The sequence below is a fragment of the Pandoraea sp. LA3 genome (genome assembly GCF_022696215.1).
GTDB lineage: Bacteria > Pseudomonadota > Gammaproteobacteria > Burkholderiales > Burkholderiaceae > Pandoraea > Pandoraea capi.
Genome location: NZ_PTPY01000012.1, coordinates 1 through 45,889, shown reverse-complemented (window position 1 = coordinate 45,889; position 45,889 = coordinate 1). Strand labels below are relative to the sequence as shown.

Annotated in this window: 37 protein-coding genes, 2 tRNA genes and 1 pseudogene; 19 read left to right on the top strand and 21 right to left on the bottom strand. The window is 63.4% G+C overall.

Annotation, left to right across the window (positions count from 1 at the left end):
• Positions 1-240: 240 nt before the first annotated feature.
• Positions 241-2,310, bottom strand: a complete 2,070-nt coding sequence (locus C5N93_RS00590) for a hypothetical protein (protein ID WP_242557899.1) — start codon at positions 2,308-2,310, stop codon at positions 241-243.
• A gap of 84 nt (positions 2,311-2,394) precedes the next feature.
• The gene (locus C5N93_RS00585) at positions 2,395-3,249 is read right to left on the bottom strand and encodes a LysR family transcriptional regulator (RefSeq protein ID WP_347403281.1); all 855 of its coding nucleotides are present in this window, start codon (positions 3,247-3,249) and stop codon (positions 2,395-2,397) included.
• A 359-nt stretch (positions 3,250-3,608) separates the two neighbouring features.
• Here C5N93_RS00585 and C5N93_RS00580 point away from each other — a divergent pair, with 359 nt between their 5' ends.
• From C5N93_RS00580 to C5N93_RS00570, 3 genes are all read left to right on the top strand, one after another.
• Complete coding sequence (locus tag C5N93_RS00580) at positions 3,609-4,937, top strand: MFS transporter (protein WP_242557897.1); 1,329 nt, start codon at positions 3,609-3,611, stop codon at positions 4,935-4,937.
• A gap of 229 nt (positions 4,938-5,166) precedes the next feature.
• Positions 5,167-6,357, top strand: a complete 1,191-nt coding sequence (locus C5N93_RS00575) for a M20 aminoacylase family protein (protein WP_242557896.1) — start codon at positions 5,167-5,169, stop codon at positions 6,355-6,357.
• A gap of 6 nt (positions 6,358-6,363) precedes the next feature.
• Positions 6,364-7,458: a M14 family metallopeptidase gene (locus tag C5N93_RS00570; RefSeq protein ID WP_242557895.1), complete on the top strand. Its 1,095-nt coding sequence runs from the start codon at positions 6,364-6,366 to the stop codon at positions 7,456-7,458.
• Positions 7,459-7,530: 72 nt separating this feature from the next.
• Here the strand turns inward: C5N93_RS00570 and C5N93_RS00565 are convergent, their stop codons facing one another.
• Positions 7,531-8,442, bottom strand: coding sequence for a 2-dehydropantoate 2-reductase (locus C5N93_RS00565; RefSeq protein WP_242557894.1), 912 nt, complete (start codon positions 8,440-8,442; stop codon positions 7,531-7,533).
• 235 nt (positions 8,443-8,677) lie between these two features.
• On the opposite strand from C5N93_RS00565, the gene C5N93_RS00560 reads away from it, so the two are divergent.
• The 5 genes from C5N93_RS00560 to C5N93_RS00540 all read left to right on the top strand — a co-directional run bounded on the left by C5N93_RS00560 (position 8,678) and on the right by C5N93_RS00540 (position 14,159).
• Positions 8,678-9,289 (top strand): TetR/AcrR family transcriptional regulator, encoded by a 612-nt coding sequence (locus C5N93_RS00560; RefSeq protein WP_242557893.1) that lies wholly within the window; start codon positions 8,678-8,680, stop codon positions 9,287-9,289.
• Between the two features lie 14 nt (positions 9,290-9,303).
• Positions 9,304-10,167, top strand: coding sequence for a MurR/RpiR family transcriptional regulator (locus C5N93_RS00555; RefSeq protein WP_242557892.1), 864 nt, complete (start codon positions 9,304-9,306; stop codon positions 10,165-10,167).
• 307 nt (positions 10,168-10,474) lie between these two features.
• Positions 10,475-11,935 carry an MFS transporter gene (locus tag C5N93_RS00550; RefSeq protein WP_242557891.1) on the top strand — a complete coding sequence of 487 codons (1,461 nt, stop codon included), beginning with the start codon at positions 10,475-10,477 and terminating at the stop codon, positions 11,933-11,935.
• Between the two features lie 52 nt (positions 11,936-11,987).
• On the top strand, positions 11,988-12,665 hold the full coding sequence (locus tag C5N93_RS00545; protein ID WP_242557890.1) for an aspartate/glutamate racemase family protein: 678 nt from the start codon (positions 11,988-11,990) through the stop codon (positions 12,663-12,665).
• 135 nt (positions 12,666-12,800) lie between these two features.
• A complete protein-coding gene (locus C5N93_RS00540) occupies positions 12,801-14,159 on the top strand; it encodes an MFS transporter (protein WP_242557889.1) in 1,359 nt (452 codons plus the stop codon).
• A gap of 69 nt (positions 14,160-14,228) precedes the next feature.
• Here C5N93_RS00540 and yiaY read toward each other — a convergent pair whose 3' ends face one another.
• Positions 14,229-15,377, bottom strand: a complete 1,149-nt coding sequence (gene yiaY / locus C5N93_RS00535; RefSeq protein ID WP_242557888.1) for an L-threonine dehydrogenase — start codon at positions 15,375-15,377, stop codon at positions 14,229-14,231.
• A gap of 188 nt (positions 15,378-15,565) precedes the next feature.
• Positions 15,566-17,086: an aldehyde dehydrogenase family protein gene (locus C5N93_RS00530; protein ID WP_242557887.1), complete on the bottom strand. Its 1,521-nt coding sequence runs from the start codon at positions 17,084-17,086 to the stop codon at positions 15,566-15,568.
• Positions 17,087-17,421: 335 nt separating this feature from the next.
• Between C5N93_RS00530 and C5N93_RS00525 the strand changes: the two genes are divergently transcribed.
• A complete protein-coding gene (locus tag C5N93_RS00525) occupies positions 17,422-19,389 on the top strand; it encodes a sigma-54-dependent Fis family transcriptional regulator (RefSeq protein ID WP_242557886.1) in 1,968 nt (655 codons plus the stop codon).
• A gap of 36 nt (positions 19,390-19,425) precedes the next feature.
• Here C5N93_RS00525 and C5N93_RS00520 read toward each other — a convergent pair whose 3' ends face one another.
• From C5N93_RS00520 to C5N93_RS00500, 5 genes are all read right to left on the bottom strand, one after another.
• Positions 19,426-19,896 carry a CreA family protein gene (locus tag C5N93_RS00520; RefSeq protein ID WP_242557885.1) on the bottom strand — a complete coding sequence of 157 codons (471 nt, stop codon included), beginning with the start codon at positions 19,894-19,896 and terminating at the stop codon, positions 19,426-19,428.
• A gap of 174 nt (positions 19,897-20,070) precedes the next feature.
• Complete coding sequence (locus C5N93_RS00515; RefSeq protein ID WP_242557884.1) at positions 20,071-21,510, bottom strand: CsgG/HfaB family protein; 1,440 nt, start codon at positions 21,508-21,510, stop codon at positions 20,071-20,073.
• A 33-nt stretch (positions 21,511-21,543) separates the two neighbouring features.
• A complete protein-coding gene (locus C5N93_RS00510) occupies positions 21,544-22,194 on the bottom strand; it encodes a hypothetical protein (protein WP_242557883.1) in 651 nt (216 codons plus the stop codon).
• Between the two features lie 39 nt (positions 22,195-22,233).
• Entirely contained in the window at positions 22,234-23,364 is a 1,131-nt protein-coding gene (locus tag C5N93_RS00505; protein WP_242557882.1) for a hypothetical protein, read from the bottom strand.
• Positions 23,364-24,557 (bottom strand): hypothetical protein, encoded by a 1,194-nt coding sequence (locus tag C5N93_RS00500; protein ID WP_242557881.1) that lies wholly within the window; start codon positions 24,555-24,557, stop codon positions 23,364-23,366. Before C5N93_RS00500 ends, C5N93_RS00505 begins: the two co-directional genes overlap by 1 nt.
• Before the next feature lie 321 nt (positions 24,558-24,878).
• Between C5N93_RS00500 and C5N93_RS00495 the strand changes: the two genes are divergently transcribed.
• The 3 genes from C5N93_RS00495 to C5N93_RS00485 all read left to right on the top strand — a co-directional run bounded on the left by C5N93_RS00495 (position 24,879) and on the right by C5N93_RS00485 (position 25,425).
• Positions 24,879-24,954, top strand: a tRNA-Ala gene (locus C5N93_RS00495).
• A gap of 17 nt (positions 24,955-24,971) precedes the next feature.
• Positions 24,972-25,047, top strand: a tRNA-Glu gene (locus C5N93_RS00490).
• 153 nt (positions 25,048-25,200) lie between these two features.
• A complete protein-coding gene (locus C5N93_RS00485) occupies positions 25,201-25,425 on the top strand; it encodes a hypothetical protein (protein WP_039393487.1) in 225 nt (74 codons plus the stop codon).
• Between the two features lie 75 nt (positions 25,426-25,500).
• On the opposite strand, the gene C5N93_RS00480 is transcribed toward C5N93_RS00485, so the two are convergent.
• From C5N93_RS00480 to C5N93_RS00470, 3 genes are read right to left on the bottom strand one after another with little or no spacing between them, the layout of a single operon-like run.
• Positions 25,501-26,640, bottom strand: coding sequence for an acyltransferase (locus tag C5N93_RS00480; RefSeq protein WP_242557880.1), 1,140 nt, complete (start codon positions 26,638-26,640; stop codon positions 25,501-25,503).
• Between the two features lie 36 nt (positions 26,641-26,676).
• Complete coding sequence (locus C5N93_RS00475; RefSeq protein ID WP_242557879.1) at positions 26,677-27,666, bottom strand: DUF6492 family protein; 990 nt, start codon at positions 27,664-27,666, stop codon at positions 26,677-26,679.
• Positions 27,667-27,684: 18 nt separating this feature from the next.
• On the bottom strand, positions 27,685-29,832 hold the full coding sequence (locus C5N93_RS00470) for a hypothetical protein (protein WP_242557878.1): 2,148 nt from the start codon (positions 29,830-29,832) through the stop codon (positions 27,685-27,687).
• Positions 29,833-30,088: 256 nt separating this feature from the next.
• Between C5N93_RS00470 and C5N93_RS00465 the strand changes: the two genes are divergently transcribed.
• The 4 genes from C5N93_RS00465 to C5N93_RS00450 all read left to right on the top strand — a co-directional run bounded on the left by C5N93_RS00465 (position 30,089) and on the right by C5N93_RS00450 (position 35,295).
• Positions 30,089-30,808, top strand: a complete 720-nt coding sequence (locus tag C5N93_RS00465) for a polysaccharide biosynthesis/export family protein (RefSeq protein WP_242557877.1) — start codon at positions 30,089-30,091, stop codon at positions 30,806-30,808.
• 147 nt (positions 30,809-30,955) lie between these two features.
• The gene (locus C5N93_RS00460) at positions 30,956-32,272 is read left to right on the top strand and encodes a hypothetical protein (RefSeq protein WP_242557876.1); all 1,317 of its coding nucleotides are present in this window, start codon (positions 30,956-30,958) and stop codon (positions 32,270-32,272) included.
• Entirely contained in the window at positions 32,229-33,932 is a 1,704-nt protein-coding gene (locus tag C5N93_RS00455) for a glycoside hydrolase family 44 protein (protein ID WP_242557875.1), read from the top strand. Before C5N93_RS00460 ends, C5N93_RS00455 begins: the two co-directional genes overlap by 44 nt.
• Before the next feature lies 1 nt (position 33,933).
• On the top strand, positions 33,934-35,295 hold the full coding sequence (locus tag C5N93_RS00450; protein WP_242557874.1) for an oligosaccharide flippase family protein: 1,362 nt from the start codon (positions 33,934-33,936) through the stop codon (positions 35,293-35,295).
• Positions 35,296-35,411: 116 nt separating this feature from the next.
• Here the strand turns inward: C5N93_RS00450 and C5N93_RS00445 are convergent, their stop codons facing one another.
• Together C5N93_RS00445 and C5N93_RS00440 are read right to left on the bottom strand one after the other, a co-directional pair.
• Positions 35,412-36,341 (bottom strand): NAD(P)-dependent oxidoreductase, encoded by a 930-nt coding sequence (locus C5N93_RS00445; RefSeq protein WP_242557873.1) that lies wholly within the window; start codon positions 36,339-36,341, stop codon positions 35,412-35,414.
• Between the two features lie 13 nt (positions 36,342-36,354).
• Entirely contained in the window at positions 36,355-38,082 is a 1,728-nt protein-coding gene (locus C5N93_RS00440) for a GMC family oxidoreductase (RefSeq protein WP_242557872.1), read from the bottom strand.
• A 183-nt stretch (positions 38,083-38,265) separates the two neighbouring features.
• Between C5N93_RS00440 and C5N93_RS00435 the strand changes: the two genes are divergently transcribed.
• Positions 38,266-39,081: a WecB/TagA/CpsF family glycosyltransferase gene (locus C5N93_RS00435; RefSeq protein WP_242557871.1), complete on the top strand. Its 816-nt coding sequence runs from the start codon at positions 38,266-38,268 to the stop codon at positions 39,079-39,081.
• Positions 39,082-39,186: 105 nt separating this feature from the next.
• On the opposite strand, the gene C5N93_RS00430 is transcribed toward C5N93_RS00435, so the two are convergent.
• Complete coding sequence (locus C5N93_RS00430; protein ID WP_242557870.1) at positions 39,187-40,602, bottom strand: undecaprenyl-phosphate glucose phosphotransferase; 1,416 nt, start codon at positions 40,600-40,602, stop codon at positions 39,187-39,189.
• Positions 40,603-40,937: 335 nt separating this feature from the next.
• Positions 40,938-41,438, bottom strand: coding sequence for a glycine zipper 2TM domain-containing protein (locus C5N93_RS00425; protein WP_242557869.1), 501 nt, complete (start codon positions 41,436-41,438; stop codon positions 40,938-40,940).
• 485 nt (positions 41,439-41,923) lie between these two features.
• Here C5N93_RS00425 and C5N93_RS00420 point away from each other — a divergent pair, with 485 nt between their 5' ends.
• A complete protein-coding gene (locus C5N93_RS00420) occupies positions 41,924-43,402 on the top strand; it encodes an MFS transporter (RefSeq protein ID WP_242557868.1) in 1,479 nt (492 codons plus the stop codon).
• Positions 43,403-43,548: 146 nt separating this feature from the next.
• On the opposite strand, the gene C5N93_RS00415 is transcribed toward C5N93_RS00420, so the two are convergent.
• A complete protein-coding gene (locus C5N93_RS00415) occupies positions 43,549-44,025 on the bottom strand; it encodes a CBS domain-containing protein (protein ID WP_242557867.1) in 477 nt (158 codons plus the stop codon).
• 584 nt (positions 44,026-44,609) lie between these two features.
• On the opposite strand from C5N93_RS00415, the gene infA reads away from it, so the two are divergent.
• A complete protein-coding gene (gene infA, locus C5N93_RS00410; protein ID WP_039393473.1) occupies positions 44,610-44,831 on the top strand; it encodes a translation initiation factor IF-1 in 222 nt (73 codons plus the stop codon).
• Positions 44,832-44,859: 28 nt separating this feature from the next.
• Here infA and C5N93_RS00405 read toward each other — a convergent pair whose 3' ends face one another.
• The 3 genes and pseudogenes from C5N93_RS00405 to C5N93_RS00395 all read right to left on the bottom strand — a co-directional run.
• On the bottom strand, positions 44,860-45,231 hold the full coding sequence (locus C5N93_RS00405) for a GNAT family N-acetyltransferase (RefSeq protein ID WP_242557866.1): 372 nt from the start codon (positions 45,229-45,231) through the stop codon (positions 44,860-44,862).
• A gap of 110 nt (positions 45,232-45,341) precedes the next feature.
• Positions 45,342-45,638, bottom strand: coding sequence for an acylphosphatase (locus tag C5N93_RS00400; RefSeq protein ID WP_242557865.1), 297 nt, complete (start codon positions 45,636-45,638; stop codon positions 45,342-45,344).
• Between the two features lie 4 nt (positions 45,639-45,642).
• Positions 45,643-45,889: pseudogene (locus C5N93_RS00395) on the bottom strand (metallophosphoesterase); the annotation flags it as partial.

Genomic DNA, 45,889 nt, shown 5'->3' with positions numbered 1-45,889 from the left:
GACTGGCGCACTCACTACAACGAAGTGCGCCCGCATTCGAGTTTGCAGTACCAAACCCCGGCCGAATTTCGTCGGGCTAGCGAATGTAGTTCAACCACTGGGGCCGTGAATCTCTAGACACCGGTGGTACGAAAATATCCGTCAGGTCAGTGCTACTTCTCGTTCCAAGTTGATTTGATTGAGGCAAAAATCTCAGGGTCTACCAAGGGTAGTCAAACCAGTTACCCCAGCTACCACACGTCAATCCCAAACACGTTCGCGAATCGTCTTGCGCCGTTGTGCGTCATGAATTTCCAGCACGGTATCGACATAGTGGTCGATGTGCGCTTCGTTGCCGGCGTCGGCCCGATCATAGGCGGCGGGAAAATTAGCTCTTATGGTCAGCAGGTGCTGTTTAATCACTTCCGCGATGCGCGCGTCGGGGGACACTTCGAGGTCGGCGCCGGGGAGCTCGGAATCTATCAAGGTCTCTTCGGCGGTGCGTGACTGGGTGGGGACTGCCGTACCCGGCGGCAATCCGCTCGCCGTCGCACCTTTACCTGCGCCAAAGCCCTTTACCACGGCCTCATCCAGCAGTGCATAGATTGCATTGCGAACATCCGCTGCCGGATGTGTGGCGGCCTGACCGACAATCGCGATATTGCGCGCCTCCGAATCGCCACCAGGGCCAGCGCCCGGAATATCCGCCGCCGACATCGGCACGAAATTTCTCAGCTGCAAGTAGGCGCTTAAATACACCTGTACCGTAGTGAGCGTTGCTGCCGCCGCTGCTGCGTCGTGAGCGCGAAGCGCAGCGGCCTGCACAGCCTCCCATTCCGCCTTTCGAGCCACCGTCAATCGATCGCCGAGATCAAAGCCGGGCAGCGCTTTTGTTGCGTCATATAGCGTATCGATCGCTTCCACCGCCTCCGCCAGCGTTTTGCCTGCCAGCGCATTTTTGGCACCGGTGACGATGACGACCCATGCCGTCGAATGCTTCTTGTCAGCCGATCCGAACAATCCCTTAGGTCTATCCTGCCCATTGATTAACACGTGCTCAATCGTGCCATTCGCGGCCAAACGCAGTTGGGCGCCCGCAGCGATGTTGGGGGCGAGCGCTGCCCGTTCAGGGAGTGCAGCACCCCGCACCGGTAGGGCGAACGCTCCGGTAAAAAGAGGACGATCCAGTGCGAGCGCATCCTCCCCGTCGGAGGATGCGTCGTCGTCATACTCATCGTCTGCGGCGGCAGCTTGTGGGGCAGGCAAGTAGCGCTGCGTCACGTGATCGAGCGTGATATTGGCCTTGTGATACGCCTCGGGGAACCCGGCCTTGATGGTCTGGAGGTGCTGCTGTATCAAGTCGGCCGCCCGCGCCTCGTTTGTCCGCGCCGGATTTGCACCCGGCAATCCAGCGCTTACCTGCCTCGGATCGGGGCCGGGAGCGCCTCCCTCTTTTACGAACGCTGGCTCAAGATCGTCTTCCTCGATGGTGGAACTAAGAAGAGAGAACGTCCGGTGATCGAGCAAGTTGAATATGGCATCCCGGATGTCAGCGGCAGTCTTATTCCGGTAGTCCCGCAACACGTCGAGACGTTGCGCTTCGTTGTTACTGTTCGCCGGTGCGCCAATGTCGACGGCCGATAGCGGAATTACGTTTCGGTATTCGAGATAGGCGCTCATGAACCGCTGCAAGAGATCCTGCCCCGGCGTTTGAATAGCTGCGGCACTCGCCGCATTGGCTTTTGCAAGCGCTTCCCGGTAATGCGCCTGTTCCGGGCCCATCATGAATTCGACGTGCGCGGTGCCGGGGAGCGCCTTAGCCACGGTGAACAAGGCGTCCACCGCTGCGATGGCATTCGTTACCGACTTGCCGATGACGGCCACGCGCAAAGATTCCGCCAGAACCGACCACGGGGTCGTGTGGCTTCCCTCCTTGCCGCCGAGTACGCCTCGCGAGCGTTCGCGAGAAGGAACGGACGCCGCCGTGACGACATCTGCCGTGACGACGACGGGCGTAACCAGATCCGCTACCCGCTGGACGACAGCAAGCCCAGCGACCGGCGACAGTTGTACCGGTGTGTGTCTCGCCGCCTGGCCGACGTTTCGGGCGGCCGGACGCTCACGCGAGGGCGCCTCGCTGACAATCGGCGACAGCGTCGCCTGATGTCGCGGACTCGCGTGCATCATGCGTTGAAGCGTTTGAAATCGTTGCGACGCTGGCCGCGCATCGGCCATGGCCATGGGGCCTGCCCCCGTCAGGGAGGGAGCGTTCGACGTACGACTTTCGGTCTGCCGCTCCTGCACGGAAATAGGGGGCGCGCGCTCGGACATGGATGACTCTTTTCCAGGGGGGAAGTGGGCATCTTTACACAAAAAGACGGACGCAGCCGGATGACGGTCAGGCTTGTCTTCTTCTCACCCCTGCGCCATCACCTGCTGCGCAATTGCCGTCGTGATCCCCATCTTGTCGTGACGGTTGCGTTCCAGCAGTCCGATACTCCGCTGCTCCGTCACCCCGGGCAGCGGAACGATGCGTAGCGAGTCCTCCTGCGCCCATGTGGCGCTTCTCAGCATTGGCACTACCGCCACTCCGACACGTTGTCGCACCAGCGCCACGATCCCTTCAATCGAACTCAGTTCCAGAAAGTCGCTTACCTTCACGTGCTGACGTCGCACGGCACGATCGATCAGCGCGCCGGTTCGTTGCGTGCGGTCGAACCGCAGGAACCGCTCCGTCTCCAGCAACTTCGCGGCCGACGCCGATTTCAATGCCGAGGAGGCTAGTAGCACCAACGGCTCCCGATACAAGGGCGTCCACCTGACGCCCGCCGGACGCCGTCCCGTCGGCTCCACCAGCACCGCACAATCGATCTCGCCGGCGTCGAGCTTTGCCGTTAGTTCTATCGAGCGGGCCGTCTGAATCAGGATTTCCAGATGCGGTTGCGCCTGCTTGATCTGTGTCACTGCCCGCGCCAGTGCGCTCACCGCCGACTCCACCGCGCCAATCGTCACCGGCCCCGCCGTCGATTCGATTCCGGCGGCCAGCATGCGCATCGTCTGGTATTGCGTCAGCAACTGCTCGGCATGCGGCAGCAGCACACGTCCCATCGCATTGAGTGAGACGGAGCGCCCGACACGATCGAACAGCGGGTGATCGAACTCTTCCTCCAGCGCTCGCATCTGCATGCTCACCGCCGACTGCGTCATCGCCAGATGTTCGGCGGCTGATGCGAACGAGCCATATCTCGCGACCGCCGCAAACGTCCTCATAAATCGCAAATTGCTCATAGTTCGCTCGTTGTTGAATATCCCCAACCGCACCGACTCACACAGCGTCAGCCCTCGAATTCGCTCCAGTTCCGGACCCGATCTCGCCCGACGCCTCAAAGCAACCTCAAGGCAACCTCGAAACAACCTCGAAACAACCTCGAAACAACCTCGAAACAACCTCGAAACACCCCCGAGCTGCCACCAAATCCGTCCCCCAACTCACCGGTCAATTCATCAAAAAAATTGCGATGACGGATCACAAATTCTAGCTTTTATTGGTTTTTTTGCACAAGCAGAATGGGGCGAAGCGAGTGCGGTCGGCTTGCCACGAAAACACTTCATAGAAGAGGAGTATCCCCATGGAAGTTTCGGTTGGGCGCGACGGCGCCGCAAACTCCGCCGTCGCCGAGCGCTCGGGAAAGCGTATCGACGTCGGCATCATCGCGGTATCCACCATCGGCAACGCGCTCGAATGGTTCGACTTCACCGTCTTCACATTCTTCGCCGCGAACATCGCGCGTCAGTTCTTCCCCAGCGATAACCCCACGGCCGCGCTGCTCGCGGCATGGACGACCTTCGGTGTGGGATTTCTGACGCGTCCGCTCGGCGGCATCGTCCTCGGCGCCTACGCCGATAAACATGGACGAAAGGCCGCACTCCTGCTGACGATCTCCGTCATGGCACTCGGCGTCGCCGTGATCGCCTTCGCACCGACATACGCACAAATCGGTATGGCCGCGCCCGTGCTGATGCTCATCGGCCGCTTCCTTCAGGGGTTCTCCGCTGGCGGTGAAGTCGGCAGCGCAACGGCATTCCTCGTCGAGCATGCGCCGGTCGAGCGCCGCGGCGTGTACGGCAGCTTCCAGATGATCGCGCAGGCATGCAGCATGCTGCTCGGCGCCATCGTCTCGATCGGTATCACGCAGGCACTGACCCCCGAACAGATCGACGCCTTCGGCTGGCGTATCCCGTTCGTGATCGGTCTGCTGATCGTGCCCGTCGGCCTCTACGTGCGCTCGCGTCTGGACGAGTCGCCCGTCTTCAAGGACGCCCGCAAGCACCAGCACGTCGAGAAGCGCTCGCCGTTCCTCGAATCGATCACCGTTCACTGGCGTCAGGTCGTGGCTGGCTTCGGTCTCACCGTGTACGGCACCATCGGCACGTACATCTTCTACTACTACATGCCGAGCTACGCCACGAAGTCGCTGGGCATTCCGTTCAAGAGCAGCGTCATCGCCTCGCTGTGCGCGGCCGTCGCCTATATCGTGGGGACGTTCGCGTCGGGCCGCATCTCCGACGCCATCGGCCGCAAGAAGCCGATGACCGCCTCGGCTCTCATCAGCCTCATCATCGCGTATCCGCTGTTCCTCGCTGTGAGTCACGTGCCGACGCTGCCGATGCTGATCTTCGTGCAGTGCTGCCTGATGCTCTCGCTCGGTCTGTTCCAGGGCTCCTACTGCGCGTTCGTGTGCGAACTGTTCCCCTCGCGGGTGCGCGCCACGTCGATGGCCATCGGCTACAACTTCGCCGTGATGATCTTCGGCGGATTCGCCGGCGCCATCGCCACGCTGCTCATCGGCTGGACGGGCGACAAGCTCGCCGTCGTGTACTACGGCATCTTCGGTGCTGCCGTGGGGCTCGTCACGATCCTGCTGCTCAAGGACCGCTCGCGCCAGCCGCTGCTCTGACAACCGCCGCGAACACCACCAACGAACGATCTGCACTACCGCACGACATTACGGCGCCCGGCGATAGATCTCGCCGGTGCGCCCGTCACATGCCTCCCAAACCTGCCCCTGTCCAATGGCCCGACCGGCCGACACAACCGACGCTGTCGACACTATCGACGCCTTCGACATCATCGGTTCGACCGGCACGCGTCGCGCCATCCGGGGCATTCATCAAGAGACGACTCACATGTCCATCATTCCCGAAATCGCCGAACGCTCGGCCGAACTGCAAGCCATCCGACGTGATATCCACGCGCACCCCGAGCTGCGCTACGAAGAAGCGCGCACGTCCGACATCGTGGCGAAGCTGCTCGAATCGTGGGGTATCGAGGTCACACGCGGGCTCGGCAAGACGGGCGTCGTCGGCGTGCTGCGCAACGGCACCGGCAAGAAGGTCATCGGCCTGCGCGCCGACATGGACGCGCTGCCGATCCAGGAACTGAACACGTTCGAGCACGCGTCGAAACACGCGGGCAAGATGCACGCCTGCGGTCATGACGGTCACACGGCCATGCTGCTCGGCGCGGCGCAACATCTCGCCGCACACCGCACGTTCGACGGCACCATCGTCTTCATCTTCCAGCCGGCGGAGGAGGGCGGTGGTGGCGCGAAGGCCATGCTCGAAGACGGTCTCTTTGAAAAATTTCCCGTCGATGCCGTGTTCGCGCTGCACAACTGGCCGGGACTCGCCGCCGGCAGCTTCGGTGCGCGTGTGGGGGCGACGCAGGCGTCGAGCAACGAATTCCGCATCGTCGTCAAGGGCACGGGCGCACACGCCGCCATGCCGCACGACGGTATCGATCCCGTGCTCACAGCCATGCAGATCGGCACGGGGCTGCAAAGCATCATGACGCGCAACAAGCGCCCCATCGACGCCGCCGTGCTTTCCATCACGCAGATGCAAGCGGGCGAGGCGATCAACGTCATTCCGAACACCGCCACGCTGGCGGGCACCGTGCGCACCTTCTCGCTCGAAGTGCTCGACCTCGTGGAGACGCGCATGCGTGAGTTCTGCGAATCCACGGCCGCTGCCTATGGCTGTACCGTTGAGTTCTCGTTCCTCCGCAATTACCCGCCGACGGTGAACACCGCCGCCGAGACGCAGTTTTCGCTCAACGTGATGAAGGAGATCGTGGGACGCGATCACGTCGTCGATCCCATCGATCCGACGATGGGGGCCGAAGACTTCTCGTTCTTCCTGCTGGAGCGCCCCGGTTGCTATGCGTACATCGGCAATGGCACGGGGGATCACCGCGCCCACGGTCACGGTCTCGGCCCGTGCATGCTGCACAACACGAGCTACGACTTCAATGACGACGTGCTGACGCTCGGCTCGACTTATTGGGTACGTCTGGCAGAAGCTTTCCTGGTGGGTTGAGACGAGATGGCCACGAGTCCGTTTTCTGAAAGCTACCGACAGGCGCGCAAGCGCTTTATAGGCGCCGCGCGTCAGGCGGGCGTCGAGGTGACGAGCCATGTGATTCCCGATCTCGTCGGGCGCGAAGGTGAGTCCCTGTCGACCGATGTCGTGCGGCTCGGGCCGTCCGACGCCCGGCGGTTGCTCATCCTGACGTCGGGCACCCACGGTGTCGAGGGCTTCTGCGGCAGTGCGGCGCAAATCGCCCTGCTCGGCGATGCGGGATTGCAGGGACGTCTGATGGCCGCCAACGTGGCGATTCTCGTCGTGCACGCGATCAACCCCTACGGCTTCTCGTGGCTTTCCCGTACGAACGAAGACAACGTCGACCTGAACCGGAACAGCATCGACTTCACGCAGGCGCTGCCCGTCAACGAGGCGTATGACGAATTGCATGAATTGCTCGTGCCGCCGACCTGGCCACCATCGAGCGACAACGTACGCGCGATTGCGGATTACATCGAAGTGCACGGTGCAGTGGCCTATCAACGTGCGCTGACGATCGGCCAGTATGCGTTCGCCGACGGCTTGTTCTACGGCGGACGCCAGCCGGTCTGGAGCACGCGGCTGATGCGCACGCTGATCGAGACGCATGCGGCAGATTGCAACGCCATCGGGTGGATCGATTTTCACACCGGGCTTGGACCGCCGGGGCATGGTGAGAAGATCTGTGTGGGCGGACTCGACGCCGATGAGCTTGCCCGCGCGCGGGCGTGGTGGGGCGCGGACCTCGCGAGTCCGGTCGATGGGACGACGGTGGCATCCAACGTCGGCGGGCCGTTGCTCGACACGCTGCGCACCGCACGACCGGATGCGCAAGTGACGGCGATGGCTATCGAATACGGCACCGTGCCGCTCATCGACATGCTGCACATGCTGCGCGCCGATTCGTGGCTCAGACGGCATCCCGATGCGCCGGACGCGCAGGCCTCGGCCATCCGCCAAGCCGTGCACTCCGCGTTCTGCTTCGACGACCCTGTGTGGCAAGGACAGATTCTCGGTCAGGCCCGCGTGGCGATCCTGCAAGCGGTGACGGGGCTGAGCCGTAGTCGTATCGGGTGACAGAGATGAGGCGACGCTGCCGGGCCATCGGGCAGCGTCGTCGACATCTCACTCCACGTCACCCCACGTGCTTCACCCCATGTAAACCTGCAACTGGCAGTACGCCGCACGCGTCATCGGGGCGTCGAGCCCGTGCTTGTCCGCACGGGTGACCAGATCGCCCACGATGGCATCGGCTTCCAGCCGCTTCGCGCCCGACGCGATATCGCGAGCCATCGACGATGCCCACGCCGACTTCGGCGCCAGCAGCAATGCTTCCATCTGCTTTATCGCCGCTTCCGGCAGCGCATACCCCTCGGCCTGTGCGATGGCGCGACCTTCCGACATGGTTCGACGCATCAACGCTTCGCCGTCGCGGGTCGCCATGATCTGACCGACATTGCCGCGCATCAGGCACGTCATGATGCCCGCGCACGATACGGCGATCCACTTGTTCCACAGCGCTTGCTCGATGGTCTCGCTGAGGGCGCGTGTGCCCTTCGACTTCGCGAAGAGAGCGTAGACGTCCTGCGCCAGCGTGCGCATCGTCTCCGTACGCGCGCCGACGATCACGTTGTCCCCCGGCCCTTGATGCAGGATCTCGCCCGAGGGCAATAGGGTGGTCGCAATGTACGACACGCCGCCCATCACGCGATGCTTGCCGAACGTCGCATCGAGACGCTCATACACCGACATGCCGTTGAGGAACGGCAGGATGACGGTGCGGTCGCCCATCGCGGGGGCGATCGACTCGATGGCGTTGTCGAGGTCGTAGGTCCTGCACGCGAGCAGCACCAGATCGTATTCGGGCTTCACGTCTCGGCTCGTCACCGTGGCGACCGCCTGCTGCACGTCGCCCAGTTCGCTCTTGATCGTCAACCCTCGTTGCGCGAGGACTTCCGCTCGCTTTTCCCGAACGAGGTAGGTGACCTGCGCACCCGCCTGCGCCAGACGCGCACCGTAATAGCCCCCGATGGCACCGGCACCCAAGACAAGAATTTTCACGTTGAAGCTCCTTCGACGGTTGTTGAAGACTGTGGGCGACGACAACGTTTCCTGACGGTTCGCTCAGCACACAGCCGGGCCGCAACGGTCGATTGGGCCGCTGCGTTTTATGATATGATGATCATCATACTATGAATTTCCTGAGTGTGTTCGAGACGCCTGATGTCCCGACATCGAGTGTCGGTCTCACAGGGGGCATACTCGGGCACACTCGGGCGAACGGAGGATCGCAGCCATGCGCTACGGCACGGATCACAAGCAGAAGTCTTACGCACGCATTCTCGACGAGGCGTCGCAGGCGATTCGTCTGGACGGACCCCACAAGGTGGGGGTGGCGGCCGTGATGAGTCAGGCGGGCCTCACGCACGGCGCCTTCTACGCGCACTTCTCATCGAAGGACGCGCTGATCGAGGCGGCCATTGCACACATGTTCGAAGGGAGCCTGTCGCGCTGGCAACAAGTGACGCATGGCGTCACGCCGCAGCAAGGGTTGAGCCGGTTCATCGATCACTATCTGTCGGTGGAGCGCATGGATCAGCGTCCGCTGGGCTGTCCGATGGCGGCGCTCGCGGCGGATGTGCCGCGCATGTCGCCGGCCGTGCAGGCGGTCTTCAGCTCCGGCGTGCGCACGTTGACGCAGGCGATGGCGGAAAAGCTCGCCGCCATGAACGTTCCCGATCCGGACACCACGGCGCGGTCGATGATGAACGAGCTTGTGGGCGCGATCTCGCTCGCGCGGTGCGAGCCCGACCGCGCGCGTTCGCTGTCGATGCTCGACGCCACGCGCACGAAAGTGAAAGCGCAGATTGGCATCGGCGCGTCATCGGGTGACAATAGCTCGCCCTAACCACGCAAACGCTCATGGCATCTCACGTGAAGAAGTCCTTCGTCGGCCGGATTCGGGACCAACTGGATCAGCTCTCGCCCTCAGAGCGACGTCTGGCGGAGTTCGCGCTCGATTTGCCGGGCGATCTGGCAGGGTACTCGGCCTCGGAACTGGCGGCGCTCGCACAGGTCTCCAACGCGACCGTCACGCGCTTCGTGAGACGTCTGGGTTACGAGTCGTTCGACGACGCGCGCAAACACGTGCGCGCCGAGCAGCGCGCAGGCTCTCCGCTGGCGATGGCCGCGACGGCGCCCGTCACCGAAGCGGCAACCGACGATCTCGTCGGCGCGCAACGCCTGCAAAGCCTCGCCAACATCGAGGCGACCTACCGCCGGCTCTCGTCCGCCGAAATCGAACAGATCGCAGCTGCGATTCTCGCGGCACGCAAGGTGTGGATCGTCGGGTTTCGGTCGAGTCATCCGCTGGCGATGTATCTGCGCTGGCAGTTGCTGCAAATCGTGCCGAGCGCGCAGGCGATTCCGGGCGCGGGTGAGACGCTGGGCGAGCATCTCGCGGGCATCACAGCAGACGATGTCGTGATCGTCTTCGCGCTGCGCCGCAGGGTACGTCAGATGCCGACGGTCGTTGCGCAACTCGCGAAGGCGTGTCCGAATCTCGTCTACATCTCTGAGCGCACCGAGCGTGCCGCTGCCGCAAAGACGCCCGCGAAGTGGTCACTGCAATGCGACGTGCAAGGACCCGGCGTTCTCGATAATCACACCGCTGTGATCGGCCTGTGCCACCTGATCGTCACGCAGGTGATGACGCAGGCGGGTAACCCGGGCCGTCGTCATCTCGGCCTCGTGGAAGCGTTCCACGACTCGCTCGACGAAATCTGACGCAACCTCCGGCGCGGGGATATCTGGCGACGTGTAGCTCGCCGGCTCCCCGGGCGCCCGGCCTGCTTTTCCCTTCGCAGGCCTCTCCCGCCTTTCTCGCATCTCCCCCGATTTCCTGCTCGTCCGTTGGCACGTCTGGCCAAGGACGTTGCTCGCCCTGACGGTCGCAAAAGCGTCGGGTGAAACCCTGATATGAAAAATAATTTTCAAAAACAAATAATTTGAAAAAATATTAACAAAACAGGATTCACCGAGGGCGAGGCAAATCGGTCGCAAAGGCGCCAGTCACGGCGCAGGGAGTTTTACGATGGGCGCAGAAGTGGTCGTATCCTCGTCGGAACCCAGGTTGCAGCAGCTCGAACGGGCGCTCGACGACATCGGGGTGACGCCGTCACACAAGAAAATCCTCGCGCTGATCCTGTTCGGGGTGTTGTTCGACGTCTTCGAGCAAAACGCCGTCGGCCTCGTGGGGCCGTTGTTGCGCGAGTACTGGGGCATCTCGGCCACGCAGATCGGTTTTCTCAACACACTGACCTTCGGTGCGGCGGCCATCGGGCGGCTCGGTTCGGGCTACATCGCCGACCGCTACGGGCGTCGCACGATGCTGAGCATCAACCTGATGCTCTTCACGCTGGGCGCGCTGATCTGCGCGCTTGCCACGAACTACTCGATGCTCGCTGCCGGACGCTTCATCGTCGGCTTCGGGCTCGGCGGCGAGATCTCGATTGCCGTCACGATGCTCGCCGAGTTCTGCTCGTCGCGCTTCCGTGGTGTGGCCGTAGGCGCGATCAACGTCGCCGGGGGCGGGTTGGGCAATATGCTCGCGCCCGCGTTCGGGCTGGCTGTCTTCGCGTTTTTCCCGGGGCCGGATAGCTGGCGCTGGCTGTTCGGCTGTCTGGTGCTGCCGGCATTCTTCGTGCTGCTGTATCGCCGCTTCATTCCGGAGACGCCACGCTTTCTGCTCTCCAAAGGTCGTGTGGAAGAAGCTAACCGCGTGCTCAACGTCCTGGCGTCGGGCAAGCTCGGCAAGTCCGCAGGCAAGGACGCCAGGCGTTACCTGAGCGAAGCCGTGGCGGGGGCGCATCGTGCCGAAAAAGTCCGTCTGAGAGAGGTGTTCGTCGGACCGCTGGCGCGCCGCACGGTGGCGGTCGGTATCGCAGTGTGCATGACATACGGTGCACAGATTTCGGTGCTCACGCTCATGCCGACGATTCTCATGGCGCAGGGCTACACGCTGAGCAAGAGCTTCGTGTTCACCATCGTGATGCAGTCGGGCAGCTTGCTCGGTGCGATCACCGCCTCTTACTTCGGCTTCCGTTTTCCCCGCAAGCGCGTACTGACGCTCGGTGCCATCGCCGCGTGCGTGATCGGCCTGTGCTTCGGCTTTCTGTCGAAGTCGCAACCGCTGATCCTGGCGTTCGGTGCAGCGTTCCAGTTCTGCGTGCTGTTGCTCAACACGTCCATCTGGATTTACGCACCGGAGCTTTACCCAACACGTGTGCGCGCCTTCGGCACGGCATTCATTCTGGCACTGGGCACGCTGGCAGGCGCCGCAATGCCGCTGGTTGCCGGACGTGTATTCGATCAGTACGGCATTGGCGGCATGTTCGGGATGATGGCCGGGATGTATGCCGTGTTCGCCATCGCGCTGACCTTCGCACCGGAGACGTTCGGCAAGCCGATCGATGTCCCGGAAGCGCCGGGCGATACCGATACGCCGACTGGCGGTCGTTCGGCGACAGACGTGTCGGCATCCGCGACTTCCTGACGTCTCCTGATATTTCCGCAGCGTTTGCTGCTCACGACTCGCCGAGAATTTCATGACACATATCCTGCTCATCAACCCCAATACGTCGACGGCGACGACGCAAATGATGGTCGACATCGCACGCGCTTATCTCGCGAGTGCGATGACGTCGCCACCGGCGGTCATCGGTGCGACGGTCGCGCGCGGCGCGCCGATGATCGTCGACGAGCGGGATCTGGCCGTGGCGGCAGACGCCGTGAACGACCCGGACATCGTGGCACTCGCAGCGCAGGCGGACGGGGTGATCGTGGGGGCCTTCGGCGATCCCGGCATCGAGGCGCTGCGGGCACAACTGGAAGTTCCGGTCGTAGGCATCGGCGCGGCGTCTGTGCGTGAGGCTGCGACCGGCGGACGACGCTTCGGCATTGCCACGACGACACCGCACCTGGCCGAGTCGATTGCATCGAACGTCAGGAAACTTGGACTGGGTGCGAACTTCACCGGCTCGCGATTCACGACGGGCGATCCCCTCGTATTGGGCGATCAGCCGTCGCAGTTGGAGCGCGGTCTCGCCGGCGCTGTCGAGGCCTGCCTGCATGAAGACGGCGCGCAGGCCGTGGTGATCGGCGGCGGACCGCTGGGCGAGGCGGCGCAGGCGTTGGGTGAGCGCTTCTCGACACCGGTGATCGGGCCCGTCCCCGCCGCCTGTCGTGCGTTGCTTCAGGCAATGCATCTGGGCGAAGCGGCCTGACGCCGCAACGCAGCGTTCTATCGTCATGAGACCTCGATCGAACCGTTAGCCGATCACATCACGACATCGACGTATCACACCGCGCGCGGCCGAAAGAATGCGCGTCGGACCATGCTGCTCCGGGGAGGAGTCGAAATGAACCCACCGTTACCTTCGCGCGCTGGCGACGCAAGCCACACGTTTGCGAATTCATCGCAGGACATGCTCGATCCGATCTACAAGAAGATCATGTGGCGGATCATCCCGTTCATCTTCGTGCTGTGGATGCTGGCGTGGATCGATCGCGTCAACGTGGGCTTCGCGAAGTTGCAGATGCAGCAGGATCTCGGCTTTAGCGAGACGGTGTACGGCATTGGCGCGGGCATCTTCTTTCTCGGCTACTTCTTTCTGGAGATTCCGAGCAACTGGCTGCTGTTGCGCATTGGTGCGCGGCGTACGCTCGCACGCATTACGCTGGGCTGGGGCACGATTTGCGTGCTCATGATGTTCACGCACTCGCCGGCCTACTTCTATGTGATGCGGTTCCTGCTGGGCGCGTTCGAAGCGGGCTTTCAGCCGGGCGTACTCCTTTATCTGACGTTCTGGTTTCCGGCGCACCGTCGCGCGAAAGCGTTTGCGTGGTTCATCTCGGCGTCGGCGGTCTCGTCGGTCGTGGGCGCACCGCTGGCCGGCGCGATTCTGAACGGCATGCATGGCGTGAACGGTTGGGCAGGGTGGCAATGGCTGTTCCTGCTCGAAGGGGTGCCGACGGTACTCGCCGGGATTCTGGCGGTGTGGTTCCTCGTCGACAAGCCCGAACAGGCAAGCTGGCTGTCCGAACAGGAAAAGCGTCTGCTTCAGGCCGATCTGGAAAAGGACCGCAAGAGCGCGGGAAAACGTGAGCACAGCTTCATGCTGGCCGTGCGCAGCCCGAAGCTGTGGCTGCTCACGGGCATCTACTTCGGGATCGTGGCGGCTAATGCGACGCTGTCGTTCTTCGCGCCGACCATCGTGCGTGCGCTGGGACCGACGAATCCGTTGCACATCGGGTTGCTCGTGGGGGTGATGTACGTGTTCGGCGCGATCTTCCAGATCGCCATCGGCTACAGCGCAGACAAGCGACGCGAAGCGCGCATGCATTGTGCGATCCCGGTGTTCGTGGGGGCGTGCGGACTGGCGGGTGTCGGGTGGTTCGCCGGGAGCAACGGTGTGGCGGCCTTCCTGTGCCTCGTGGTTGCGGTGTCGGGCACGATGGGGGCGATCCCGGTGTTCTGGCAGTTGCCGAACGCTTATCTCGCGGGCGGTGCCGCGGCGATGGGCGTGGCGTTCATCAACTCGGTAGCGAATCTGGCCGGGTTCGGTTCGCCGTATCTGCTGGGCATCGTCAAGGACACGACGGGAAGCTTCAACGGCGGCCTCTGGATCGTGGCGGCGCTCGAAGCGTTCGTCGCCGTGTTGATCTGGTGGCGGATGCGTCGGCGCGAGCCGGTTCCGGGCGCTCAGGCGATGGCCTGAAAGGTAACAAAAAAGGGCTACGTGACGTCACGTAGCCCATGTTCGTTTCAACTGCTCAGTCGCTGCCCATCAAAACGCCTGCAAGAAAATGGCTTCGATTTCCGCCTGCTCGGCACGACGCGGGTTCGTGAAGCCACAGGCGTCCTGCATGGCGTTGGCCGCCAGCGTGGGCACGTCGGCCTCCTTCGCGCCCAGTTCTGCGAGACCCGACGGAATGCCGATGTCCTTCGACAGACGGCGGATCGCGGCAATCGCGACCTTCGCGCCCTCTTCGTCGCTCAAGCCATCGACCTTCTCGCCCATCGCCTGCGCGATGTCCTTCAGACGCCCGGCGCTGGTGCTCGCGTTGAACGCTTCCACGTGCGGCAGCAATACGGCATTACACACGCCGTGCGGCAAATCGTAGAACCCGCCCAACTGGTGCGCCATCGCGTGCACATAGCCCAACGACGCATTGTTGAACGCCATGCCCGCCAGGAACTGCGCGTATGCCATGTTCTCGCGTGCGGTCATGTCATCGCCGTGCGACACCGCGCGCCGCAGGTTCTGCGAGATCAGCGTAACGGCCTTGAGCGCGCACGCATCGGTAATCGGGGTGGCTGCTGTCGATACGTAGGCTTCGGTCGCGTGGGTCAGGGCGTCCATGCCGGTCGCCGCCGTGAGGCCCTTCGGCATCGCCGCCATCAGTGCCGGATCGTTGACCGACAGCAACGGCGTGACGTTACGGTCGACGATGGCCATCTTCACATGCCGCTTTTCGTCCGTGATGATGCAAAACCGTGTCATTTCGCTCGCCGTGCCCGCTGTCGTGTTGATGGCGACGAGCGGCAATTGCGGTTTCTTCGAGCGGTCGACACCCTCGTAATCCGAGATATGGCCGCCGTTGGCCGCGCACAACGCGATGCCCTTTGCGCAGTCGTGCGGCGAGCCGCCGCCGAGCGAGATCACGAAGTCGCACTGGTTCTGTTTGAGGATCGCCAGACCGGCTTCAACGTTGGCGACGGTCGGGTTCGGCTTCGCGCCGTCGAACAACACCGACTGAATGTCTTGCCGCGTCAGCAGCTTCGCAACCTTCTCGGCTACGCCCGCTTTGGCGAGGCCGGCGTCGGTCACGATCAGGGCGCGACGGAAATGGTATTGGCGCAGGGCGGCCATCGCTTCGCCGAGGCTGCCGACGCCCATCATGTTGACGGCGGGAATGAAGAATGTCGTGCTCATCGTCATGCTCCTTGTTTGTTCTGTGAGGGGCACACCGCGTGCGCGCTAAGGCGCACAGCAGGGAGGATGCGCGGTGCCCAGAATCATCTTTCGCAGGCATCAAAGACAGCATCGCACTCGTCATGCGATGCGTCTTTGATCTGCTGCAAGGTCAAGCGGAACTAGAGGCACTACTCGGGACGTTCGACTCAGAAGAAGCCGAGCGGATTGACGTCGTAACTCACGAGCAGATTCTTCGTCTGCTGATAGTGATCGAGCATCATCTTGTGCGTTTCACGGCCGATGCCCGACTTCTTGTAACCACCGAACGCCGCGTGCGCCGGATAAAGGTGATAGCAGTTGGTCCAGACGCGTCCGGCCTGAATGCTGCGGCCCATGCGATAAGCGCGATTGATGTCGCGTGTCCACACGCCTGCGCCGAGTCCGAACTCCGTATCGTTCGCGATGGCGAGCGCTTCGGCTTCGTCCTTGAATGTCGTTACACCGACGACCGGACCGAAGATTTCTTCCTGGAACACACGCATGCGGTTATCGCCCTTGAGCAGCGTCGGCTGGATGTAGAAGCCGGTGGCGAGCGGTCCGTCCAGCGTCTCGATCCCTCCGCCCGTGAGCACCTGTGCGCCTTCCTTGCGCGCGATGTCGAGGTACGTGAGGATCTTGTCGAATTGCTGCTGCGAGGCCTGTGCGCCGACGGCTGTGTCGGTGTCGAGCGGATCGCCGCGCTTGATGCGCTCGACACGCTTCATCACCACTTCCATGAACGGCTCGTAGATCGATTCCTGCACCAGCGCGCGCGACGGGCAGGTGCACACCTCACCCTGATTGAGGAAGCCCAGCACGAGACCTTCTGCGGCCTTTTCCACGAACTCGGGCTCGCCGCGCATGATGTCGTCGAAGAAGATGTTCGGCGACTTGCCGCCCAGCTCGACCGTACTCGGAATCAGGTTGGCGGCGGCACGCGTGAGGATGTGGTTCCCGACCGGTGTCGATCCGGTGAACGCGATCTTGGCGATGCGCTTGCTCGTCGCCAGCGCCTCGCCGGCCTCCTTGCCGAAACCCTGCACGATGTTGAGCACGCCGGGCGGCAGCAGGTCGCCGACCAGTTCGGCGAACAGCGTGATCGTGAGCGGCGTTTGCTCGGCGGGCTTGAGCACCACGCAGTTTCCGGCGGCGAGCGCCGGTGCGAGCTTCCACGCGGCCATCAGTAGCGGGAAATTCCACGGAATGATCTGACCGACGACACCCAGCGGCTCATGGAAGTGATACGCGGCCGTATGCTCGTCGATCTCGGCGGCGGTGCCTTCCTGTGCGCGGATGCACCCGGCGAAATAGCGGAAGTGGTCGACGGCGAGCGGCAGGTCGGCAGCGAGCGTTTCGCGCACCGGTTTGCCGTTATCCCACGTCTCCGCCACGGCGAAGCGCTCCAGTTGCGATTCGAGACGATCGGCAATCTGCAACAGAATGCGCGAGCGCGCCTGAACGGACGTCTTCCCCCATTTGGCGGCCGCGGCGTGTGCCGCATCGAGCGCCAGTTCGATATCGGCGCCATTGGAGCGCGGGAATTCGCCGATGACTGCGCCGGTCACGGGCGAGGTGTTGACGAAGTAACGACCCTCCACCGGGGGCACGAATTTGCCGCCGATGAAGTTCTCGTAACGCGGTTGCAGGGTCAGCAGGGCACCGGGTGTGCCGGGAGGCGTGTATCGCATGTTGTGTCTCCGGATATCGTTGTGTTGGCAGCCGGTCGTTCGCCGGCCACGCCAGAGGCACCAAGCAAGTCGCGGGCCACCCGGGCCGGATCTCGCGTTGACGCCGGTCCGCCCGCTTTTTCGGCGCGTGTTGCGGTGCAACGTGTGCCGAATCCGTGACACGTTTGTCCCGTCCCGTGACACCCTCTGTATCGCGGGCGTGACAGCCTGCCCGAGGCCCTCAATCGGCTGGCGCCTTCCGATTGACATCGCGCATTGCAAACGCCCCCGGCATGGGAGATGCTTCGGGAACGACGACAAGATCATCAGATCACCCGGCACGGGGGAGACGACCAATGCCACCAACTACCGAGTCCGCACACGCGCGTCGTGTGCTGAGTGTCGCGCAGGGCCAGCCGCCGGCGGGCGGCCCTGCGACCGATCCGAACATCGCCAGCTCGTGGCGACGCTGTCTCGACACGCACGCACTCGATCCGGGCGCGCGCATGGCGCCGCGCGTGCTCGAATCGTCGCAACTTCGTGAGCGGCGTAGCGCGATGGAGCGCCTGCGTCATGTCTCCATGCCCGTGCTGGAACGGTTGCAGCGTCAGTTGATGAATCCGCGTCAGGCGGTGCTGTTGACGGCGCCGGATGGCGTGATCGTGGATTCCCGCCTGCACGACGGCACGCGTGACGCCTTTCACCGCGCCGGTCTGTGGCCCGGGGCGGACTGGAGCGAGTCGTGCGAGGGCACGAACGGTATCGGGACGTGTGCCGTCGAGCGAGCGCCCGTCATCATCTGCCAGCAGGATCACTTCCGCGCGCTGCACACGCCGCTCACCTGCACGGCGAGTCCGGTATTCGCGCCGCAGGGCGATCTGCTAGCGGTGATCGATGTGTCGTCCACGACGGCAGACGTCACGCGGCAGAGTCAGTTCCATACGCTGGCCCTCGTCAATCTTTCGGCCAAGGTCGTGGAGAGCGAGTATTTCTTTCAGCACTATCGCGACGAATGGCTGCTGCAATTGCAGGAGCAGGCCGATCATCTCGGTGGATTCGCGCAAGCCCTGCTCGCGTTCGACGATGCGGGCCGCGTGCTCGCCGCGAATCAGAGTGCGCTGAACTGTCTTGGGGCGACGCGAGAGGAGATCGTCGGCACACGGATCGACCGATGGTTTGCGCAGACGCTTGACGCGCTGGTCGCGCAGGCGCATCCGTCGCCGAGTGCCTGCTGGCCGATTCGCACGAGTGCAGGGGAAGCGCTGCTGGCGATGTTGCGTGCGCCCGCGCGTGCCAATCGTGGCTTGCCGGGGACATCGGCCACGTCGGCAACGTCGCATGTTGTATCGAAGCCCGCTGCGCGGGAGACGATCGCACCGTTCACCGATCCCGCGTTGTCACGCGCTTTTTCTCGCGCGTGCCGCGTGTTCGCGCACGACGTGCCGGTGCTGATTCGCGGCGAAACAGGCAGCGGCAAGGAAGTGTTCGCGCGCGCTGTCCACGAGAGCAGTGCCCGCTCGGCGGGACCGTTCGTCGCGTTGAATTGCGCGGCGATTCCGGAGTCGCTGATCGAGAGCGAGTTGTTTGGTTACGTGGGCGGCAGCTTCACGGGAGCGCGCAAGGAGGGGATGAACGGCAAGCTGTGGCAAGCGAACGGCGGCACACTGTTCCTCGACGAGATCGGCGACATGCCGTTCGCGATGCAGACACGTCTGCTGCGCGTGCTGGAGGAGCGCACCGTGTCGCCGCTCGGTGGCGGCGATCCGGTGCCGCTGGACATTCGCGTGCTCAGCGCCACGCACCGCGATCTGGCCGACCGTATTGCCGAGCGGCAATTCCGCGAGGATCTGTTCTATCGGCTAAGTGGACTCGAAGTGACGGTGCCGCCGCTGCGTGAACGCGAAGACAAGATCGACCTGATCCAACGTCTGCTGGCGCAGGCCGGGGCGCACGGTCAGCATGGCGCGATTGAACTGACGCAGGACGCGCAGGCGTGCCTGTGCGGCTACGGCTGGCCGGGGAACGTGCGTCAGATGCGCAGCGTGATCCGGACCTTGGTGGCGCTCAGTGAAAGCGGCATCGTCACGCTCGACGATTTGCCGGACGAGTTGCGTGAAGCGCAGGCGTTGGGTGACGCCCGGATGTCGGCCAAAGCGTCCCCGGACGAACCGTTGGAAGCGCCGTTGGAGGCGGCAGAGCGTCAGGCGTTGCGTGCTGCGCTCGACGCGTGTCAGGGGCAGGTGAGTGCCGCAGCGCGACGGCTCGGGGTGAGCCGTAACACGCTGTACCGCAAGCTCAGGCGTTTCGGGTTGCTGCGTGGTTGACGACGGCTGTGCAGTGGCCGCGCGGGCGCCGTCGGCTCACTTCATCGGGATCGCTGTGGCACGATCGACAGGGACAGCGGTCACGCTGTTCTGCGGCGAGCCGTCGATGAGCTTGTCGGAGTAGGTGAGGTAGACGAGCGTATTACGTGTCTTGTCGACCATGCGCACGATGCGCAGTTTCTTGAACAGGGGCGACAAGCCCTCGGAGAAAACTTCCTCCTCCTTGGGCAGTGGTCCCGAGAACGAAATCGGGCCGACGGGGCGACAGGCGATCGAGGCCTCCGCCTTGTCTTCGGCCAGACCGACCATGCCCTTGAGGCCGCCGGTCTTCGCGCGTGAGACGTAACACGTCACACCGTGCACTTTCGGATCGTCGTAGGCGTCAACGACGATCTTGTGATCCGGTCCGAGAAACTTGAATGCGGTGCTGACGTCGCCGATTTTCTCGGCATGCGCCCAGCCTGCCGTGAGCGTTAGCGTCAGCGCCAGCGCGACTGCTGTTTTCATGAGAGGGTCCCGTCAAATGGCATGAGCGTGCACAAACGTGCATAAGCGGCGACGATCGCCGGCCATGCCGCGTTGCGGATTCTACTCGCCCCGCGTGACGGCGGTCGTCACGGAACCTCTCGCGACTTGCAGTCGCGCGCCGTCACCCCGGAACGAGGCGACGGCTGTCGCGAATTACCACTTGTCGTCTTGCGCGGGCGCTGCCTGTGCACCAGCCGCCGACGAGGTCTTCTTCGTGGCTTGTGCGACCTTGGCCCCCACCGCAGCGCCCGGCGAGGCTTGCGCACCGGACGGTGCGTTGGCCTGCTGCGTCGGGCGTCCCGCTACCTCGCCACGCACCTGAAGTCCGGCGATGGGCAGCGTGTCGAGGTTCAGGCCCGGGCGCACGTTATCGAGATGCCCGTAAGACAGGTTCTGCGTTACGCGCTCCACGACGAGTTCGCAGCACGGGTTCTCGGTACGGCCGAGGCTTTGCCCCGTCTGCGGATCCTTGAACTCGTTGCCCATCGCCACCACGGCGTAACGATTCCCTTCACGCAGTGCCTGTCCCCCCTGACTGACGACGACATTGGTGCCATCGCGCGCAAGGACCGTGATCGGGAACGTCGATTGCAGGATCGCGCTCACGATGGCCTTGCTTGCCTGATCCGTCATTTCGGTGAGAATGCGCTGGCTGTCGACGCCGGTGCCGAGCGTGGTCGGCGCCGTCGACGGCATCGCATTGCTCAGCGAACCGGCCGCCGTAACCTGACGCGTCGCCACGTTGACCATCTTCTGCGAGAGCGCCCAGCCTCCCGAATAACTCACCAATTGGCGGTCGCTCGTACGCAACTGGCGCGCAAGGCGCGTGTAGTTGAAGGCACTCACGCGCGCGCTCCACACCAGATCGGCGCTGGCGGCTTGCGAGAGCTTCGTGAGTTCCGCGCTCGGCGCCTGACCGGACGCAATGATGTCCAGCTCATGTTCGATCTCGGGGCTCATCTCGCGATCCAGCACCGCGAAGCGACCCGTTTGCACCAGCGCGTCGCTGACTCGCTGGCGGAGCACGGCGGCGACTTCGCTCGATGGCACCGTCACGTCGCCCATCGGCAGACGGTCCTGCGGGAAGACGACCGGCCCGATCACGACCTTGAGCTTTTGCATGTCGGCGGACGGCTTGAACTTGGCGATGTCGGCTTCGATGGTCGCCTTGAAGCGTTTATCGATGACGCCCGGTTCGTCGAGGCTCAGTACGCGCAAATGCTGAATGACACCGCCCGAGCGTTGCTGGACGATGTCCGCGAAAGCGTTCGCGCGCAGCGACGCCGAATCCTGATTCAGGCTGACGTCGAGACCGTACTTCGCCACGACGGATTGCGCCTGCACGACGGCGCCGTTGACTTGCAGCAAGGCGAGCTTCATCGCTTCGAGCGTGGCTTCGCCGGCCGTACCGCCGAAGCCGACGGCCGTCACCTTTTCGGTTTCGACCTTGCCGACGTCAGGCACGGGCGCTGCGGCAGATGCCGACGCGGCGGCAGGTGCGGCTGATGTCTGGGGAGCATCGGCTGCCTTCTCGGAGCAGCCGGCAATAAAAAAGAGGGCCGCAAGGGCCCCCGTGAGCGAGTTACGCATCATGTCGTTGTTGTGTGGTGTGTCGGCTTTCCGTGCTTACAGGGCGGCCAGTGCCTTCGTGGCGTCCGACGGCACTTCGATACCGTTGCTGCGGGCGAAGTCGATGGCGTTCTTGAGCGCCTTGCCGGCTTCCGTCACCGAACCCGGGAAGTTCGACACCACATAGGCGGCGCCGCCCAGCGACGTCAACGCCATCGGCGATGCGCTCTTCATGTTGTTGCCCATCGACGTGACGTCGTTGCGCATGCCGGCGTAGTGCACCATGCCGAGCGCCAGATGGCCGAGACCTTGCGCGAAGGTCTTCTTCGAGGCGTCGTCGAGCACCGGCTTTTCCTTGAGCTTCGCAGCGATCGCGCCGCTCGTGTCACCCACGGCGTTCACGGCCTTCGATGCCGAATCCTTGTCCTGCGTCGAGCCCGACGACAACTGCGAGACGACGGCAGCAGCCTGCTCGGCTTGCGTCTTCAGACCCAGGGCTTCACCCATCTTGGCGTTGGCGTTGAGCACGTCGACGTTGGCGGCGACGTAGTTCTTCACCAGGGCGGCTTGCTGCCCGCTCAGATCGACCGAGCTGTCCGACTTGCTACCGCCGCCGACCAGGCTGGTCAAACCGCCGAGTTGGGCGTACGAGGCACCCGAGGCGCCAACGAGAGCTGCGGCAACGGCGCAAGCGATGATCTTCTTCATGAACTTCTTCTCCGCGTAGGGGATGGTTGAGTACGGCATTTAGCGCAAGCTCAGATTGGTGATCTGGCTGGTGAGCTCGCGTGAGGCGTTGTTCGCTGCCAGACGCAGCGCATTGGTACGGGCTTCTTCTTCGGTCGGGCCCGTGCCGGCGTACTGCACCGGGCCGACGGAGGCGACGGTGTCGGGGATGGTCTGGCCGATGTCGAGGAGCTTTGCGTTGACGGTGACTGCCACGCGCATCAGACCCGAGTTCGGATCGCGATCGGCCAGGCCGACGTCCAACGTGCCCAACGCGATGTAAGCCATCTTTGCCACGCGCATGCCCGACACCATCGACGCGAGTGTCGCGGGCTTCAGATCCATGCCGCTCTTGTAGTCGTTCTCCACGTTGGCGACCTTGAACTGACCGCCGGTGTAGGGCTCGACAAGCGCAGCTTCGTTGACTTTGAAGCCGGCCTTGGCGAACGTCGAGGTAAAGACTTGCGACAGGTTGGCGCTGGGAATCAGCCGGAAGGTCGTGTCGGTCGCGCGGCGGGTGGTGCTGCCACCGGTTTCGACGGACGCGGTACTGTGCACGGAAGCGCCCATTCTGGCGTTCGTCGACGCGTTGGTGCCGATCTGATTGCCACGAATGCTCTCGCCTTCCACGCCTTGTTCGGAAGCGCTGACTTGCGCGTTCACATCGACCTTGCGATCGACGCGCTTGTACACGCGATCGTCATAGGCGCGCGAGGTGCCGACTTCGCGCGACACGAAGATGAAGGCGAGCGGCGAGCGCGCTGCCGGGCCGCCCTTGACGACGGCCGAGTTCGATTTCACCGCGTTGCGCAGATTCGCCACGTTCAGCGAGACGCGCACGGCCACGGTGTATTGCTTCTTGTCCGAGTTCTCGTCTTCGGCAAGGATCGTCGAGTCGAGAATGTAGCGATCAGGCTCGGCGAGAATCTTCTGGCGAATCGCGTCGAAGTTCTCCGACTCGGCCTCGCCGGCCTCGGCGTAGTAGAACTCCACGGCCTTCATTTGCGCGGCGGACAAGGCGCGCGCCTTGTCGTCACGCGAAATCGACCAGCCTTCATAGGTCACGGTCGCCTTGCCTCGCGCTTGCTGCACTTGCGACATGGCGCTCGATGCGAACAGCGCCGCAGCGAACAGCAGAATCAGTTTCTTCATCACTTGCATAGCTTCATCAGTCCCATCGTCTTGTCGATTTGCGACGAAATGTCCGACGCCGAAGCGGCGGACTTCACCCATGACGTGTCCGTGCCTGCCACCGATTCGGCAAGTTTCACGAACAGGCCGTTGACGGAGTCGTAGTACGCGGGGAAGTCGTCCACCCACGTTTGTGACGCCGGTACCGGTTTCACCTCGCCGTTCTTGAGCGACGTATTGAGATAGGTCGCACCGGTCAACGGCTCGCGAATGGCGACATCGGCATAGCTGCCATAGATGTATGCGGTGCCGACGGCGTTCTCGCTGTACTTGATCTTCCGGAAGTTCTTCAGCGTGACGTCGATCTCGTAATCGGGCTGAGGCAGCTTCAGGTTGTAGACCGTGCCGTCCATGATCTGCATCGACATCACGTTGCCGATGGCGTAGCCCTTCGAATACGGCACGACCGGCACGCCGATGCGCGTGGAGATGGCTTCGCTGACCATGTCTGCCACCCATGTCTGTGCGGCGGCAGGTGTTGCCTTCAGGTAATCGGGCAGCACGGCGGCGGCTTCCGGCGTGACGTCGACGTGCGTGACTTGCAGATAGCGCGGCGCCTGATCGGGTAGTTGCGCCTGTGCGACGGCCGAGGCGAAGCGTGCGTACAGACCGGGTTTGCCGTTGGCGCCGTCGTAGACCATGCGCACGCGCTCGAGCACCTCGGCGCGCGTGGGTTCATGGTCGAGGTTGTCGACGTAGCCGAAGCTGACCGGGTACGAGCGCAGCACCGTCATCGACTTGAAGTCGAAGAACAGTACCTGCCCGCGCAGCAGAACGAAGAGCTTGCGAATGGCGCCGAACCGTTCGACGGAGACCGTCTCAGTATTGATGACGAGCGAGACCACGAGCGCTTGATCGCGCCCCTTGAGTTGGTCGATCGGACCGGTGGTCAGCTTGAAGTGTTGTGCGGGATTCTGATTCACCGCAGCAAGCAGGCGCTTGTACGGCGAATCGCCGGCCGCTTTCAGGCCGGCTTCGTAAGCACGTGAATAAGGAAATCGTTTGTCGATGCTGGCGGCGTCGCCGCCGTAAGCGGCCCCCGCGAAGGTCACGAGCTTGTCGGTGACCTGAGCCTGCGCATGCCCCGCAAACGTCATCGAAAATGCCATCGAAATCGCGACGGCAAGACGGAAGAAATACCCGCCGGCTTTCATATTGTTATGCTCCCCACCGTTCCCCGTGTTGCGCCCGCAATGGCGAGCGCGAGTTCGCGGAATACTGGATTACTAACGATTTGCCGTCAATCTATTGCGTAGTCATGCTATCTAATTTGATAGGTGCTCGACTGTCTTCATGTAGGTGTGAAGTAGGGATATCGAAGGAGGATTAGCGCGAGGCGAAGAATGTTGTGATCGTGTGGTTTTCGTGTCGTCAGGCAAGCGGCCTCGTCGGGAGCGGATGGGCCTCCGGTGGGGGATGCAGGTTCAGGTGTTGCGGGTTTTGTTGAAATGCGCTATAGTCACGCCTCTTCGCGCGGGGGTATAGCTCAGCTGGGAGAGCGCTTGCATGGCATGCAAGAGGTCAGCGGTTCGATCCCGCTTACCTCCACCAAACGAATGACGATTTTTGTCCCCTTCGTCTAGAGGCCTAGGACATCACCCTTTCACGGTGAGTACAGGGGTTCGAATCCCCTAGGGGACGCCATCCAACGGTAGCGGTGTGACAATCGACACATCGAAGCCGACCGGCGTCAGATTCGCTAACGCGATATGAACGCGGTAACGCGGTACAAACGCAGTACAAAGTCAAAAAAGCCGGGTGTCTTCACGACATCCGGCTTTTTGCTATGGATCTCCGATGAGCAAACCTGCCCTGACCCTCAAGTTCAAGTGCACCAAGTGCGCGAAACCCGTCACGCTGTATTTGCAGAAGACGACCGCCTGCTCGCATATCACGCCCTATCAGGGCTGGTGCAAGTGCGGCCAGTTGATGCGCCACGCCACGGGCGACAAGGATGCCGTCGCGTCGTTCGTCGATTCGATGGATCCGCTCTGGTCGCATCACCACCATCATCATCATTGAGCCCTGCGGGCGCGCACGGCGTCAGCCTGCCGCGCGCCTTGTTCACCCGACGCCGGATCGACCGCCCGGCCGTCGTCAGCGCGCCTTCTCGGGAGCGCCGATCCAGGCCAGACGTCGCCGAAGGAACGTCTGCGCCGGTGCTTCCCACACCCGGAAGACGACTCGGGCGAGCGCGAAAACGACGATCAGATACGCCGCCAGGAACCACGGGCTCATCGCCGCCGTCGCGCTGGACATCCCCAGCCGTTGCAGCACGATCACGGTCGTGAGTTGCAGCGGGAAGTGAATCAGATAGCTGGAATAGGTCGTATTGCCGAGATTGGCGATGGGCGCCGCCAGCCGCTCCGGTATCCACGGCTCGATGGCATGCAGCAGCACGATCGAGACCGGCGCGATGACTGTCGCCGCCAGATACTTCGTGCCGCCGAAGAGCGCGCACACGACAATCAACCCCACGTACGCCGCACAGCACAGCAACACCGTCGCCGGACGGTGCGCTTCGATCACGTCGCGCAACCGCTCGTAGAGCAGATGCACTGCGCCGCCCATGAAGAAATAGAAGGCGCAGAACACGATGTTCGCTTCGCTGCCCTTGACGTGCTGATGGATCAGCAGACCACCTGCGGCGGCCGAAAGGCACATGATCGCCAGCGTCCACGCCAGTCCGATGCGGAAAAAACGCGCCAGCAGGAAGAACGCGACGTAAATCACGATTTCCGTCGACACACTCCATACCGGCCCGTTGAACGAGTCGGTGTAAGGCGTGAGCCATCCGGACGCGAAGATGACGTTGACGAAAAAGTCGTACGGCGTGTTGTACGGATAGATGAAGAACGCCGCATTGTGCTGCACGTAATACGCCTGCAATAGCGCCACGGCGACGAGCGTCACGATGTGCAGCGGATAGAGCCGCGAGAAGCGATTCAGGAAGAACAGACCACCGGAGACCTTGCCTGCCGCGATCTTCGTCAGATAGCGATTGAAGAAGATGAAGCCGGAGATCGTCCAGAAGACATTGACCCCGAGCCATCCGAAATCGTAGAACGGATGCAGCAGCCCGTAGAGCGGCTGGGCGCTGCGAACCACCTCGATGGATGCCGTTTGCGGCTGAAAGAAGAAATGCTGGTAATGCCAGATGAGCACCGCGAACGCGCTGAAAAATCGCAGAATCTCGATGCCGACCATCCGGCCTTTGGCGCTGCCCGTACTGCTCATCGAATCGGGTCCTGTTGATCTTTGGGACGGTTGGCGTTATTTGATGCCCGCGCCGTTGCCCAACACCTTCTTGAGCATCTTGAGTCCCTTGCGTACGACTGCCGAGTACAACTCCGCGCCCTTGAGTGCCGGATCCACGTGCCGCTCGTACGGCTGAATCTGGATCGGGAAGTACGGAGACAGCTTCGCCACGACCTGATCGAGCGGGATCTTCGTGTTGCTCTGAACCACGGCGAACAGCCCGTCGCTCTCCGGCGCGAAGTAATGCGCGGCGTCCCACTCCTGCATCTTGTCGGCAAACCACACGCTTTCGTCGGCGTGCAGCGTGCGCTGCGGCGGCACCGCTTGCGTGTGGTACTTGTCGAGCAGTCCGGCGCGCTCGGCGTTGAGCCAGTACAGCGTGTATTCCGTCCAGTCGATGGCGTAGTTCGCGAGCAGCACGCGCTTCCAGTCGGTGCCGTTCACGGCTTCGAGCCGCTCCTGCAACGACAGGCACAGCGAGCGCGAGAGCGTCGCGGGCGTCCACCAGACCCCTTCACGGTCCAGATGCGGTTCGACGTCGAGCAGCTTGGCCGACGCCTCCCAGTAATACGGCTCGACGCTGCGCCCCTTGAGGTGCGTGATCGCCCGTCCGTCGGAGATCAGCGAGTCGTAGTCGAACGCGTGCGTGGCGAAGCAATCCGGATCGAAGATCAGGAAGTACTCGGTCTCGATCCATTCCGGCGCGTTGATCTTGATGATCTGCTGCCGATGCCAGTTGCGAATCTGGTGCCGCTGCGAGAACTCGTTGAACGCGCCCATGTACAGCGATTCGTCGATTACCTCGATGGGGAAGTCGGACCACGCCTTGGCGTAGCCGCGCACTTCCTCGACTTCGTCGTGCGGCACGATGATCACGAAGCGATGGAACAGGTCCGGCGTCGTGAAGTGGCGCAGCGACGAGAAGAGGATGTCACAACGGCCGATGTTGTCGGCGTAATGCCTTCCTCGGGTCTTGATCGGCAGGATCGCGCTGATTTGTTGCATGATGGTCTGAACCGACGGCTAGAAGAACCGGTAGATGAAGCTCGGAATATATCCGCGACGATGCGTGAGCGCCACACCGATGAGTCGTCCGCCTGCGTCTTCCACCTGCGCCTTGAGACCGGCGATGACCGGTTTGCGCGTGGCTTCGGCGCGCACCACGAGCACCGTGGCGTCGGCCAGCGACGCGTTCTCGATGCCGGTGAACGACTGGCTCGACGGCGGAGCATGCACGACGATGTAGTCGTGCGAGTCGCGCAGCGCGTCGAACAGGCGGGTGACTTGCTGCCACGACGACGGAATCGCGCCGCTGCGCGGCTGCGCCACGACGATGTTGTGACCCTCGACGCGCGTGAAGACGATGTCCGCAAGCATGCCATTGGATTCGTCGGCGGCGACCGGCGCCGTGGCATCGGTGCTTGCCGTGCCGCTGCCGCCATTCGACGGCCATGCCAGCAGCCCTTGTGCGTTCGGCTTGCCATACATCGGCGCGTCCGGCGTCGAGGCGATGTCCAGAATCAGGATCGGCTTGCCCGAGCGGTGTTCCAGTTCGCTTGTCAGACCCTGAATGACGGACGAGAGGCCATCGTTTTTGCCCGTCGACAAGGCCATGACGACCTTGGCATGCGCGCTGGTGCTGCTGTTGATCGCAGCGATCATGCGGCCGTAAGCCAGGTGAGCGGGACGTGAGTAGGCGGGTTCCGCGTTCGCGACGCCAGCCGCCATCCCCCCAGCGGCACCTGCCACACCCGCTGCCGCACCACGCCGTTCACCACCGAGCAGGACCGGCGCATTCACCACCGGCAACAGCAGGGCACGCTCGACTTGTTCGGGGCTCAGGAAGGTCTCACGCAGGCTCGACAGGATCAGCACTGTCAGTGCGGAGAGCAGCAAACCGGCGGCAATCGAGGCGGCGATCAGCAGACTGGCCGACACGCTGCGTTGCGACGGCGGGAACGGCGCCTGAATCACGCGCACGTTGGTGCCGTTGATCTGGCTGACCTGACCCTGCTGCACCCGCGCGAGTTCGACCTGACGCGAGCGGTCCTTGAAGCTGTCTGCCAGAATGTCGCGACGCGCCTGCAACTGGCTCAACTGGCTCGACACGTCGCTCATGCCTTGCAGCTTGTCGCGCGTTTCCTTGATCTGCGCATCGAGCGCAGCCTGTTGCGCGAGACCTCCGGCAATGCTCGCGTTGAGCACCGCCAGACGTTCCTGCACTACGTCGTAGTAGTTGTTATGACCGAGACGTGTCGCGGTCATCATCTCCTGACGCTGCTTCGCGATGTTCGCGCGCATGTCGGCGATCTGCTTGTCGAGCTGCACGACGAACGGGGACGTCGCCATGTAGCGCGACGCGTAGTCCGCACGCTTGTTCTCGAGTTCGCTCAGCGAGCCTTGCAGGATGTTGATCGCGCGGCTGGTCTCGGAATCGTCCGTGTAGATCGGAATCGTCGAGCGCACTTCCTTCGTGGACGTTTGCAGCGACTTCAGTTCACTGCGGTCCTGTGCGAGTTTGGCATCCGTCTCCAGCTTGCGCTGCACGAGCTGAGATTCGAGCAGCACGGCGCGCGAGGTCTGGTCGTCGATCTTCACGATGCCGTGTTTCTTCTGGAACGCGAGCAGATCCGCGTCGGCCTTGTCGAGTTGCTTGCCGACATCGTCACGCTGGCTGACCAGCAGATTGACGCGGCCCGAGGTGAAGATCGAGGCGCGCTGGCGGAAGTACTTGTCCAGCAGACGGGCGAGCGCATCGGCTGCCGCCTTCGGATCGGTGTCCGAGTACGTCAGCGTGATGGTGTTCGCGAGATCGTTCTGCTCGATATGCAGGCGTTTCTCGAAATTCTGCAATTCGCGGTCGATGTCGCTTGCCGTCGCGCCGGGGCCGAGTTTCGACAGAATGACGTCGCGATGCAGTTCCGGGCTCGACAGAATCTGCGCTTCCACGCCGTTGAGCTGTCCCGGCGGGGGTTGCAGCGACACGCCGCCGTTCGGATTGTTCGTCTGGTCGTAGTAGCCCGCATTGAGGACGAGCAGTGTGGCCTGTGCGCGATACGGAATCGGCACGAAGAGCGCCACGAGCACGCCGAGCGCCACGATGGCGAGGAACACCGTCGTCGCGATCTTGCGGTAGTAAAAAAGGGTGTTGAGATAATCCCGGATCGTCACGTCGACGACCGCGGCGTGCCGGTCAGGCCTTGTTCGAGTCGTAATTGCCATAGGGATGCAAGAAGCGGAAAGGTTGCCCGGCCATTGTTGATGGTTTCAAGGCGCATATCTTACGCAAGAAAGTCCCCGGAAAGTCCCCCTAAATCCGGCATTATCCTAAATCCGACGCTGATTTATCGTGCTTGGCGAGACGACAGAAGTGCACTAGAGTACGGTCCAAACTGTGCAACCACCCCGGCCTCGTGCCATCTGTCCCATGAACATGCTCCGCCCGGCCTGCGTACTGGCGCTGATGACGCTGACGGCCTGCACCCATACCTGGGTCGACACCAAATACCAGCAAACCGACCGCTTTGCGACGTGGGTCGACTCGACGACACCTTCGCCGTACCGACTGTTGGCTGGCGACGACATTTCCGTCGTGCTGCCGTTCAACATCGAGCTCAACTACAAGGGCCGCGTCGCACCTGACGGCACCGTGGCCATGCCGTTTGCCGGCAATCTTCCGGCAGCCGGCCAGACGCTCGCGCAGTTCGGCGATACGGTCAACCGCGCGCTCGCGGCCAATCACATGACCGCGAACGCGATGGCCATGGTCGCCGTGACGCAGACCGCCGCACACGTGTTCGTCGGCGGTGAAGTCGGCAAGCCCGGCGAACTCGCACTCACGCCCGGCATGAGCGTGATGCAGGCGATCATCACCGCCCAGGGCCTGCTCGATACCGCACGGACCGGCGAAATCGTGCTGATTCGCCGCAGCCCGGACGGCCGTCCGATGTTGCGCACGATCGACGTCAAGGCGCTCACGCAGCAGGGCGATCCGGCGCAGGACATCGTTCTGCAATCGAACGACACGATCTTCGTGCCGAAGTCGGCGATCGCGGAAGTGGACCTGTGGGTCGACCAGTACATCAACAAGGGGCTGCCGTTCAACAAGAACGTCAACTACGACATCAACGGCGCTCGCAGCTTCTGATCGTCCGGTGCCGGGCGTCGCGAGCGATTCGCGACACCCGGCGTCATCTCGGTCGATCCCGGCGATTTCGCCGTCGGCCAGGCAAATCGTGCAAGTCTAACCACCGAATTCAACCGCTTCGTGACAGCCGCGCAGCCACCTCTCGACATGGATACCCGCCCCGGTAACCCGACCGATGCGACGCACGGGACGCCAGTCCCGGACGACCTGCCGGCCGTGTTCGCGGGCGGCCTGCCGCGCACCTTCGTCGTCGGGTGCCTGGTGGTGCTTCTGCCGCTCTTCGGGCAGACGTTCCACTACATCGCGACGCTGTACCCGTTGTGGGCGCTCTCGAAGGCGTTCCCGATACTGACGCTGCCACTGGTGCTGCGTCTGGGCAGCCAGCCGCGCTTCCCGCTGACGCGACAGGTGCTGCTGAGCTTTGCATGGCTGGTGCTGGTGCCGAGCTTCGCCGCCGTCATCTACTTCAACGAGAGTTTTTTCACCAGTGTGACAGCGCAGGTGAAACTGCTGCCGATTCTGTATTTCTTTTCCTTTCTGGCACTGCTCCTGATGCTCAAGCCCACGTTGCAGGAGCTGGGGCGCAGTTTCGTGATTCTCGGCGCGGTCATCGTGGGCGCGTTGATTCTCATGTGGCTGCTGGTGCCCGCCGACTGGTACAAGGAAACCTACGTCTTCGGACAGGCGCCGTTCTTCACCAGCGACAGTCGCGGACACCGTATCCGCATGTCGATGTACTTCCCGTTCATCCTGCTGTTCTTCTGCTACCGCCGCGCGTTCTTCGAGCGTAACGTCGGTTATCTCATCAGCGTACTGATCGGGCTGGCGGTCGCGTTGCTGATCGTGAAGTCGCGTGCGCTGGCGATCGGCATCATGGGCGTTCTGGTCATCAATACGTTCGTCTGGGCGCGTCCGCGTGCGCGCATCGGCCTCATGCTCGTGGCGCCCATCGTGCTGGTCGGGGTGTTTTCGATGGGGTATCTGGCGACCATCTTCAGCGCGAATTCCGAAACCGGCTTCGACACGCGCCGTATCTCGGCGCTGCTCGCGACGCGCTTTCTCGGCAATGACTCACTGCGCTGGCTGTTCGGCGTGGGCACGATCAGTCCCGCGAGCGGCGACACGCTGACCACCTATTTCCACCACTTCTTCTTCCTTGCCGACATTACGTGGCTGGGGATCGTGTTCGAGTACGGCCTGCTCGGTGCGCTCGTCATTCTGTGTTTTCAGTTGCGCGGCCTGTTTTTCTACCGGCGCCTGCGCGCGGAAGTCGAAGACGATTTCCTCGGCGCGCTGTACGACTATCTGGTCTTCGTGCTGCTGGTCTCGTTCTTCTATCCGCCAACGCTTGCGCCAGGCGAAACGGCGGTCATTCTGGCGATCTTCGTCTACATCTGGCGAGAAGGCGGATTCGATCATCGTGCTGTCCCCCGGAGTCTTCATGCGCGTGTTGCCGCGCCGTAGTGCGCGTATTGGGCGAATCGGATTTGCCCGACTGATTCAATTCGTGGGTGCGGCTGTGCTGCTGTCGTCTGCGGCCTGTACCAAGGCCACGCCGGGCGGGCCGTTGCCGGTCTCGATCGCGGTGGATGCGGCGGCGAACCGCCATCCGATCAATCCGTTGATCTACGGCGTCAATTTCGGCACGACGGCGATGTTGCAGGATCTGCGTGCGCCGCTGAACCGTTCGGGCGGCAACAGCGCATCGGCCTACAACTGGCGGCTCGACGCGCGTAACGCCGGTCGCGACTGGTATTACGAGAGTCTTCCGGTGAATCCGACGGACATCAACGACCAGTTCGGCGACCGTTTCGTCGCATTGACGCAGGCCGCCGGCGCGCAGCCGATCATCACCATCTCCATGCTCGGCCGCGTGGCTACGCTCTCGCGTTCGCGCGACCGGCTCGCGAGCTATTCCATCATCAAGTACGGTCCGCAGCAGAACCACGACGTGGACGGCATGACCGACGCCGGTAACGGCATTCTGCGCGACGGCACGCCCGTGGTGAACGATCCGGACGACGCCACCGTGCCCGACGATCCCGCGAGCCAGCAGGCGCGTGTGAGCGCGCTGGTGCAGCAGTTCGGTCCGGCCAACGCGGGCGGCGTGAAGTACTACGCGATGGATAACGAGCCGAGTCTGTGGCAGTTGATCCACAACAACTCGCACCCCACGGGGGCGCACGCCAGCGAGATCGCCGCCAAGGTGATCGCCTATTCGCGTGCGGTGAAGGCGGCTGATCCGCATGCCAAGGTGCTCGCGCCTGAAGAGTGGGGCTGGAACGGCTATCTGTACAGCGGCTTCGATCAGCAGTATTCGGTCACGCATGGTTACGCGCAGGCGCCCGACCGGCTGAAAGAAACCGGCGGCATGTCGTACATTCCCTGGCTGCTCACGCAGTGGAAGAAGGCCGGTCGTCCGGTCGACATCTTCAGCCTGCACTTTTATCCGCAGAGCAAAGAGTACGAAGAACCGGCGGACGGCAACTCGACGGCCATTGCGCTGATGCGCAACCGCTCGACACGCAATCTGTGGGACCCGAATTACAAGGATCCGACGTGGATCAACAGCGTGGTCGCGTTGATTCCGATGATGCGTCAGTGGGTCGACACGTATTACTACCCCGGCACGCCCATCGCGCTCACCGAATACAACTGGGGCGCGGACACGCGCATGAACGGCGCGACGGCGCAGGCCGACATTCTCGGCATCTTCGGCCGCGAGCGGCTGGACATGGCCACGCGCTGGGGCACGCTCGATCCGTCGATGCCGGTCTACAAGGCGATCAAGCTGTATCGCAATTACGACGATAAAGGCGGCGAATTCGGCTCGACGAGCGTGTCGGCTACGGTGCCCGATCCGGATACCGTGTCGGCCTTCGCGGCGCTGCGCGCGAAGGATGGCGCGATGACCATCGTCGTCGTCAACAAGCAACTCGATCGCGCGGCGCAGGCCACGGTCTCGGTCGCCAACTTTGCGGCGGCAGGCACGAGCGAGGTCTGGCAACTGGTGGACAACAAGCTCGCGCGTGCGCCGGATGCCGAGGTTTCCGGCGGCGAATTGCACGCCGATCTGCCGCCGCAGAGCATCATGCTCTTCGTGCTGCGAAAGGCGGTGAATTGAGATGAACCGGACGTCGTCGCCATCGCCGTCACCGACACCTGCGTCGGGCAAGTCCGGCGCTTCGATGATTCGCGGCAGCGTGATCAGTCTCGGGGTCCGCCTGCTGGATCTGCCGAGTCGCTACGGTTTTCACCTGCTGATCGCGGCGGCGCTGGGCGTCGTCGAGACCGGGAATTTCTACATCGTCTTCAGCACGATGGTGGCGCTCGCCGGGTTCGGACGCCTCGGCATCGATCAGGCGCTGACGCGTCAGTTGGCGATGGATGTCGCCGCCGGTGACGCCGCCGCCGTCAGGCCGACGATTCGCCGGGCGCTGGGGCATGTCTTTCTGGCGTCGGCCGCGGTGTCGATTCTGCTCGCAGGCGGGGCGGCGCTCTTTGCCAACGACATCCTCAAGAAGCCCGAACTGGTGGTGCCGCTCATGCTCGGTGCGCTGTCGTTCGTCCCGCAAAACATGGGGGCGGCCATTGCCGGTGCGCTCGCCGGATTGCAGCGCGTGGGCTTCAGCCAGATGATCTACTCGTGGCTGTGGCCCGCGATTTTCTGTGTGGCGGCGATTCCGCTGGTGACGACGGGCAAATTGACGGTGGCCAACACGCTGGTCCTCACGGCGGCGAGCTTTACCGTCGCGGCGATCGTGGGGGCGGTGTTGCTGCGGCGATTCCTGCGCGAGGTGCCGGCCGGCGAGCCGCACGGGGCGGTCCCCGGCTTGCTCAAGCCCGGCCTCTCGCTGTTCACGCTCGAACTCACCAAGCTGCTGATTACGTCGGCGCCGGCGATTGTGCTGGGCATCGTCGCGTCGTCGCGCGAGACAGGCCTGTTCGCGCTGGCATGGCGTCTGGCGCTCGTCGTCAACATTCTGATCAGCGGTGTGACGGGCATGGCCGCGCCGCGATTCGCCAGCCTTTATGCGCGTCAGGATCTGCCGGGGCTGGAGCGCAGTGCGGCGCAAGCCATCGGGCTGGTGCTGTGCCTGGCGTTGCCCGTGACGCTGGGCATGCTGCTCGTGCCGCACTTCCTGCTGAGCCTGTTCGGTCACGGATTCGACGACGGCGCGAGCGCCTTACGCGTGCTGGCGCTCGGGCAGATCGCGGCGGCCTGTTTCACGGCGATGCCGGAACTGCTCGGCATGACGGCGCACACGCGTGCGCTCATGCGCATCAACGTGGTGTCGGTCGTGGTGCTGCTGCTGGGGCTCGCGGTGCTCACGCCGATGGGCGGCAGTGTGGGCGCGTCGGTGGCGGCGTCGCTGGCGATTGCCGTGAACGGTGCGGCCGCCGCGTGGGCAGCTCGCCGCTTGCTCGGCGTGTCGCCGTTCGCCACGCTGTGGCACTGGACGGTGGGGCGGCTGACGCGGCGTTAAGTCGCGGATGCGCTGATTGATGAGTTGATTGATGCGCTGAGACGCTGAGGCGTACCGTCAGCGGCATCACCGTGGGGGCAGGCGGGTCGGCATCGCACCCCGCCCGTCGCCATCGGTCAGGCGCGTGCGGCCTCCGCTTTGACGGCTTCGCGCCACGGTGTCCATGTCACACCGAAGGCCTGTTCGGCGCGGCGCGCATCGAGACAGATGTCCTGCTGCCACAGGCGCGCGAGCGACGGCGGCAACGGCGGCGGCAATCCCTTCACACCGACCTTGCGTCCCAGAATCTCGGCAATCTTGAGCGCGGGCGCCACGAGTTTCGTCTCGATCTTCAGACGTCGTCCACCGATGCGCTTCACCGGCGTTGCCCCCAGCGCCATGGCATACGCCACGAAGTAATCGTTCCAGCGCGGGGCGTCGGTCATGGCGAGGTTGTAGGCCTGCCCGCCCGCTTCGGGGCGGCGCAACGCACTCATGACGACCTTCACGACATCGTCCACATGCACGAGGTTGCTGTGCGCGTCACCCGCTGCGCCGAGGTCGCCGAGACGCCCTGCGCGCAGCAGTTCGGCAATGCGTTCCGACCATTGCGGGCTGCCACCGCCGTAGACGCATCCGGGGCGCAGCAGCGAGACCGTCCGCAGTCCGGCGAGCAATGTCTCGGCTTCCACCTTCGCCATGCCGTAAGGGCTTGCGCCTTCGAGTGCGGCGGATTCGTCGATGTGGCCTTCGGCCGTGCCGTACACGGCCATCGAGCTGAAGTAGACGACGGGCATGGGCTTGCCGACGGCGTCGAGCGCCTCGCGCAGTGCGCGGGCATTGGCGACGATGGTCTCGGGCGAGCCCGCGACGCAGTTCACCAGCGCGTCGACGTCGGCCAGTGCGGCGCCTAGCGAGGTGGCGGAGAGCGCATCGACGGCGCGCATGCCGGCGTCGGCACGACGCGAAGCCGCGACGGGTTCGGCCCATGCGCTGGCGGCAAGGGCGTTGACGACATGGCGGCCGATGAAGCCGGTCGCGCCGGTGACAAGAATGCGAGCTTTCATAAGGCGGACGGGGTCACGTAGGAGTCGAAGAAGTCTGGAGGGCGGATGTGGCCGATGTCGCGGGCGAGGGCAGTGCACTCACGTTCGCCCGCCCCTGCAAATGGTCGGCAAGGCGCAGCGCCAGCGCGACGAGGCTCAATGTGGGGTTCGCCTGGCCCGACGTCGGAAAGACCGCAGCGCCTGCAACGAACACGTTGTCGGTCTCATGCAGGCGTCCATCCGCGTTGACCACGCTGGTGCGCGGATCGTCACCCATGCGCGCCGTGCCGATATGATGGCCGCCATAGGCGCCGTAGCGTGTCATTTCGGCTTCCACTTCGGCAGGGTCGTACGAGAAGCGGCCGACGCCGGTGCGCTCGATTTCCTGCGCCAGCGCGGCCAGGGCGCGCGTCACGGTGGCGACGTCCTGCGACGTGTAGCGCCAGTCGATGTGGATGCGTCGCATGCCGAGTGCATCGCGCTCGTCGCCCAACGTTACGCGACTGTTTTCGTAGGGCACCTGCTCGGCGTGAAAGTCCAGACTGAAGCGCAGGTTGGCCGGGCGCACGATGACCGATGGAAACTTGCGTGTGGCGAGCGTGCGATGCATCGCCCAGTGCGTGAGGAAGCGCACGGTGTTGGGCACGTCCGTGATCACGTTGCGGGCGTGCGCGAGCCAGTTGCCGATGCCGCCGGGCGCGTCGCCATACAGCCGTTTGGCGTATTCGTACGGCACGATCGGACGCGCGAGATACAGCGCCGAGAGAATGCCGTTGCCGTGACCGGCATCCGGAATGCGCGGGTGATGCAGGCGCGCGATGAAGTTGCCGGCATGCAACGCGTGCTGTGCCGGCGCACGCAACGCCAGTCGTCGACGGCAGTAGATCCCTTCGTCCGAGATATCGTAGCCATGCCAGACGGACGTCGCACCCGACAGATCCATCGTGCCGATGGTCCCCGCCAGATGGCTCATGTAGTAGCGGCCCACGACGTCATGCGCATTGCCCAGCCCGCGACCGCTCGCGCCGGGGCTGTTGAGCAGCAGGCGCGGCACTTCGAGGCCGCCGGTCGCGAGCACGTAAGCGCGTGCGGCGACGGTGAACGGCTTGCCGTCGAGCGTCTTGACCTGCGCGGGGCCGACGAGTCGTGTCTGGCCGTCCTGCATCGGCAGATGGCAGAGGTTCGCATGCTGAATGACCCGGACCCGGCCTTTGGCGAGACGGGCGCGATAACGACTGCCGAAATCCGTCGGACAACTAAACCTCTCCAGCGTGTTCGTCGAGAATACATCGCTGTCGAAGCCGCCGATCATCGGGCGCGACGGGTTCGACGCACGCGGGAACGCCTGGTCGGCGGTGTAAGCGAATTCACCCGCTTCGCACAAGGCATTGGCCTGCCCGTACCACGGCATCAGATCGTCGAGTCCGATGGGCCAGCCGCTGTGCGGCACGTAGTCGCGGGCTTCGAAGTCGATGGCGTCGAGCGGCATGCAGCGCCCGCCCCACAAGGTGGTCGATCCTCCGAAGCGGCGCACGCGGTAGCTGTCGGCAGGGGGATGCAGGCGCGCGTCTTCGACGGTGCCGGTGTAGAGCTGCTGCACGGCAGGCTCGGGCGTGTCGGCGCCACTTTCGAGCAGCACCACGTCGAGCCCGCTGGCTTCGAGTGAGAGCGCCAGCGTGATGCCGGCCGCACCCGCACCCGCAATGCACAGATCCGCTTGCAGTTGCGAGCCGGAAGGAATGTCGTGAGCGTCGAGGATCATTGGTCGCGATATTTTTCTTCGGGTTGTCGTCGTGAAATACGCGACATCTCATCAAAAGTGTCACTGACGCAGCGCAGACGCGCTGCTACTATCGTGCCTGCCATTGAACGTCGCCGGTACTGCTGGACGATGGGCGCATGCGGGAAACGCTGGATTCGCCGGATAAGGGGAACACGATAGGTCATGAGCCGTGACACTGAATTGAAAACTGCGCCACACGCTAATGCTCGCGAAATCTTCGAGCCCAATGTCGCGCTGTTTGGCCTGAACATCGCCGCCGTGCCGTTCGAGCAGGCGGTGGACGTGCTCACGCATGCCGCTGCGCTTCGCGACGGACGCTCGCGCATCGTGGTGACGCCCAACGTCGACCACATCGTGCGGCTCGACGTACTGCCCGAATTCAAGCAGGAGTACCGCAAGGCCGATTTCCTCTTCGCTGACGGCATGCCCATCATCTGGGCGAGTCGGCTTTTCGGCAGACCGTTGCCGGGGCGCGTGACCGGCGCTGACCTGTTGCCCGCGTTGTGCGACCGGGCGCGCGCGTCGGGACGTCGTGCAGTCTTCGTGGGCGGCCGCCCCGGGCAGGAAGCGCAATTGACGGCCGGGCTGTCGCAGCGTTTCCCGGGGCTCGATTTCACGCTGATGATTCCGTCGATGACGTTCGATCCGACCGGTCCCGAGGGGCAGGACATCGCGCAACGCGTTCGCGACGCGGCGCCCGATCTCATCTTCGTGTGTCTGGGCATGCCCAAGCAGGAACGCTGGGCCATGGCGTATGCGCCGACCATGCCCGGCGGCGTGATGCTCTGCGTGGGCGCGGCCATCGAGTTCGCCGCGGGCATGCAAAAGCGTGCACCCAAGTGGATGCAGCGCACGGGGTGCGAGTGGATGTACCGCATCTTGCAGGACCCGGGTCGCATGTGGCGTCGTTACCTCGTCGAAGACCGGCGATTTATCGGCATCTGCTGGCGGCAGTGGCGCGCGCTTGGTCGCGAATGAGCGCCGTTGCACGTTGCTGGTAATCGCTTGCAATCGCTTGCAATTGCCGTCGCAGTTGTCGTGTCAGCGAATCTGATGCATTGAGAGACGCGCCGCGCCGTCGGTTCAGACGGCGTTGCGTCCCGTCACCATGACGGGAATCGTCTTGAGCAGAATCTTGATGTCGAGCCACAACGACCAGTGCGTAATGTAGTAACGGTCGTATTCCACGCGTCGCTGCATCTTGTCCGGCGTGTCGGTCTCCCCGCGCAGACCGTTGATCTGCGCCCATCCCGTAATCCCCGGCTTCACGCTGTGACGCAGCATGTAACCGGGAATCATGCGACGGTACATCTCATTGTGTTCTTCGGCGTGCGGGCGCGGACCGACGAGACTCATCGAACCTGCCAGCACATCGAACAATTGCGGCAGTTCGTCAAGCGACGTGCGGCGCAGGTGCTTGCCGATCGGCGTGATGCGGCTGTCGCCCGCGTGCGCCTGACGCAGGCCGCCCGTGGCCGCGGCGGCCGCGTCTTCCGGTTGAATCACGCGCATCGAACGAAACTTGTGGATGACGATCGGCTCGCCGCGCTCGCCATAGCGGCGCTGACGGAACAGGACCGGCCCCGGGGAGTCGAGACGCACCGCAACGGCGACCGCGATCATCACGGGGCTCAGCAACACGAGAATCGCCGCGGCACCGACGACATCGATACTGCGTTTGATCATGCGCAGCAGCCCCTGCACCGTGATGTCGTGCAGTGCGAGCAACGGCACGCCGGCGAGGTCGGTGCTCGTCATCGGCAGATCGCCGGGGAAGCGGAATTCGGGCAGCAGATAGATGGCGGCCGTCGAATCGTACAGACGTTGCACGATCTCGCCGGTGAGTTCCTTGTTGTCTTGTTGACCGATGGCGATGAAGACGATTTCGTATTCGTTCGCCTGAATGTGCGCCGCAGCGGCGTCGTAGCGGCCGAGATACGGGGGCAGCACTTCGCCGTCTTCAGGCGCGATGGGCGCGTCGTTGTAGTAGCCCGCGACTTGAATGCCGAGAATGGGCGAGCGTTGCAGACGCAGATTGAGCTTGCGTGCCTCGGGCCCGAGCCCGAAGAATGCCGCGCGACGTTGATTGCCGGGCGCATTGTTGATGCTATGGGCCATGCCGCGCAGCACCGCGAGTCCGATCATTTGCAGCGGCAGCGCCAGCAACACCCACTGGCCGACCATCATGCGCACGTCTTCCGTGCTTTCGTACGTCAGGAACAGCAGGACGATGGCGGTGACAAGCAGACGGCACCAGCGCATGGCGCCGCGTCCGAGCATCCAGCCAAGGTTCCGGGCGCTGGCGAGCAGATGAAAACGTGCGAAGACGATGAACGCCGTCGCCGCCAGTGCGCAGACGAGCGTCAGGCCGTATGGGGTATAGGGGTTGTGACCGTTGAGCCGCAGAACGGTAAAGAAGGCGCCCGCGTTGAGCACTGCGCTGAAGCCGCCGACCATCGCCATGAAGAGCCGATGGTGGTAAGTCGTCTGAGTCGACATGACGAGATTCGAAGGGTAGCGGTTACTGACGGACTCGGCAAAGTTCCGGAACGGCGGGGGCCCTCCGATGGTCGCACGATGTTTGTGCCGATTGTTACGCCGATTTTCGCGCGTATCTTAGCAGGTCAAATTCGCTTTGCGTATGACCGTGCATTGGCCGTCAATTATGGTTTGCCGCCGTCCCCCGGGCGTCCCCCCGGACATAATTCGTCGCGCGTGTTGTATCGGCAACAATAGAAAACGCCCGCCGGGAAATCCCGGCGGGCGTTCGATTTTGCCGACGAGCGGGATCGAGGTCCTGTTCGCCCTGGCTGATCCTGCCTTCGCTGACTCGCTCAGTACGGGTACACCGTATCGTTCGAGACCGCTGCACGCTGGCCTTGCTGCACGCGCAGCGGCGGCGCTTGCGTGACCGTGGCGACACGACCGTCGTCCAGACGCACCGTGATGCGGTAAAGCACGTTCGGCTCGCCCATGTTGTTCTCGATGCGATTGCCCGCAATACCGCCGATGGCCGCACCGGCGATGGTGGTGGCCGTGCGCCCGCGTCCGCCGCCCATCGTGTTGCCGAGCAGGCCGCCGGCGGCTGCGCCGAGCACCGTACCCAGAATGTTCGGGCTGTTATTCGGGCCGTTCAGTTGCTCGATCGACTGGACCGTGCCGTACAGCGCACCCTGCTGTTGCGGTGGTTGATAGCCTTGTTGATAGCCGGGCTGTTGATATCCCTGCTGGTAACCCTGCTGTTGGTATCCGTATTGCGGGCCGGGCGCCACGCAGCCGGCCAACATGACAGCGGCCAATGCCGCGCTGATTCCCGTAAGCGCTTTGATCTTCATTTTGGATCTTCCTCGTGAGCGTGAGGTGTTGATTCTTGGTGGTGTGCGCGGGTCGCCATCCGGCTTCGCTTGCGCACCATGTGGCACATCTATTGCGACCACGATGCGGAATGTAGGGTTCCGCAGAACTTCCTGCTGTAAGAAAAGGTAAGCGTCTGTTAAAGACTGTGCACGTCTGCTGATCCCCTCCGCGCGCGGCTTTGCCGGACCACGCATCGGATTTGAGGGATAACTCGATCATATTCCCGTCCGGTGAGACATGGGGTCATACTCTGCGATTGCTTAATCAGTGAGTGGGATTCGCTACAAATTTGGGAGTAATGCGAGAGATATTGGTGCTAGATCCCAAAAAATTGGCGTGCAGCGCGGGTTTCGTCTAAGCATATAACCAGAAAGCTCTTGGGTGGCGGCGGTACCAAGCGGTAACATCGCGACCTTTGGCGTTCGCTTTTTTCCTGCTTTCTCCCGTTTCCTAGCTTAGTCCCATGTCAGTCGACGTTTCCCTGTCTTCCGCGGTACCGGCCCAGACGAGTGCCGCGGCAACGCCCGCCGCGCGCACCGGTGGTCCCGCCGTCATTCGTTCCGCCGCCGATGTGGCGCAACTCGTCAACGAAGGCGGCGCGCGCGTATCGAACGCCCGCTGGATCGTGGCCATCGCCCTGGGCGGTGTGTTCCTCGATGCTTACGACCTCGGCGCACTCGCGTTCGGCCTCAAGGACGTCACCCGAGAGTTTCAACTGACGCCGGCAGGCACGGGCATGGTGGCGTCGGCCATCACGTTCGGCGCCATCGTCGGCGCGTTCCTCGGCGGATATTTCACCGATCGCATCGGCCGTTACCGCGTGTTCATGGCCGACATGCTGTGCTTCGTCATCGCGGCCATCGCTTGCGCACTGGCGCCGAACGAATACGTGCTCGCCGGTGCGCGCTTCGTGATGGGGCTGGGCGTCGGGATCGACCTGCCTGTGGCGATGGCCTTCCTCGCCGAGTTCTCGAAACTCAAGGGACGTGGCAACAAAGCGGCGCGGGTCGCGATGTGGTGCCCTACCTGGTACGCGGCGATATGCGGGTCCTATTTGCTCGTGTTGCTTTGCTATTCGCTGCTGCCGGCGTCGCATAGTGCGCTGCTCTGGCGCATCATCCTCGGCTTCGGCGCGATCCCCGCGCTGGCGATCATCGCCGTTCGTAGCCGTTATATGAGCGAATCGCCCGTGTGGGCCGCCAATCAGGGCGACCTCGACGCCGCCGCGAAGATTCTCAAGCGTTCCTACGGGATCGATGCCGTCGTGGCCAAGGACGCCCAGCGCGTGGTGGCCAAGCGTCCGGCGGCGTGGAGCAACTACGGCAAGCTGCTCAAGGGCGTGTATCTGCGTCGTACCACGCTCGCGACCATCATCGCCGTGGCCTCATCGTTCGCCTACAACGCGGTGGCGTTCGGCTTGCCGGTGATCATCGCCAGCTTCCTCGCGCAGTCGATGCTCACCACGATTCTGATGTCGCTCGCCCTCAATCTGCTGTTCGCCTTTACCGGCGGCCTGCTGGGGGTGCGTCTCGTGCCGAAGGTCGGGGCCTGGAAGCTGACGGTCGTGGGCTACGCGTTCCAACTGACGGCGCTCGTCGGTCTGGCGCTCGTGGGCAAACCGGACGGCGCGGTGCAGGTGGCATGGGCGCTCGGCTTCCTCGCGTTGTTCCTGCTGGGGCAGGGCTTCGGCCCGGGCGCGCACTCGATGACGTTCGCGTCGCTGAGCTACCCGACGTCGCTGCGCGGCGTGGGCGTCGGCTTCAACCAGACACTTATGCGCGCCAGCTCGACCGTTTCACTGTTCCTGTTCCCGGTGCTGGCCGCAGCACTGTCGACGAAGGTGTTCTGGGTGATCGCTGCCGCGCCCGCCATCGGTCTGCTCGCGCTGCTGGCGATCCGTTGGGAGCCGTCGAACTACGACGTCGACGCGGAAGATTTCTGACCGATGCCGTGATCGGCGGACGATTTAATCGTCCAATAGAACGCCACGACAGTACGAACGCTGTCGTGGCGTTTTTCTTTGCGCAGACGGGTGAGACGAACGCTCCCCGGGCGACGCAGTGGCAGGTTTGCGCAAGGGGCAGTCGATCAGCTGGGCCGCGAGGGTGTGCTTCCCACGAGCGCGGCCGAGCCTCCCATGATGTACGTCTCGAGTTGGTCGATGGTGAACTGTTGGTCCGAGATGATCGCCTTGACCAGATCGCCGATGGACAGCAGGCCGACGAGCTGGTCGTCCTTCATGACCGGCAAGTGACGAATGCGGTGCTCGGTCATCAGCGACATGCACTCTTCCAGGGTCTGCTCGGGGTGGACGTAGCGTACGGCGGAGGTCATCACGTCGCGAATCGGCGTGTTGACGGACGTGCGGCCCATCAGCGCGACCTTTCGCGCGTAATCGCGCTCGGTGAAGATGCCGACGATGGCGCGGTCGTCGTCGCTGACGAGCACCGCGCCGATGCGCGCTTCGGCCATCAGGGTCAGGGCATCGAGTACCGAATCGGACGGGCGCACTTTGTACACCGTGTCGACCGATTTGGACTTCAGGATCTGAGCGACTGTTTTCATGGTCATTCCTCCTGCGGGCTACGGGTACTTACAGCATAGATGAGTGCGCGTTGCGCGTCACATCGGCGTTCACCCCGAGTCAAACGCGTGTCTGGGCGTCGGCACAGGCCCCGCTGCGGCTCATTGATGCATTGCGCAACAAATAGACGACAAAAGCGTGCAAATGGGTCGGTGTGAGCCATTTTTTCTACACGGGCGACACAGAAAGGCGTATCCTTGCGGGATCGGCGAAAATTCGCCGATCATCGCCTGACGATCGCGAAATGCTTTATCGGCGCCGCTGACACCCTGTCCTGCGAGCCGGATCACTCGCTGTGCCGATGACGCAGACCGAACCGGTCTTCGCCCTCCCGACACGCACTGCTCGTCGTTGCGGCACTGCCGCAATGTGCCTTGCTCCTTCGAACCATCGCCGCTTTTCGGTGCACCGCACGCCTTCATGGCCGGTCCACCGGGTAGGCTCCTTTTGGCGTTCGATGTGCACCCCCGTCAGATTCCGGGTGCGGGGGCGGTATTGGCGAACGAACTTACAGTAACACCGGTGCTGCGCCCCTCGCGAGCGGCACCCTCAAGAGGACACGATATTGGCCAAGGAAGAACTGATCGAATTCAGCGGACACGTCTCGGATGTGCTGCCGGACAATCGCTTTCGCGTCACGCTCGAGAACGGCGTGGAAGTGGTGGCATATGCGAGCGGCCGCATGCAGAAGAACCGCATTCGCATTCTCGCGGGTGACCGCGTGACGCTGGAAATGTCGCCCTACGACCTGAGCAAGGGCCGCATCAACTACCGTCACAAGAATTAAGTCAGCGCTGGCGTTCGTCTGAACGTCATCAGATCTGGCATTTGCGCGCGAGCCGCTGCCCGTCCCGGGCATAGCCGTGGCGCGCATAGAAGCGATGTGCGGCGACCCGATGGTCGCTGCTCGTCACTTCGAACTTCTCACATCCCCGCTGGTTGAACCATGCGTGAGCGGCCGCCATCAGTGCGTGCCCGACGCCCGAACCCCGCACGTTCTCCTCGACCACCAGCGCAGTAATGCGTCCCAGCCGCCCCGCCCGATGGAACATGGTGAGCGCGTGCAATCCCATACATCCCACAATGTTTTCACTTTCGTCGAGCGCGACGAATGCGGCGTCATCGCCCTCTGCCGTCGACAGCGTGATATTGCGACGAACGATGTCGAGCGGCGTTTCGTAACCCAACTGGGCGAGCAGCGCGACGATGCGCGGTGCGTCGTCGAGCGTGGCGAGGCGTGGCGAGGCGTGTGCTGGGCTTGGTCGATGTCATGGAGTCAGCCGCCTGGGCGTTCGCGTCAGAGTTGTTCGAACCGGTCGAAGCGACGGCCGATGTACGCCACTTCGCTTTCGAAATCCGTTACGCGCGCACCCGGCGGGCCGTGGCGCATCCATTCCAGCATCTTGTCGACCTGATCAGGCGTGCCTTGCACCATCGCGAGGATGTCGCCCTCCGGCAGCGCCTGCACCCAGCCGCGAACACCGATGAGGTGCCCCTCGCGCACGGCCGCCTGACGGTAGCCCACGCCTTGAATCTTGCCGCGCAGACGCACGGACACGGTGTCCCGCGTTGGGCGGGTCGAGAGTGACTTCATCGCGTCATGCCTGCCCCGGCGTGCCCGGCACGAGCCGGATACGCGTGATTTCCGACGGCGCGCCGAAAAGATGCGGCGGGGCCCAGTCACCCGGGCCCCGGCGCACAGAGTTGGCCGGAGGGGCCCCCCGGTGGAGGCCGGGGACAACCGGCAGTTGCAGCGGGACGAAGTACAGCCACGGCCAGAATTGTCCGCCATGCGTGTGTCCGGACAATTGCAGGTCGAAGCCCGCCGCCTGTGCAGCCGGCGCG

What these genes read in the sequence shown, in the direction of transcription:
- C5N93_RS00590 (WP_242557899.1), bottom strand. Translation starts at nt 2,310, where the DNA reads ATGTCCGAGCGCGCGCCCCCTATTTCCGTGCAGGAGCGGCAGACCGAA.
- C5N93_RS00585 (WP_347403281.1), bottom strand. Translation starts at nt 3,249, where the DNA reads ATGAGGACGTTTGCGGCGGTCGCGAGATATGGCTCGTTCGCATCAGCC.
- C5N93_RS00580 (WP_242557897.1), top strand. Translation starts at nt 3,609, where the DNA reads ATGGAAGTTTCGGTTGGGCGCGACGGCGCCGCAAACTCCGCCGTCGCC.
- C5N93_RS00575 (WP_242557896.1), top strand. Translation starts at nt 5,167, where the DNA reads ATGTCCATCATTCCCGAAATCGCCGAACGCTCGGCCGAACTGCAAGCC.
- C5N93_RS00570 (WP_242557895.1), top strand. Translation starts at nt 6,364, where the DNA reads ATGGCCACGAGTCCGTTTTCTGAAAGCTACCGACAGGCGCGCAAGCGC.
- C5N93_RS00560 (WP_242557893.1), top strand. Translation starts at nt 8,678, where the DNA reads ATGCGCTACGGCACGGATCACAAGCAGAAGTCTTACGCACGCATTCTC.
- C5N93_RS00555 (WP_242557892.1), top strand. Translation starts at nt 9,304, where the DNA reads ATGGCATCTCACGTGAAGAAGTCCTTCGTCGGCCGGATTCGGGACCAA.
- C5N93_RS00550 (WP_242557891.1), top strand. Translation starts at nt 10,475, where the DNA reads ATGGGCGCAGAAGTGGTCGTATCCTCGTCGGAACCCAGGTTGCAGCAG.
- C5N93_RS00545 (WP_242557890.1), top strand. Translation starts at nt 11,988, where the DNA reads ATGACACATATCCTGCTCATCAACCCCAATACGTCGACGGCGACGACG.
- C5N93_RS00540 (WP_242557889.1), top strand. Translation starts at nt 12,801, where the DNA reads ATGAACCCACCGTTACCTTCGCGCGCTGGCGACGCAAGCCACACGTTT.
- yiaY (WP_242557888.1), bottom strand. Translation starts at nt 15,377, where the DNA reads ATGAGCACGACATTCTTCATTCCCGCCGTCAACATGATGGGCGTCGGC.
- C5N93_RS00530 (WP_242557887.1), bottom strand. Translation starts at nt 17,086, where the DNA reads ATGCGATACACGCCTCCCGGCACACCCGGTGCCCTGCTGACCCTGCAA.
- C5N93_RS00525 (WP_242557886.1), top strand. Translation starts at nt 17,422, where the DNA reads ATGCCACCAACTACCGAGTCCGCACACGCGCGTCGTGTGCTGAGTGTC.
- C5N93_RS00520 (WP_242557885.1), bottom strand. Translation starts at nt 19,896, where the DNA reads ATGAAAACAGCAGTCGCGCTGGCGCTGACGCTAACGCTCACGGCAGGC.
- C5N93_RS00515 (WP_242557884.1), bottom strand. Translation starts at nt 21,510, where the DNA reads ATGATGCGTAACTCGCTCACGGGGGCCCTTGCGGCCCTCTTTTTTATT.
- C5N93_RS00510 (WP_242557883.1), bottom strand. Translation starts at nt 22,194, where the DNA reads ATGAAGAAGATCATCGCTTGCGCCGTTGCCGCAGCTCTCGTTGGCGCC.
- C5N93_RS00505 (WP_242557882.1), bottom strand. Translation starts at nt 23,364, where the DNA reads ATGAAGAAACTGATTCTGCTGTTCGCTGCGGCGCTGTTCGCATCGAGC.
- C5N93_RS00500 (WP_242557881.1), bottom strand. Translation starts at nt 24,557, where the DNA reads ATGAAAGCCGGCGGGTATTTCTTCCGTCTTGCCGTCGCGATTTCGATG.
- C5N93_RS00485 (WP_039393487.1), top strand. Translation starts at nt 25,201, where the DNA reads ATGAGCAAACCTGCCCTGACCCTCAAGTTCAAGTGCACCAAGTGCGCG.
- C5N93_RS00480 (WP_242557880.1), bottom strand. Translation starts at nt 26,640, where the DNA reads ATGAGCAGTACGGGCAGCGCCAAAGGCCGGATGGTCGGCATCGAGATT.
- C5N93_RS00475 (WP_242557879.1), bottom strand. Translation starts at nt 27,666, where the DNA reads ATGCAACAAATCAGCGCGATCCTGCCGATCAAGACCCGAGGAAGGCAT.
- C5N93_RS00465 (WP_242557877.1), top strand. Translation starts at nt 30,089, where the DNA reads ATGAACATGCTCCGCCCGGCCTGCGTACTGGCGCTGATGACGCTGACG.
- C5N93_RS00460 (WP_242557876.1), top strand. Translation starts at nt 30,956, where the DNA reads ATGGATACCCGCCCCGGTAACCCGACCGATGCGACGCACGGGACGCCA.
- C5N93_RS00450 (WP_242557874.1), top strand. Translation starts at nt 33,934, where the DNA reads ATGAACCGGACGTCGTCGCCATCGCCGTCACCGACACCTGCGTCGGGC.
- C5N93_RS00445 (WP_242557873.1), bottom strand. Translation starts at nt 36,341, where the DNA reads ATGAAAGCTCGCATTCTTGTCACCGGCGCGACCGGCTTCATCGGCCGC.
- C5N93_RS00440 (WP_242557872.1), bottom strand. Translation starts at nt 38,082, where the DNA reads ATGATCCTCGACGCTCACGACATTCCTTCCGGCTCGCAACTGCAAGCG.
- C5N93_RS00435 (WP_242557871.1), top strand. Translation starts at nt 38,266, where the DNA reads ATGAGCCGTGACACTGAATTGAAAACTGCGCCACACGCTAATGCTCGC.
- C5N93_RS00430 (WP_242557870.1), bottom strand. Translation starts at nt 40,602, where the DNA reads ATGTCGACTCAGACGACTTACCACCATCGGCTCTTCATGGCGATGGTC.
- C5N93_RS00425 (WP_242557869.1), bottom strand. Translation starts at nt 41,438, where the DNA reads ATGAAGATCAAAGCGCTTACGGGAATCAGCGCGGCATTGGCCGCTGTC.
- C5N93_RS00420 (WP_242557868.1), top strand. Translation starts at nt 41,924, where the DNA reads ATGTCAGTCGACGTTTCCCTGTCTTCCGCGGTACCGGCCCAGACGAGT.
- C5N93_RS00415 (WP_242557867.1), bottom strand. Translation starts at nt 44,025, where the DNA reads ATGAAAACAGTCGCTCAGATCCTGAAGTCCAAATCGGTCGACACGGTG.
- C5N93_RS00400 (WP_242557865.1), bottom strand. Translation starts at nt 45,638, where the DNA reads ATGAAGTCACTCTCGACCCGCCCAACGCGGGACACCGTGTCCGTGCGT.